General features: G+C 72.5%; 53 protein-coding genes and 1 riboswitch (2 of these 54 cut by a window edge). Of the genes, 33 read left to right on the top strand and 20 right to left on the bottom strand.

Going from position 1 to position 56,851, the window contains the following annotated elements:
- On the top strand, positions 1-816 hold the 3' portion of the coding sequence (locus tag ACWD01_RS09410; RefSeq protein WP_451159880.1) for an amino acid permease. Its footprint begins 666 nt before the window's first position; the window shows 816 of its 1,482 coding nt (coding positions 667-1,482); its start codon lies beyond the left edge, outside the window; its stop codon occupies positions 814-816.
- Positions 817-826: 10 nt separating this feature from the next.
- Positions 827-1,282 (top strand): Lrp/AsnC family transcriptional regulator, encoded by a 456-nt coding sequence (locus ACWD01_RS09405; RefSeq protein WP_356898307.1) that lies wholly within the window; start codon positions 827-829, stop codon positions 1,280-1,282.
- Positions 1,283-1,299: 17 nt separating this feature from the next.
- Here ACWD01_RS09405 and ACWD01_RS09400 read toward each other — a convergent pair whose 3' ends face one another.
- Complete coding sequence (locus ACWD01_RS09400) at positions 1,300-1,821, bottom strand: hypothetical protein (RefSeq protein ID WP_451159878.1); 522 nt, start codon at positions 1,819-1,821, stop codon at positions 1,300-1,302.
- 384 nt (positions 1,822-2,205) lie between these two features.
- On the opposite strand from ACWD01_RS09400, the gene ACWD01_RS09395 reads away from it, so the two are divergent.
- A complete protein-coding gene (locus ACWD01_RS09395; protein ID WP_451159773.1) occupies positions 2,206-3,000 on the top strand; it encodes a carbon-nitrogen hydrolase family protein in 795 nt (264 codons plus the stop codon).
- Between the two features lie 55 nt (positions 3,001-3,055).
- Complete coding sequence (locus tag ACWD01_RS09390) at positions 3,056-4,768, top strand: flavin monoamine oxidase family protein (protein ID WP_451159771.1); 1,713 nt, start codon at positions 3,056-3,058, stop codon at positions 4,766-4,768.
- Between the two features lie 55 nt (positions 4,769-4,823).
- Here the strand turns inward: ACWD01_RS09390 and ACWD01_RS09385 are convergent, their stop codons facing one another.
- From ACWD01_RS09385 to ACWD01_RS09375, 3 genes are all read right to left on the bottom strand, one after another.
- Positions 4,824-5,552 (bottom strand): DUF5995 family protein, encoded by a 729-nt coding sequence (locus ACWD01_RS09385; protein WP_451159769.1) that lies wholly within the window; start codon positions 5,550-5,552, stop codon positions 4,824-4,826.
- A gap of 83 nt (positions 5,553-5,635) precedes the next feature.
- Complete coding sequence (locus ACWD01_RS09380; RefSeq protein WP_451159767.1) at positions 5,636-7,054, bottom strand: uracil-xanthine permease family protein; 1,419 nt, start codon at positions 7,052-7,054, stop codon at positions 5,636-5,638.
- A gap of 306 nt (positions 7,055-7,360) precedes the next feature.
- On the bottom strand, positions 7,361-8,575 hold the full coding sequence (locus ACWD01_RS09375) for an MFS transporter (protein WP_451159765.1): 1,215 nt from the start codon (positions 8,573-8,575) through the stop codon (positions 7,361-7,363).
- 88 nt (positions 8,576-8,663) lie between these two features.
- On the opposite strand from ACWD01_RS09375, the gene ACWD01_RS09370 reads away from it, so the two are divergent.
- Positions 8,664-9,965: an ROK family transcriptional regulator gene (locus ACWD01_RS09370; protein WP_451159763.1), complete on the top strand. Its 1,302-nt coding sequence runs from the start codon at positions 8,664-8,666 to the stop codon at positions 9,963-9,965.
- Between the two features lie 144 nt (positions 9,966-10,109).
- Positions 10,110-12,233 carry a SpoIIE family protein phosphatase gene (locus ACWD01_RS09365; protein ID WP_451159761.1) on the top strand — a complete coding sequence of 708 codons (2,124 nt, stop codon included), beginning with the start codon at positions 10,110-10,112 and terminating at the stop codon, positions 12,231-12,233.
- Between the two features lie 169 nt (positions 12,234-12,402).
- On the opposite strand, the gene ACWD01_RS09360 is transcribed toward ACWD01_RS09365, so the two are convergent.
- Complete coding sequence (locus ACWD01_RS09360) at positions 12,403-14,733, bottom strand: chitinase C-terminal domain-containing protein (protein WP_451159759.1); 2,331 nt, start codon at positions 14,731-14,733, stop codon at positions 12,403-12,405.
- Positions 14,734-15,028: 295 nt separating this feature from the next.
- A riboswitch (FMN riboswitch) is annotated at positions 15,029-15,159 on the top strand.
- Positions 15,160-15,311: 152 nt separating this feature from the next.
- Between ACWD01_RS09360 and ribD the strand changes: the two genes are divergently transcribed.
- From ribD to ACWD01_RS09310, 10 genes are all read left to right on the top strand, one after another.
- Complete coding sequence (ribD, locus tag ACWD01_RS09355) at positions 15,312-16,403, top strand: bifunctional diaminohydroxyphosphoribosylaminopyrimidine deaminase/5-amino-6-(5-phosphoribosylamino)uracil reductase RibD (protein ID WP_451159757.1); 1,092 nt, start codon at positions 15,312-15,314, stop codon at positions 16,401-16,403.
- 1 nt (position 16,404) lies between these two features.
- The gene (locus tag ACWD01_RS09350) at positions 16,405-17,013 is read left to right on the top strand and encodes a riboflavin synthase (RefSeq protein WP_451159755.1); all 609 of its coding nucleotides are present in this window, start codon (positions 16,405-16,407) and stop codon (positions 17,011-17,013) included.
- A 5-nt stretch (positions 17,014-17,018) separates the two neighbouring features.
- On the top strand, positions 17,019-17,663 hold the full coding sequence (locus ACWD01_RS09345) for a nicotinamide mononucleotide transporter family protein (protein WP_356898342.1): 645 nt from the start codon (positions 17,019-17,021) through the stop codon (positions 17,661-17,663).
- Positions 17,660-18,949: a bifunctional 3,4-dihydroxy-2-butanone-4-phosphate synthase/GTP cyclohydrolase II gene (locus ACWD01_RS09340; RefSeq protein WP_451159753.1), complete on the top strand. Its 1,290-nt coding sequence runs from the start codon at positions 17,660-17,662 to the stop codon at positions 18,947-18,949. Before ACWD01_RS09345 ends, ACWD01_RS09340 begins: the two co-directional genes overlap by 4 nt.
- A 57-nt stretch (positions 18,950-19,006) precedes the next feature.
- Complete coding sequence (ribH, locus tag ACWD01_RS09335) at positions 19,007-19,492, top strand: 6,7-dimethyl-8-ribityllumazine synthase (protein ID WP_356898318.1); 486 nt, start codon at positions 19,007-19,009, stop codon at positions 19,490-19,492.
- Between the two features lie 33 nt (positions 19,493-19,525).
- Positions 19,526-19,798, top strand: coding sequence for a phosphoribosyl-ATP diphosphatase (locus ACWD01_RS09330; RefSeq protein WP_356898319.1), 273 nt, complete (start codon positions 19,526-19,528; stop codon positions 19,796-19,798).
- Between the two features lie 69 nt (positions 19,799-19,867).
- On the top strand, positions 19,868-20,716 hold the full coding sequence (hisG, locus tag ACWD01_RS09325; RefSeq protein ID WP_451159751.1) for an ATP phosphoribosyltransferase: 849 nt from the start codon (positions 19,868-19,870) through the stop codon (positions 20,714-20,716).
- Between the two features lie 19 nt (positions 20,717-20,735).
- Positions 20,736-21,200 carry a PH domain-containing protein gene (locus ACWD01_RS09320; RefSeq protein ID WP_451159749.1) on the top strand — a complete coding sequence of 155 codons (465 nt, stop codon included), beginning with the start codon at positions 20,736-20,738 and terminating at the stop codon, positions 21,198-21,200.
- Positions 21,201-21,389: 189 nt separating this feature from the next.
- A complete protein-coding gene (locus ACWD01_RS09315; RefSeq protein ID WP_451159747.1) occupies positions 21,390-22,742 on the top strand; it encodes a hemolysin family protein in 1,353 nt (450 codons plus the stop codon).
- A complete protein-coding gene (locus tag ACWD01_RS09310; RefSeq protein WP_451159745.1) occupies positions 22,739-23,899 on the top strand; it encodes a hemolysin family protein in 1,161 nt (386 codons plus the stop codon). Before ACWD01_RS09315 ends, ACWD01_RS09310 begins: the two co-directional genes overlap by 4 nt.
- 33 nt (positions 23,900-23,932) lie before the next feature.
- Here the strand turns inward: ACWD01_RS09310 and ACWD01_RS09305 are convergent, their stop codons facing one another.
- Positions 23,933-25,828 carry an AAA family ATPase gene (locus ACWD01_RS09305; RefSeq protein WP_451159743.1) on the bottom strand — a complete coding sequence of 632 codons (1,896 nt, stop codon included), beginning with the start codon at positions 25,826-25,828 and terminating at the stop codon, positions 23,933-23,935.
- A gap of 383 nt (positions 25,829-26,211) precedes the next feature.
- Entirely contained in the window at positions 26,212-26,844 is a 633-nt protein-coding gene (locus ACWD01_RS09300) for a uridine kinase family protein (protein ID WP_451159741.1), read from the bottom strand.
- Between the two features lie 175 nt (positions 26,845-27,019).
- Here ACWD01_RS09300 and ACWD01_RS09295 point away from each other — a divergent pair, with 175 nt between their 5' ends.
- The 3 genes from ACWD01_RS09295 (at position 27,020) to ACWD01_RS09285 (ending at position 30,084) form a co-directional block, all read left to right on the top strand.
- Entirely contained in the window at positions 27,020-28,390 is a 1,371-nt protein-coding gene (locus ACWD01_RS09295; protein WP_451159739.1) for a peptidase C39 family protein, read from the top strand.
- A gap of 116 nt (positions 28,391-28,506) precedes the next feature.
- A complete protein-coding gene (locus ACWD01_RS09290; protein ID WP_451159737.1) occupies positions 28,507-28,656 on the top strand; it encodes an SCO1431 family membrane protein in 150 nt (49 codons plus the stop codon).
- A 255-nt stretch (positions 28,657-28,911) separates the two neighbouring features.
- A complete protein-coding gene (locus ACWD01_RS09285; RefSeq protein ID WP_451159735.1) occupies positions 28,912-30,084 on the top strand; it encodes an acyl-CoA dehydrogenase family protein in 1,173 nt (390 codons plus the stop codon).
- A gap of 501 nt (positions 30,085-30,585) precedes the next feature.
- On the opposite strand, the gene ACWD01_RS09280 is transcribed toward ACWD01_RS09285, so the two are convergent.
- The gene (locus tag ACWD01_RS09280) at positions 30,586-30,990 is read right to left on the bottom strand and encodes a hypothetical protein (protein ID WP_451159733.1); all 405 of its coding nucleotides are present in this window, start codon (positions 30,988-30,990) and stop codon (positions 30,586-30,588) included.
- Positions 30,991-31,194: 204 nt separating this feature from the next.
- Here ACWD01_RS09280 and ACWD01_RS09275 point away from each other — a divergent pair, with 204 nt between their 5' ends.
- From ACWD01_RS09275 to fxsA, 4 genes are all read left to right on the top strand, one after another.
- Positions 31,195-31,635: an Lrp/AsnC family transcriptional regulator gene (locus ACWD01_RS09275; RefSeq protein WP_451159731.1), complete on the top strand. Its 441-nt coding sequence runs from the start codon at positions 31,195-31,197 to the stop codon at positions 31,633-31,635.
- A 9-nt stretch (positions 31,636-31,644) separates the two neighbouring features.
- Positions 31,645-33,288, top strand: coding sequence for an amidohydrolase (locus ACWD01_RS09270; RefSeq protein WP_451159729.1), 1,644 nt, complete (start codon positions 31,645-31,647; stop codon positions 33,286-33,288).
- 523 nt (positions 33,289-33,811) lie between these two features.
- Positions 33,812-34,627, top strand: a complete 816-nt coding sequence (locus ACWD01_RS09265; protein ID WP_451159727.1) for a polyprenol monophosphomannose synthase — start codon at positions 33,812-33,814, stop codon at positions 34,625-34,627.
- 48 nt (positions 34,628-34,675) lie between these two features.
- Positions 34,676-35,242 carry an FxsA family membrane protein gene (gene fxsA, locus ACWD01_RS09260; protein ID WP_451159725.1) on the top strand — a complete coding sequence of 189 codons (567 nt, stop codon included), beginning with the start codon at positions 34,676-34,678 and terminating at the stop codon, positions 35,240-35,242.
- Positions 35,243-35,518: 276 nt separating this feature from the next.
- On the opposite strand, the gene ACWD01_RS09255 is transcribed toward fxsA, so the two are convergent.
- Entirely contained in the window at positions 35,519-36,439 is a 921-nt protein-coding gene (locus ACWD01_RS09255) for a sirohydrochlorin chelatase (protein WP_451159723.1), read from the bottom strand.
- Between the two features lie 88 nt (positions 36,440-36,527).
- Positions 36,528-37,577: an N-acetylglucosamine kinase gene (locus ACWD01_RS09250; protein ID WP_451159876.1), complete on the bottom strand. Its 1,050-nt coding sequence runs from the start codon at positions 37,575-37,577 to the stop codon at positions 36,528-36,530.
- A gap of 262 nt (positions 37,578-37,839) precedes the next feature.
- On the opposite strand from ACWD01_RS09250, the gene ACWD01_RS09245 reads away from it, so the two are divergent.
- The 6 genes from ACWD01_RS09245 (at position 37,840) to urtE (ending at position 44,242) form a co-directional block, all read left to right on the top strand.
- Positions 37,840-38,517: a uracil-DNA glycosylase gene (locus ACWD01_RS09245; RefSeq protein ID WP_451159721.1), complete on the top strand. Its 678-nt coding sequence runs from the start codon at positions 37,840-37,842 to the stop codon at positions 38,515-38,517.
- 699 nt (positions 38,518-39,216) lie between these two features.
- Positions 39,217-40,470, top strand: a complete 1,254-nt coding sequence (gene urtA, locus ACWD01_RS09240) for an urea ABC transporter substrate-binding protein (RefSeq protein WP_451159719.1) — start codon at positions 39,217-39,219, stop codon at positions 40,468-40,470.
- 97 nt (positions 40,471-40,567) lie between these two features.
- Positions 40,568-41,452, top strand: coding sequence for an urea ABC transporter permease subunit UrtB (urtB, locus tag ACWD01_RS09235; RefSeq protein ID WP_451159717.1), 885 nt, complete (start codon positions 40,568-40,570; stop codon positions 41,450-41,452).
- Complete coding sequence (gene urtC, locus ACWD01_RS09230) at positions 41,449-42,678, top strand: urea ABC transporter permease subunit UrtC (RefSeq protein ID WP_451159715.1); 1,230 nt, start codon at positions 41,449-41,451, stop codon at positions 42,676-42,678. The genes urtB and urtC overlap by 4 nt, the downstream gene beginning before the upstream one ends.
- A complete protein-coding gene (gene urtD, locus ACWD01_RS09225) occupies positions 42,675-43,544 on the top strand; it encodes an urea ABC transporter ATP-binding protein UrtD (RefSeq protein WP_451159713.1) in 870 nt (289 codons plus the stop codon). Before urtC ends, urtD begins: the two co-directional genes overlap by 4 nt.
- A 5-nt stretch (positions 43,545-43,549) precedes the next feature.
- The gene (urtE, locus tag ACWD01_RS09220; RefSeq protein ID WP_451159874.1) at positions 43,550-44,242 is read left to right on the top strand and encodes an urea ABC transporter ATP-binding subunit UrtE; all 693 of its coding nucleotides are present in this window, start codon (positions 43,550-43,552) and stop codon (positions 44,240-44,242) included.
- Positions 44,243-44,352: 110 nt separating this feature from the next.
- Here the strand turns inward: urtE and ACWD01_RS09215 are convergent, their stop codons facing one another.
- Positions 44,353-45,438 (bottom strand): WD40/YVTN/BNR-like repeat-containing protein, encoded by a 1,086-nt coding sequence (locus ACWD01_RS09215; RefSeq protein ID WP_451159711.1) that lies wholly within the window; start codon positions 45,436-45,438, stop codon positions 44,353-44,355.
- 160 nt (positions 45,439-45,598) lie between these two features.
- Positions 45,599-46,678, bottom strand: a complete 1,080-nt coding sequence (locus ACWD01_RS09210; RefSeq protein WP_451159709.1) for an NADH:flavin oxidoreductase/NADH oxidase — start codon at positions 46,676-46,678, stop codon at positions 45,599-45,601.
- A 133-nt stretch (positions 46,679-46,811) separates the two neighbouring features.
- Between ACWD01_RS09210 and ACWD01_RS09205 the strand changes: the two genes are divergently transcribed.
- Entirely contained in the window at positions 46,812-47,162 is a 351-nt protein-coding gene (locus ACWD01_RS09205) for an ArsR/SmtB family transcription factor (RefSeq protein ID WP_451159707.1), read from the top strand.
- Between the two features lie 28 nt (positions 47,163-47,190).
- Here ACWD01_RS09205 and ACWD01_RS09200 read toward each other — a convergent pair whose 3' ends face one another.
- Together ACWD01_RS09200 and ACWD01_RS09195 are read right to left on the bottom strand one after the other, a co-directional pair.
- Complete coding sequence (locus ACWD01_RS09200; RefSeq protein ID WP_451159705.1) at positions 47,191-48,570, bottom strand: FAD-dependent oxidoreductase; 1,380 nt, start codon at positions 48,568-48,570, stop codon at positions 47,191-47,193.
- A gap of 130 nt (positions 48,571-48,700) precedes the next feature.
- Positions 48,701-49,357: a DUF305 domain-containing protein gene (locus ACWD01_RS09195; RefSeq protein ID WP_451159703.1), complete on the bottom strand. Its 657-nt coding sequence runs from the start codon at positions 49,355-49,357 to the stop codon at positions 48,701-48,703.
- Between the two features lie 178 nt (positions 49,358-49,535).
- On the opposite strand from ACWD01_RS09195, the gene ACWD01_RS09190 reads away from it, so the two are divergent.
- The gene (locus tag ACWD01_RS09190; protein ID WP_451159701.1) at positions 49,536-51,056 is read left to right on the top strand and encodes an LVIVD repeat-containing protein; all 1,521 of its coding nucleotides are present in this window, start codon (positions 49,536-49,538) and stop codon (positions 51,054-51,056) included.
- On the opposite strand, the gene ACWD01_RS09185 is transcribed toward ACWD01_RS09190, so the two are convergent.
- The 5 genes from ACWD01_RS09185 to ACWD01_RS09165 all read right to left on the bottom strand — a co-directional run bounded on the left by ACWD01_RS09185 (position 51,035) and on the right by ACWD01_RS09165 (position 54,928).
- Positions 51,035-51,685, bottom strand: a complete 651-nt coding sequence (locus ACWD01_RS09185; protein WP_451159699.1) for a TetR/AcrR family transcriptional regulator — start codon at positions 51,683-51,685, stop codon at positions 51,035-51,037. The genes ACWD01_RS09190 and ACWD01_RS09185 overlap by 22 nt on opposite strands.
- Positions 51,686-51,833: 148 nt before the next feature.
- The gene (locus ACWD01_RS09180; RefSeq protein ID WP_451159872.1) at positions 51,834-52,538 is read right to left on the bottom strand and encodes an HAD family hydrolase; all 705 of its coding nucleotides are present in this window, start codon (positions 52,536-52,538) and stop codon (positions 51,834-51,836) included.
- Positions 52,539-52,563: 25 nt separating this feature from the next.
- Positions 52,564-53,286, bottom strand: coding sequence for a phosphatase PAP2 family protein (locus ACWD01_RS09175; protein WP_451159697.1), 723 nt, complete (start codon positions 53,284-53,286; stop codon positions 52,564-52,566).
- Between the two features lie 28 nt (positions 53,287-53,314).
- Positions 53,315-54,250, bottom strand: a complete 936-nt coding sequence (locus tag ACWD01_RS09170) for a M56 family metallopeptidase (RefSeq protein WP_451159695.1) — start codon at positions 54,248-54,250, stop codon at positions 53,315-53,317.
- 114 nt (positions 54,251-54,364) lie between these two features.
- Complete coding sequence (locus ACWD01_RS09165) at positions 54,365-54,928, bottom strand: DUF5134 domain-containing protein (protein ID WP_451159693.1); 564 nt, start codon at positions 54,926-54,928, stop codon at positions 54,365-54,367.
- 194 nt (positions 54,929-55,122) lie between these two features.
- On the opposite strand from ACWD01_RS09165, the gene ACWD01_RS09160 reads away from it, so the two are divergent.
- Positions 55,123-55,680: a GNAT family N-acetyltransferase gene (locus tag ACWD01_RS09160; RefSeq protein ID WP_451159691.1), complete on the top strand. Its 558-nt coding sequence runs from the start codon at positions 55,123-55,125 to the stop codon at positions 55,678-55,680.
- Positions 55,681-55,743: 63 nt separating this feature from the next.
- Here ACWD01_RS09160 and ACWD01_RS09155 read toward each other — a convergent pair whose 3' ends face one another.
- A complete protein-coding gene (locus tag ACWD01_RS09155; RefSeq protein ID WP_451159689.1) occupies positions 55,744-56,427 on the bottom strand; it encodes a glycerophosphodiester phosphodiesterase in 684 nt (227 codons plus the stop codon).
- A 385-nt stretch (positions 56,428-56,812) separates the two neighbouring features.
- Here ACWD01_RS09155 and ACWD01_RS09150 point away from each other — a divergent pair, with 385 nt between their 5' ends.
- Positions 56,813-56,851, top strand: the beginning of a protein-coding gene (locus tag ACWD01_RS09150) for a DUF6421 family protein (protein WP_451159687.1). Its footprint extends 1,359 nt past the window's final position; 39 of the gene's 1,398 nt are visible here — the first part of the coding sequence; its start codon is at positions 56,813-56,815; the stop codon falls past the right edge of the window.

Raw genomic sequence — 56,851 nt, 5'->3', positions numbered from 1 at the left:
CTCTTCTGCGTGATCGGTTTCCTCGGCTTCAAGTCCGGCAACTACGCCGACTTCATGCCGCTCGGCGTGCAGAGCATCGGCGCCGCGGGCGCGATCCTGTTCTTCTCGTACATCGGCTTCGACGCCGCCTCCACCGCGGGCGAGGAGGCCAGGAACCCGAAGCGCGACCTGCCCCGGGCGATCATGCTCTCCCTCGTCATCGTCACCGCCCTGTACGTGCTGGTCGCCACCGTCGCCGTGGGCGCCTGGGACTGGCGGAAGTTCGCGGGGTCGGAGGCGTCCCTCACCGCGATCATGGACGACGTCACCGGACAGTCGTTCTGGGGCACGCTGCTGGCCGCCGGCGCGGTGGTCTCCATCGCCAGCGTCGTCCTCACCGTCCTGTACGGGCAGACCCGCATCCTGTTCGCCATGTCCCGCGACGGCATGGTGCCCAAGGTCTTCGGCCGGGTGAGCGCCCGGACCGGCACACCGCGTGTCAACACCGTGATCGTCTCGCTGTTCTGCGGCGTTCTCGCCGCGGCGGTGCCGCTCGGTGAGCTCGTCAACGCGACCAGCATCGGCACCCTCTTCGCCTTCGCCCTGGTCAACGTCGCCGTCGTGGTGCTCCGCGTGACGAGGCCCACGATGGACCGCTCCTTCAAGGTGCCGTTCGGCCCGGTCTTCCCGGCCCTCGGCTTCCTCTGCTGCGGCTACAGCATGTACAGCCTCGACCTCGTCACCTGGAAGGTCTTCGGACTCTGGATGGCCGCCGGGCTCGTGTTCTACTTCCTGTACGGCTACCGCCGCTCCCGTCTGAACGCCGCAGAGAAGTGAACAGTCCGCAGTGACCCTGAACGATCTCGATGAGCGCATCGTCCACGCCCTGGCGGAGGACGCCCGCCGTTCCTACGCCGACATCGGCTCGATGGTGGGCCTCTCCGCCCCGGCCGTGAAACGCCGGGTGGACCGGCTGCGCGCGGAAGGCGCCATCACCGGCTTCACCGTGCGCGTCGACCCCAAGGCGCTCGGCTGGGCGACCGAGGGGTTCATCGAGATCTACTGCAGCCGCAACACATCGCCCGAGGCGATCGAGCGCGGCCTGAAGCGCTACCCGGAGATCGCGTCCGCGTCCACCGTGACCGGTGAGGCGGACGCGATCGTCCAGGTCTTCGCCTCCGACATGCGGCACTTCGAGCGGGTGCTGGAGCGGATCGCGGGGGAGCCGTTCGTGGAGCGCACCAAGTCGGTGCTGGTGCTCTCCCCGCTGCTGCGCCGCTTCTCGTCCGGCGCCCCCACGTAGCTCCGCGCAAACGGGCTCTACAGGACCGGCTTCCAGGGCAGCACGCGGAAGTCACCGGTGCCCCCTTTGACCGTCTCGAAGGGCGCGGAGCTCACGCACTTGGGCAGGTCCGGGGTCTCGGTGGGGTTTCCGGTGGACGCCCAGCTGTAGCCGAGCCGGTCCTTGTGCCCCGCGTCGTGGACCGTGACGCCGACCCGCTTGCCCTCCGCGCCCTCCAGGTCCGACTTCGTGATCACACCCGAGACGACGGCGACCTTGCCGCCGGTGACCAGGCAGTCGACCTCCGCCTCCGCGAACGCGCCCTCCCCGTCGAGGTAGTGGCTGAACCGGAACGTGCCGGTCGCCTTCGACGGATCGTCGTTGTGCTCGGCTGCCAGGTGCGCGTCGAAGGTGAAGGTGATGTCGTCGCCCAGCGAGCGGTACAGCTTGGCGGACCCGGTCAGCGACGCGGCCACGCGCTGCTTGCCGGCCGGGCGGTCCTCGCCGGCGGCGACGGCCGATCCGGCGGCGACGGCCGATCCGGCGGCGCCGGCCGTCATGAGCAGTGCCGCGCAGATCGCTGCGATCTTCGTACGGTGATGGACGGAACGGTTCACGGTTCCCCCTCGTCGAGTGTGCGGTTCGGACGCCCACCACTCTTGCGGCCGCCCGCCCCGCGCACATCGCACCGAAGGCTTCTCCGGCCTCCGCCCCGGGGATGGGGAGACCGGCTTCCGGGTAATCCCGGAGGCGTAATCGCCGTGCGACGCAGGGTGTATGGAACGGGTGGGCCCGTGCCCTGCGCAACGAATCGCCGGGGACCGGCCGGGGACGCAACGGATCGCCCGATCGCGTGCAACGGTGACGCCTTGTCCCGCCCGAGCGCCGGACCGTACCGTCATAGGCGTCTCCCTTTCATCCCCGCCCCATGCCCGAGGTCACCCATGCCCCTGCGCACCGCCCTGCTCCAGAGTTCCGGCCGACCGGGCTCGGTCGCCGAGAACCTGAAGGTGCTGGACGAGGCCGCGGGCCGGGCCGCCGGGGCCGGCGCGGGGCTGCTCGTCTGCCCCGAGCTGTTCCTGACCGGGTACGCGATCGGGGACGACGTCCCCGTGCTGGCCGAGCCCGCGGACGGGCCCGGCGCCGCCGCCGTCGCCGAGATCGCGGTGCACCACGGCATCGCGGTGCACTACGGCTACCCCGAGCGCGCGGGCGAGGCAGTCCACAACTCCGCCCAGCTGATCGACGCGTCCGGCGACCGCCTCGCGAACTACCGCAAGACGCATCTCTTCGGCTCCTTCGAGCAGCAGTGGTTCACCCCCGGGGACGAGCCCGTCGTCCAGGCAGACCTCGACGGCGTCCGCGTCGGCATGCTGATCTGCTACGACGTGGAGTTCCCCGAGAACGTCCGGGCCCACGCCCTGGCCGGCACCGACCTCCTCCTCGTCCCCACCGCGCTGATGCACCCGTTCCCCTTCGTGGCCGAATCCCTGGTTCCGGTCCGGGCGTTCGAGAGCCAGCTCTACATCGCGTACGCGAACCGGACCGGGCACGAGGGCGAGTTCGAGTTCACCGGCCTGAGCTGCCTCGCCGGCCCCGACGGCACCGCGCGCCCCCGCGCCGGCCGCGGCGAGGAGCTCGTGATCGGCGACGTCGACCCCGTACTGCTCGGCGCCTCGCGGGAGAACAACCCGTATCTCCGCGACCGCCGCCCCGGGCTGTACGGCTCCCTGAGCTGACGCCCCCCGAACCTCTCTCCCGCTTCATCAAGTTCGTGCAAGGAGTCCGTACCCCATGACGTCCACGGTGCCCACCACTGCCGTCCAGCACAGCGACGCCCAGCCGCCGATCACCATGTTCGGTCCGGACTTCCCGTACGCCTACGACGATTTCCTGGCCCACCCCGCGGGCCTCGGCCAGATACCGGCGAACGAGCACGGCGCCGAGGTCGCGGTCATCGGCGGTGGCCTCTCCGGCATCGTCGCCGCGTACGAGCTGATGAAGATGGGCCTGAAGCCCGTCGTCTACGAGGCCGACCAGATCGGCGGCCGGCTGCGCACCGTCGGCTTCGAGGGCACCGGCACGGACGGGCTGACCGCCGAGATGGGCGCGATGCGCTTCCCGCCGTCCTCCACGGCGCTCCAGCACTACATCGACCTCGTCGGCCTGACCACCGCGCCGTTCCCCAACCCGCTCTCGCCCTCCACGCCGTCGACCGTCGTCGACCTCAAGGGCGAGTCGCACTACGCGGAGAGCATCGACGACCTGCCGCAGGTCTACCGCGACGTGATGAACGCGTGGAACGCCTGCCTGGAGGAGGGCGCCGACTTCTCCGACATGAACCAGGCCATGCGCGAGCGCGACATCCCGCGCATCCGTGAGATCTGGGCCAGGCTCGTCGAGAAGCTGGACAACCAGACCTTCTACGGCTTCCTCTGCGACTCCGAGGCCTTCAAGTCCTTCCGGCACCGGGAGATCTTCGGCCAGGTCGGTTTCGGCACCGGCGGCTGGGACACCGACTTCCCCAACTCCATCCTGGAGATCCTGCGGGTCGTCTACTCCGAGGCCGACGACCACCACCGCGGCATCGTCGAGGGCAGCCAGCAGCTGCCGCTGCGCCTGTGGGAGCGCGAGCCGCAGAAGCTCGTCCACTGGCCGCTCGGCACCTCGCTGTCGTCACTGCACGACGGCACGCCCCGCCCGGCGGTGACCCGGCTGAACCGCACGGCCGGCAACCGGATCACCGTCACGGACGCGTCCGGCGACATCCGCACCTACCGGGCGGCGATCTTCACGGCCCAGTCGTGGCTGCTGCTCTCGAAGATCGCCTGTGACGACGCGCTCTTCCCCATCGACCACTGGACGGCGATGGAGCGCACCCACTACATGGAGTCGTCCAAGCTGTTCGTGCCGGTGGACCGGCCGTTCTGGCTGGACAAGGCCGTCGACGGCCAGGGCAACCCGACGGGGCGCGACACCATGTCGATGACCCTGACCGACCGGATGACCCGCGGCACGTACCTGCTGGACAACGGGCCCGACCAGCCGGCCGTCATCTGCCTCTCCTACACCTGGTGTGACGACAGCCTGAAGTGGCTGCCGCTGTCCGCGAACGAGCGGATGGAGGTCATGCTCAAGTCGCTCGGCGAGATCTACCCGAACGTCGACATCCGCAGCCACATCATCGGCAACCCGGTGACCGTGTCGTGGGAGAACGAGCCGTACTTCATGGGCGCGTTCAAGGCCAACCTGCCTGGCCACTACCGCTACCAGCGGCGGCTGTTCACCCACTTCATGCAGGACCGGCTGCCCGAGGACAAGCGCGGCATCTTCCTCGCCGGCGACGACATCTCGTGGACGGCGGGTTGGGCGGAGGGCGCCGTGCAGACCGCGCTCAACGCCGTGTGGGGCGTGATGGCCCACTTCGGCGGTACGACCGACCCGACGAACCCGGGCCCGGGCGACCTGTACGACGAGATCGCGCCGGTCGAACTGCCGGAGGACTGATCCGCGGACGGGTCCCTCCGCCCGTCGCGTAGTCCGCCCACGCCCTGCCGGGAGTTCACCGGCAGGGCGTAAGCAGACAGCGCCCCACCAGGCCGACGCCCGCGTCCAGGCGCTCGGCGAACTCCTCGGCCAGCTCCGGCGCCTCCCGCAGCCGCCACAGCAGCCGCGCCGCCGACCAGGCGCCGTCGCGTGCCCGATCGAGGCTCCACGAGCCCACGAGATGGGTCAGCGGATCGGCGATCTCCAGCAGGTCGGGGCCGGGCATCAGCTCCTCGCGGATGCGTTCCTCCAGCAGTACGAGGATGTCGCCGACCCGTTCGAACCCGGCTTCCAGACCGGCCGGTTCGCAGCCGAGCGCCCGGCAGGAGTCCACGACCGCGAGGGCCAGGTCGTGCCCGATGTGGGCGTTGATCCCGGCGAGCGCGAACTGCAGCGGCCGTACGCCGGGATGACGCCGGTACTGGAACAGCGGCCGCCAGCAGGCTGGCGGACGCCCGCCCGCCGCCGCGGTGTCCACGGCCGCCAGATAGCGGCGGGCGAAGAGCACACCGAGCGCCGCCACGGCCGACCGGTCCCGGAAGTGCCCGCCGTCGAGGTGCCGGGCGAACTCCTCGGTGACCGCGAGATAGACCCGGTTGAAGACCGCCAGCCCGTCCGCCGACGGCAGCTCCGAGCGCAGGGCGCGCATCCGCTCCACCACGGCGTCGACCGGCGAACCGCCCGCCGAATGGAACTCGGACGGGCCGTGGACCGTACGCACCGCGAACTCTTCCGTCTGCGCCATGGGGGAAGGGTGCCAGCCCCGGGGCCGCCGGTGCGGTGACGGGCCGGGGCTTCCCCGGAAAGAAGGACGTTTTTGCTGAGCGGCTACCGGCCGTTGGCCTCCGGTGCCTCTCGGCCGGCCGTCCCGTCGTACGAGGAGGTGCCGGCGTCCAGCAGGGCCTCCTCCTCCCGCATCCGCTCCTTCATGTGCGGGGGCGCGAAGGCGCGCAGCACGTGGTAGCCGGTGATGACGACGAGGGTGCCGAGTGCGATGCCGCCGAGCTCGAAGGTGTCGGTGATCTTCAGGCTGACGCCGCCCACGCCGATGACGATGCCCGCGGCGGCCGGCACCAGGTTCAGCGGGTTGCGCAGGTCCACCTTGGCGTTGATCCAGATCTGTGCGCCGAGCAGCCCGATCATGCCGTAAAGGATCACGGTGATGCCGCCGAGCACACCGCCGGGGACGGCGGCGACGACCGCTCCGAACTTGGGGCAGAGGCCGAACAGCAGGGCGAAGCCGGCCGCCGCCCAGTAGGCGGCCGTCGAGTAGACGCGGGTGGCGGCCATGACGCCGATGTTCTCGGAGTACGTGGTGTTCGGGGGCCCGCCGACGGCCGTGGAGAGCATCGAGGCGGCGCCGTCGGCGGCGATCGCGGTTCCCAGCTTGTCGTCGAGCGGGTCGCCGGTCATCTCGCCGACCGCCTTGACGTGTCCGGCGTTCTCCGCGATGAGCGCGATGACCACGGGCAGGGCGACCAGGATCGCCGACCACTCGAAGCTCGGGGCGTGGAACGACGGCAGTCCGATCCAGTCGGCCTGGCCGACCCCGGACAGGTCCAGCCGCCAGTGGTCCACGGCCTCCGCGCCTCCCGCGGGGGAGTGGATCTTCCCGAAAACCAGGTCCAGCACCCACGAGAGGACGTAGCCGAAGATCAGCCCGAGGAAGATCGCGACACGGGAGAAGAAGCCGCGCAGGCAGACCACCGCGAGCCCGGTGAACAGCATGACCAGCAGGGCGGTCCACTGGTCCTGCGGCCAGTAGGTGGACGCGGTCACCGGGGCGAGGTTGAAGCCGATCAGCATGACGACCGCGCCGGTGACGATCGGCGGCATCGTGGCGTGGATGACCCGCGCGCCGAAGCGCCGTACGGCCAGCCCCGCGAGGAAGAGCGCGGCGCCGACGACCAGCACCGCGCCCGTCACGGTGGCGCTGTCGCCGCCGGTGGCCCGGATGGTGGCGGCCACGCCGACGAACGACAGCGAGCAGCCGAGATAGCTGGGCACCCTGCCGCGGGTGGCGAGCAGGAAGATCACGGTCGCGACGCCGGACATCATGATCGCGAGGTTCGGGTCGAGACCCATGAGCACCGGCGCGACGAAGCTCGCCCCGAACATCGCGACCACGTGCTGCGCGCCGAGCCCCGCGGTGCGGGGCCAGGACAGCCGCTCGTCGGGTCGCACGACGGCGCCGGGAGCGGGGGTCCGCCCGTCGCCGTGCAGGGCCCAGCGCACGCCGAGGTTCACGGGCCGCTCCAATTCGTTCAGTCGTCAACGATCGGCGTCAATGGTAAGGGCCCGGACTCCCGCCGCTCCCCGCCCCCCTCGGAGAGGGCCGCGGGGCCCGACGGCCCGCTGGGACGCGTGGCGAGAGGCACCGCCCGGCCCGGCTCGTCCAGCCAGAAGCGTTGTCCGCCCGGCGAGACCGTCACGCCGAACCGCTCGCGCGCGGGGGAGCCGTGCTCCGTGAACCAGACGTGAGCCATCTCCACCGCGTCCCAGAGGGCGCCCGGACCCGGGCACGCCCCGGCCCGCGCCGGGGCGCGGGTCGTTTCAGAGGCGGGGGTCGTGGACCGCCGGGGTCGGCTCGGTGAGCTTCAGGCTCTGCCGGCCCGCCGAGCGCAGCACCCCCGCGCCCAGGACCAGGCCCACCGCCAGCAGGGTCACCAGGCCGAAGGACACCACCAGGCTCGTCACGTCGGCGACCGCGCCGATGGCCGACGGGGCGATCAGGCCGGAGGTGTAGGTGATCGTGGCGACGCCGGCGATCGCCTGGCTCGGGTTCGGGCCGCTGCGCCCGGCCGCCGCGAAGGCCAGCGGGACGACCACGGCGACGCCGAGGCCGATGAGCGCGAAGCCGGACATGGCGAGCGCCGGATGCGGGGACAGGACCACCAGCAGTCCGCCGATCGTCGCCAGCACGCCTCCGGTCCGTACGGTCCGCACCGGCCCGAAGCGGTCCACGATCCGGTCGCCGGCGAGCCGGGCCACGGCCATCGTCAGCGCGAACGCCGTGGTGGAGGCGGCCGCGAGCCCCGGCGAGGTGTCCAGTACGTCGCGCAGGTAGACCGCCGACCAGTCCAGGCTGGCGCCCTCCGCGAAGACCGCGCAGAAGCCGACCGCGCCGATCACCACCGCCGACTTCGGCGGCAGCGCGAACCGGGGCGGCGGCTCGTCCCCGGCGGCGCTGCGCACGTCCAGTACGCCCTGGCAGGCGATCAGGCCGAGGACGGTCAGCGTCAGGGCGGCCAGTACGTGGTGCAGCCGGGCGTCGCTGCCCAGGTGCGCGGCGACGGTGCCGCCCGCCGAGCCGATGAGCGCGCCCGCGCTCCACATGCCGTGCAGCCCGGACATGATCGACCGGTCGAGGCGGTTCTCGGTCTCGACGCCCAGGGCGTTCATCGCCACGTCGGACATGCCCGAGGTCGCCCCGTAGACGAAGAGCGCCCCGCACAGGGTGAGCAGGTTCGGTGCGAACGCCGGCAGGACCAGGCTCAGCGTCCACAGGGCGAGCAGGCCGCGCAGCGCCGTGCGCGCGCCGAAGCGGTGGCTGACGGCGCCGGCCAGCGGCATCGCGACGGAGGCGCCGAGCGCCGGGAAGGCGAGGGCGAGGCCGAGTTGGCCGGCGCTCACCCCGGCATGGTCCTGGATCCAGGGAATGCGGGTCGCGAAGCTGCCGGTCACCGCCCCGTGCACACAGAAGACGGCGGCCACGGCGAAGCGGGCGCGCCTCAGTCGACGGAGCCCGGCCGTCGGTTCGCTGGACATGCGGAAACCCCTCCCCGAGAACGTGAGCGGTAAACTATCAGGAACCCTGCCTGATAGATGAGCGATTTACATCTGGAAGGATTCCGGCATGCCCGCATCCCCGAGCACCGCCCGGGCCATCAACGACCGGCTCGCCCTGGAACTCCTCCAGCGGGAAGGCCCGTTGACGGCAGGCCAGCTGAAGACCATGACCGGCCTCTCCCGGCCCACCGTCGCCGACCTGGTGGAGCGCCTCCAGGAGTCCGGCCTCATCCGGGTGGTCGGCAAGGCGGGTTCGGAGCGCCGCGGGCCGAACGCCCGGCTCTACGGGATCGTCGCCGACCGCACTCACCTCGCGGCGCTCGACGTACGAACCGACAGCGTGTCCGTCGTCGTCGCGGACCTGCTCGGCAGGCGCCTGGCCGAGGCGTCCCTGCCGATCGGCGACGCTTCCGACCCCGGCCCGGCCGTGGAGCGCGCCGCCGCCCTCGTGGAGCGCACCGCCAAGGACGCCGAAGCCGCGCAGCACACGACCCAGGGCGCCGGAGCCGCCCAGCGCACAGGCCGGGGCGCCGGGGCCGCCACCCTGCACAGCGTCTGCGTCGGCGCGCCCGGCCTCATCGACCCGTCGACCGGCGAACTCCGCGACACCACCGGCCTGCCGGCCTGGCACCGGATGCTCGTGGCCGCCCTCCAGGAACGGCTGCCCGCCCGGGTGATCGTCGAGAACGAGACCAACCTCGCGGCCGTCGCCGAACAGCGCCTGGGCGCCGCGAGCGACCGTGACTCCTTCGCCTTCCTCTGGCTGGGCCACGGAGTCGGTGCGGGAATCTTCCTCGACGGCCGGCTGCGCAGGGGCGTGTCCGGCGGCGCGGGCGAGATCGGTTTCCTCCCGGTGCCGGGCACCTCGGGCATCCCCTCGGCCGTCGACTGCGCGGGCGGCTTCCACTCGCTGGCCGGGTCGGCGGCGATCTGCGAACTCGGGGAGCGGTACGGTCTCGCCGCCGGGGCGGCGGCACAGGAACCGCCCGCGGCGGGCGTCGTCAGGGCAGCCGTGGCCGAGGGCCGCCACGACTTCCTCGACGCCCTCGCCGACCGCCTGGCCCTCGCCGCCGCCGCCGTCGCCGCGGTCCTGGACCCCGGGTGCGTCGTCCTCGGCGGCGAGACCGGCCACGCGGGCGGCGAGCCCCTGGCGTCGCGTGTCGAGGCGAGGGCCGCCCGTCTCTCACCGCTGCGGACGCGGGTGCGCGCGGGCGCCCTCGGCGGCGCCGCCGTCCTGAGCGGCGCCCTGCTGACGGCGGGGGAGGCGGCGCGGGGCGAACTGTTCGGGGGAAGTACGGGAAGTACGGGAGGTACGGGAGGTACGGAAAGGACCGGAAGCACGGGCAGCGCGGGAGGCGCGAGGCGGTGAGACGCCGGGGCCGTCCGTACCCGGGCGCGTGCTGCGCCGTGGGCGTAACGTCCCTGTATGAGGGGTTCGGGTCATGCGGGCTGATCGCGTCGCCCGTCCGGCGCCCGGACGGCGTTTGTGGACCTCTGACGCCGGAGGTGTGCTGTGACCAGGCCGGATGAACCAGCAGCCGGCGGGGGCGCCGTGTGCGCGGCGCTGGTGGAGACGGTACGCCGGACCGGCGCGGGAGTCGGCGCTCTGTTTCTGCTGACGCCGGACGAGCAGGTGCTGTGCCTGGACGTGCTGTGCGGCGTGCCGGCCGGCTTCGCCGATCCCTGGAGCAGGGTCCCGCTCTCCGCGCCCGCCCCGGTGGCAGATGCGGTCCGCGAGGAGCGGCTGGTCTGGATGGGCAGCCACGAGGAGCTGGCCCGCTCCTATCCGCGCAGCGCGGTGGCGCTGCGCTTTCCGCTCGCGCTCGTCGCCGCGCCCGTCACCGGGGTCCGGCGCTGGGGAGCGCTGCTGCTGATGTGGCCGGCCGGCCACCCGAACCGCATGACCCGGCGTGAGCAGGGTCATGTCGCCACGAGCTGCCGCCGCCTGGCACGGCTGCTGGACGAAGCGGCCGAGTCCGGCCGGCCGCGCGTCTGCGGGGACCGCCCGCGAGTGCTGCCGATCGAGACCGGACACCGGGACACCCGGCCGCCGCTGGCCGCGGCCGACTTCGCGGAGCGCCTGCCCGGCGGTTCCTGCGCGCTCGACCTGCAAGGACGCTTCGCCTTCATCACTTCCGGCGCCGCCGAGCTGCTGGGCCGCAGCGCGGAGCAGCTGATGGGCACGCTGCCGTGGCAGTCGTTGCCCTGGCTGGACGATCCCGTCTACGAGGACCGTTACCGCACGGCCGTGCTCAGCCGCCGGCCCGTGTCCTTCACGGCCCGCCGGCCGCCGGACCGCTGGCTGGACTTCCACCTCTACCCCGATGTCAGCGGCATCAGCGTCCGCGTCGTGCCCACCGGGGCCGCGCCGCCCGCGGCGCCGGCACCGCCTGTGCCCACGGCGGTCGCCACCCCGGCCCGGCCGGGGCAGCTCTACCAGCTGCTGCATCTCGCCGCCGCGCTGACCGAGGTCGTCGGGGTGCGGGACGTCGTCGACCTGGTGGCCGACCAGATCATGCCCGCCTTCGGCGCGCAGGGCCTCGTCCTGTCCGCCGCCGAGGGCGGCCGGCTGAAGATCACGGGGCACCGCGGTTACCCCGCGTCGGTCATCGAGCGACTCGACGGCCTGCCGCTCGACACCAGGTTCACCCCGGCCGGGCGGGCCCTGGCCAGCGGCATTCCCTCGTTCTTCGCGGAGCCGGGGGAGCTGGCCCGGAGCTATCCGGAGGCGCCGCAGGTCAGCGGGAAGCAGGCCTGGGCGTTCCTGCCGCTGATCGTCTCCGGCCGCCCGGTCGGCGTCTGCGTCCTGACGTACGACCGTCCCCATGTGTTCTCCGCGGAGGAGCGCGCCGTCATGACGTCGCTCGCGGGGCTCGTCGCCCAGGCGCTGGACCGCGCCCGCCTGTACGACACCAAGCACGAGCTCGCCCACGGCCTGCAGCAGGCCCTGCTGCCGCACAGCCTGCCCGACATCGACGGCCTCGACGTCGCGGCGCGCTATCTGCCCGCGACGCACGGCATGGACATCGGCGGGGACTTCTACGACCTGATCCCGCTGGGCGACACGGCCGCCGCGGCCGTCATCGGCGACGTGCAGGGCCACAACGTGGAGGCCGCCGCCCTCATGGGGCAGGTCCGTACCGCCGTCCACGCCTTCGCGAGCCTGGGCCCGCGCCCCGGGGAAGTGCTGTTTCGGACCAACCGGCTCGTCACCGAACTCGATCCCGGCCTGTTCAGCACCTGTCTCTACACCCACATCGACCTCGTGCGCGGCCGCGTGAGTCTGGCCAACGCGGGGCACCCGCCACCGCTGCTGCGGCTTCCCGACGGCCGTACGCGCCCGCTTCCGGTCCCCGCGGGACCGCCGCTGGGCGTTCTCGCGGGCGCTGCCTACCCCGTCACCGAGATCCCGCTGGTGCCGGGGACGACGCTCGTCTTCTACACCGACGGCCTCGTCGAGACGGCCGGCACCGATCTCGACGTGTCCATCGAGCGGCTCGCGGAGCGCTTCGCCCGGGCGGAGGACGACGACCTCGGCCGTGTCGTCGAGACGCTGGTGAGTCAGGTGCCGGCCGGGCGGCAGCGCGTCGACGACATCGCTCTCCTCGTCCTGCGCAGCCGCGCCGCGTCGGGCTGAGCGGCTCCCGCGCCGCGCCCGGTTGAGCGTGAAGCCGCGCCGCGCCCGGCTGAGCACGGGACCTCGCCGGGCCGAGCGTGGAGGGCGGACCGGTGCCGGAGCAGCGGCCCGCCGGGCCCGGCGGCGGCAAGGGCCGTCAACCGCCGCCGGGCTGTCACAGTGCGCGGTGTCAGCAGGGACCGAGGTCCTGCCAGACACCCCACTCACCGGTCGTACCGGGCTCCTCGCCCTTCGTCCACCATTTGGACTTCCACTGGTGCGACCCGTGGGACACGGTCGTCCCGCCGCCGTAGGCGGAGCCGGCGTCCCAGGCGGGCGCGGCGCAGTCACCGGGCGTGGGCGTCGGGGTCGGGGACGGGTCCGTGCCGCCTCCGGAGCCCGGTTCGACCAGGGTGGTGCCGCGTGCCAGGTCGCCCGCCAGGGCGTAGGTGGTGGCGCCGATGGTCACGGTCCAGTTGGAGGGCGTGGACACCGGCAGGTAGTAGTTGAACGCCAGGTCGACGGTCGCGCCCGGGGCCAGCGACTGCCAGGCCGGGAGCTTCAGCGACACCCGGTGGAAGTCGCCCTTCAGACCGCCGATGTTGTCGCCGGTGTGATCGCTCTTGATCACCTTGGTGCCGAAGCCCGACTGGTCCGAGGCGTTGGCCGGGGCCGCGGTCGCGTAGTCGAACTGGAACTCCGTGCCGCCCGGCAGCGTCGCGGAGGTGTTGTTGGTGATCTTCAGCTTGGGCGTGATCGGGTAGTTGGAGTCGCCCAGCTTGAACTCGGTGAAGTCCACGGCGATGTCCACCGCGTCGGTGGGCAGCGCGGTGTTGCTCTTCTTCGCCCCGTACGGCGCGGCCGACCTGAACTTCTCGTACATCGCCGTCGTCAGCGTGTCGCCGATCTCGTAGTGGCCCTTCGCCGCGTTCCAGTCGTAGTCGCCCGCGAGCTCCCAGACCATCGTGCCGCCGATGCCGCGGTCGACCACGTAGTCCGCCTTGGCGGCCACCGACTGCTCGTCCTCGGTGGAGAGGAAGACCTTCTTCTCGGCGTTCCACAGCCACGGCGCGACGAGCGTGGAGTCGTACTTGCGCACGTAGGTGCCGGTCAGCCGGGTGTCCGCGGGGAAGCCGTAGCGCGTGACGTAGTCGCCGACGATCCCCTTCTCCAGGTTCTTGGCGTGCCACATCGGGTTGGAGCCCGCCGGGGACTCGTTGCCGTTGTCGTCCTTGTCGTGCCAGAGGTTGTCGATGCCGACGGCGCCGTCACCGCACTTGGTCAGGCCGGAGCCGGCCGGGCAGGAGGTCGCGGCCGCCCTGCCCCACAGGCCGTCCGTGCCGCCCTGCACGTTCTTGTGGCCGCGGGTGTAGTAGGGCAGACCGATGTTGATCCGGCCGGCCGGCATGGAGCCGCGGAAGTAGTGGTACGCCCAGTCGGTGTTGAGGTAGCCGACGCCGCCGTACTGCGCGCTGCCGTAGACGTTCGCCGAGGCCAGTTCGGCGTCCCTGCCGTCGTCGAAGAGCGAGGCGTTCGGGCCGACGTACTCGTTCCAGGCGCCGTGCAGGTCGTACGACATGATGTTGACGTAGTCCAGGTACTTCTGGACCTGGAAGGTCTCCATGCCGCGCAGCAGATAGCCGGAGGACGGTGCGGCGACGGTCAGCAGGTAGTGCCTGCCGTCGGCGGCCCCGGCCCGGTCGAGCTTCTGGCGCAGGGTCTTCATCAGCGCCGCGTAGCCCTTGTTGAGGCCGGCCCGGCGGGCGTTGGAGACGGGGAAGTCGGCCGGGTGGCCGGCGTCCTTCATCGACGTCGGGTACTCGTAGTCGATGTCGACGCCGTTGAAGCCGTACTTCTTGATGAAGGCGACGGCCGAGTCGGCGAAGGTGTCGATGCCCGCCTGGTTGACCGAGCCGTCGGCGTTGGTGGCCATCGTGTAGAAGCCGCCGGAGTCCACCCGGTCGCCGTTGTCGTCGAAGTAGCCGCCAGTCTCCGCCCAACCGCCGACGGAGATCAGCGTCTTGACGTCAGGGTGCTGCTTCTTGAACTTGTTCAGCAGATTGAAGTGGCCCTTGTACGGCAGCGCCGGGTCCATCTCGGCCCCGGCGACGCCCGGCCAGGTCATGCCGGTCGCGGCGTTCTTGGCGCTGTCGGCACCCACCGAGAGCCGGTTGGCCGAGTCGATGTGCCCGAAGGCGTAGTTGATGTGGGTGACCTTGTCCCACGGGATGTCGGAGGCGAGGTAGGCGGGGGCGCCGTCCTTGCCGGTGCGCCAGCCGGTGAAGTAGCCGATGACCCGGCGCTGGTGGTCCGCGCCCATCTTCTCGCGGCCCTCGGCGTCGTAGACCGAGCAGTACGGGACGTCGACGCCGGGGGTCGCGTAGAGCCCGTCGGGCCGGCAGTTCTCCTGTGACGCGGCGTGGGAGACGCCGGGGGAGAGCACGCCGGCCAGCAGCGCGGCCGCGGCGGCGCCGGCCGCGAGCAGGGACGCCCCGGCTCTGGTGCGGGTGGGGGACTGCACGATCGGTTCCTCCTGGTGGGGATCCCCTGTATCGCCCGCCAGAAGCACAGGGGGTTTGGCCTGCCCAACTGGCGAATGGAGAAAAGGGGTTGGCCGTGGTGTGCGCAGACCGGCGGGCCTGGTCCGCGGAGGTGCCGCAGACATTAAAAGGACTAGACCAGTGCGTCAATAGGTCTGGACCAGTTCCAGGTGAATGTGACGCCGGGTGATGCGATGTGCGCGCATGTGACTGAGTCCACAGAAGTCACCCGCATGGCTGAGCGCGCGGCGTGGCACACTGTCCCTGTATCAGCAGCAGCGCACTCCGGGGTCGGTGCAATTCCGAACCGGCGGTTACAGTCCGCGACCCGTCCGCAGCCAGCGGCCGGTTGACCAGGTGAAATTCCTGGACCGACGGTTAAAGTCCGGATGGGAGGCAGTGCGCGGCGGGTGTCACCGTCAGGTGCGTCGGCCGTCTGTCGATCGCCGTGCACGATCCGGCGACCGGCTTTCCGGCCTCGGCGTTCCCCTGGTGCCGTTCCCGCTCTCTGTCGTACCGACAGGCCCCGGAGTCCGTGCCCCAAGAGGCAGGAGAACCGGTGGCCACCGCAGCCGACACGGACGCCATGCGCCGGGCGATCACGCTCGCCGCCCGCGGACTCGGCTCCACCAGCCCCAACCCGGTCGTCGGATGCGTCATCACGGACGCCTCGGGACATGTGGTCGGCGAGGGCTTCCACCAGCGCGCCGGCGGACCGCACGCCGAGATCCACGCCCTGCGCGCGGCCGGCGTCCTCGCCCGCGGCGGCACCGCGTACGTCACCCTCGAGCCCTGCAACCACACAGGCCGCACCGGCCCCTGCGCCCAGGCGCTGACCGAGGCCGGGATCGCCCGCGTGGTCTACGCGGTCGCCGACCCGAATCCGCAGGCCACCGGCGGCGCCGACACCCTGCGCGCCGCGGGCGTCGAGGTCGAGCACGGCCTGCTGGAGGCGGAGGCCGAGGCGGGCAACATCGCCTGGCTCACCTCCGTACGCCTCGGCCGCCCGTACGTGACCTGGAAGTACGCCGCCACCCTGGACGGCCGGATCGCCGCCGCCGACGGCACCAGCCGCTGGATCAGCTCGCCCGAGTCCCGCGTCGACGTCCACCGGCTGCGGGCCGAGTCCGACGCGGTCGTGGTCGGCTCCGGCACCCTGCGCGCCGACGATCCTCAGCTGGCGGTACGGGGCGCCGAGGGCGTCACCCAGCCGCTGCGGGTCGCCGTGGACACCAACGCCACCGCGGTACGCCCCGGCGCGCGGATCCTGGACGACGCGGCGCCCACGCTCGTCGCGGTCGCCGACGACGCCCCGCCGCTGCCGTCCGCCGCGGCCGGCGCCACCGTCGTGCGGCTGCCGCGGGCCGAGCGCGGACTGTCGGTGCCCGCGCTGCTCGCGGCACTCCACGAGCGCGGCGTCCGCTCCGTACTCCTCGAGGGCGGCCCCACCCTCGCCGGCTCGTTCGTGGCCGCCGGGGCCGTCGACCGCGTCATCGGCTATCTCGCCCCCGTACTCCTCGGCGCGGGCCCCGCCGCCCTCGCCGGCGGCGGAATCACCACCATCACCGAAGCGTTGCGGCTCGACGTCACCGGGGCCGAGCGCATCGGCGCCGACCTGCGTGTCACCGCGACCGTCCCCAAGGGAGCCTGAAGTGTTCACCGGAATCGTCGAAGAACTGGGCGAGGTCACCGCCGTCGAGCACCTCGGCGACGCCTCCCGCTTCCGTCTGCGCGGCCCGATCGTCACCGAGAACGCGAAGCACGGCGACTCCATCGCCGTCAACGGCGTCTGCCTGACCGTCGTCGAGACCGCCGGCGGCGAGTTCACCGCGGACGTGATGGCGGAGACACTCAAGCGCTCCGGCCTCGGCGCGCTCGGCGCGGGCTCCCGCGTCAACCTGGAGCGGCCCACCGCGGTCGGCGCACGGCTCGGCGGCCACATCGTGCAGGGCCACGTCGACGGCACCGGCATGATCCTCGAGCGCACGCCCTCGGAGCACTGGGAGCTCGTGAGGGTCTTGCTGCCCGCCGAACTCGCCCGCTACGTCGTCCAGAAGGGCTCGATCACCGTCGACGGCGTCAGCCTCACCGTGGTCGAGGCGGGCGCCGACCACTTCACGATCAGCCTCATCCCCACCACCCTCGCCCTGACCACGCTCGGCCTCAAGAAGCCGGGCGACCCGGTCAACCTCGAGGTGGACGTCATCGCCAAGTACGTCGAGCGGCTGCTCGGCGCGCAGGAGCGGGAGAGTGCCGAGTGAGCTCCCTGGACTGGCTGAACGGCGAGGCCTTCACGGCCTTCGGTCAGCACATCAAGTGGTCCGACATGATCGGCAACATCATCGGGCTGCTCGCCCTCGCCCTCGGCTGGCGGCGCTCGATCTGGACCTGGCCCGCCCAGTTCCTCTCCGGCGTCATCCTCTTCGCCGCCTTCGCCACCTCCCATCTGACCGGCAGCGCCGGCAAGCAGGTCGTGGTCATGGCCGTGGCGGCCTGGGGCTACTGGCAGTGGTCCCGTGGCCGGCAGCAGGCCCAGGACGGCTCCGTCGCGGTCAGGTTCGCCACCTGGCGCGAGCGCGGCTACCTGGCCGGCGGCGCCGTCGTCGGCACCCTCGCCGTCGGAGGCCTCTTCACCCTCTACCCGTCACTGTCCTGGGACCCGTGGCCCGACGCGTACATCTTCGTCGGCACCCTCGTCGCGATGGTCGCCCAGGCCCGCGGCATGGTCGAGTTCTGGTTCGCCTGGCTGCTCGTCGACCTCGTCGGCGTGCCGCTCAACTTCGCCAACGGCTTCGCCTTCTCCGGCTTCGTCTACGTCGTCTACGGCGCGCTCGTCCTGTGGGGCATGCGCGACTGGTGGCTGCGTTCCCGCCGGAGCGGCCGGCCCTCTCTGGAAGGAGCTACGGCATGACCGCGCAGCCCGCCTGGTACCTGACCGACAGCGCCGAGGACCTCGCGCTCGACCCCGTCGAGCAGGCGGTCCGCGACATCGCGGCCGGCCGGCCCGTCGTGGTCGTCGACGACGAGAACCGCGAGAACGAGGGCGACCTCGTCATCGCCGCCGAGAAGGCCACCCCCGAGGTCGTCGCCTTCATGATGACCGAGTGCCGCGGCCTGATCTGCGCCCCGATGGAGAGCGACGAGCTGGAACGGCTCGAACTGCCCCAGATGGTGCAGCGCAACACCGAGTCGATGCAGACCGCCTTCACCGTCTCCGTCGACGCCGGACCCGCCTACGGGGTCACCACCGGCATCTCCGCGTCCGACCGCGCCACCACACTCCAGCTGCTGGCCGGCGGCACGGCCGGGCCCGCCGACTTCGTGCGCCCCGGGCACGTCTTCCCGCTGCGCGCCAAGGCCGGCGGAGTCCTCACCCGCCCCGGCCACACCGAGGCCGCCGTCGACCTCGCCCGCCTCGCGGGCCTGCGCCCAGCCGGCGCGATCGTCGAGATCGCCGGCGAGGACGGCGTGATGCTCCGGCTGCCCGAACTGGTCCCGTTCGCCCGCAAGCACGGCCTGACGATCATCTCCATCGAGGACCTGATCGCCTACCGCCGCAGCGCCGAACCGACCGTCAGGCGCGAGGCCGAGGTGCGACTGCCCACTGCCGCCGGTGAGTTCACCGCCTACGGCTACCGCTCCACCGTCGACGGCGTCGAGCACGTCGCCCTCGTCCACGGTGAGATCGGCGACGGCGAGGACGTCCTGGTGCGCGTCCACTCCGAGTGCCTCACCGGCGACATCTTCCACTCGCTGCGCTGCGACTGCGGCCCCCAGCTCCAGACCTCCATGGAGCGCGTCACCGAGGCCGGCCGGGGCGTCGTCGTCTATCTGCGCGGGCACGAGGGCCGCGGCATCGGACTGCTGTCCAAGCTGCGCGCCTACGAACTCCAGGAGCGCGGCAGGGACACCCTCGACGCCAACCTGGAGCTCGGACTGCCGGCCGACGCCCGCGACTACGCCGCCGGGGCGCAGATCCTCGCAGACCTCGGCGTGCGCAGCGTGCGGCTGATGACCAACAACCCCGACAAGTCCACCGCCCTCGTCCGGTACGGCATCACCGTCCTGGGACGCGAGCCGATGCCGGTCCTGGCGGGCGAGCACAACCTGACCTATCTGCGCACCAAGCGCGACCGGATGGGCCACGACCTGCCCTGGCTCGACGCGGCCCCCGCGACGACCTGCGGCAACCAGTAGCACGAACCGCGCGAGCAACCCGCGCGGCGAACGAAGCAAGAACGGCTAGGGAGAATCATGAGCGGCAAGGGTGCGCCCGAACTGTCCGTCCGCAACTGCGGCGACCTCCGGGTGGCGGTGATCGCGGCCCAGTGGCACGAGAAGGTCATGGACGGCCTCGTCGACGGCGCCCTGCGCGCACTGCACGAGCTCGGCATCGACGAGCCGACGCTGCTGCGCGTCCCCGGCAGCTTCGAGCTGCCCGTCGTCGCCAAGGTCCTCGCCGGCCGCGGCTACGACGCGATCGTCGCCCTCGGCGTCGTGATCCGCGGCGGCACACCGCACTTCGAGTACGTGTGCCAGGGCGTCACCCAGGGCCTGACCCAGGTCTCCGTGGACACCGGCGTCCCGATCGGCTTCGGCGTGCTGACCTGCGACACCGAGGAACAGGCCCTCGACCGGGCGGGCATCGAGGGCTCGAACGAGGACAAGGGCCACGAGGCCGTCACGGCCGCCGTGGCCACCGCGACCGTCCTGCGTTCAGTATCTGAACCCTGGCGCTGAGCAGCGGCCGCTTCCGCGTAGTCTGGGACCACCATGCCGAATAAGACGTTCGAGGAGCTCTTCGCCGAGCTCCAGCAGAAGGCCGCCGAGGGCGACCCCGCCACCTCCCGCACCGCCGAGCTGGTGGACAAGGGCGTCCATGCCATCGGCAAGAAGGTCGTCGAAGAGGCCGCCGAGGTGTGGATGGCCGCCGAGTACGAGGGCAAGGAAGCCGCCGCGGAGGAGATCTCGCAGCTGCTGTACCACGTCCAGGTGATGATGGTCGCCCGCGGGATCTCCCTCGACGACGTCTACGCCCACCTCTGAGCCAGCCCGCTCCGCACGCACGTAAAAAACCCGCGAACATCACCCACGCGAACGAAGGAAGCCCGTCTCATGCTGCGCATCGCCGTCCCCAACAAGGGTTCACTGTCCGGACCTGCGTCGGCGATGCTCCATGAGGCCGGCTACCAGCAGCGCAAGGAGTCCAAGGAACTCGTCCTCGTCGACCCCGAGAACGAGGTCGAGTTCTTCTACCTGCGCCCGCGCGACATCGCGATCTACGTGAGCTCCGGCAAGCTCGACATCGGCATCACCGGCCGCGACCTGCTGCTGGACTCCGGTGCGAACGCCGAGGAGATCCTCCAGCTCGGCTTCGCCCGCTCCACCTTCCGCTACGCCACCAAGCCCGGCACCGCGAACGGCGTGGCCGACTTCGGCGGGATGACGGTCGCCACCTCCTACGAGGGCATCGTCGCCAAGCACCTCGCCGACAGCGGCATCGACGCCTCCGTCGTCCACCTCGACGGCGCCGTAGAGACCGCGATCGAGCTGGGCGTCGCGCAGGTCATCGCCGATGTCGTCGAGACCGGCACCAGCCTGCGCAACGCCGGCCTGGAGGTCATCGGCGAGCCCATCATGACCTCGGAGGCCGTCGTCATCCGGCGCACCGGCGCCGACCCGGACGACGCCCAGGTGCAGCAGTTCCTGCGCCGCCTCCAGGGCGTCCTCGTCGCCCGCAGCTACGTGATGATGGACTACGACTGCCGGGTGGAGAACCTGGAGCAGGCCGTCGCCCTCACCCCCGGGCTCGAGTCGCCCACCATCTCCCCCCTGCACCACGAGGGCTGGGTCGCCGTCCGCTCCATGGTCGCCGCCAAGGAGGCCCAGCGGATCATGGACGACCTGTACGCCCTCGGCGCACGGGCCATCCTGACCACGGCCATCCACGCCTGCCGCCTCTGAGAGACGTACGACACACACCATGTCCTCACCCGCACCGGCGGCCCGGCCGCCCGCGCTCCCGGTCACGTTCCGGCCGACCCGTACCCGGGTCGTCCTGCTCACCGTGGGCGCGGTCATGTTCGTCACCGTCACCGCCGTCAGCCTGATGCTGGACCGGCTCAGCCCGCCGGAGCAGGCCAGCTTCGTCTTCACGGCGCTGCTCTTCTTCGGCGTGCTGGCCCTGCTGAGCAGGCCCAAGGTCGTCGCCGACGACGAGGGCGTCACCGTCGTCAACCTCACCCGGACGCGCCGACTCGCGTGGGCGGAGATCCTGCGGGTGAATCTGCGGTCCGGTGACCCCTGGGTCTTCCTCGACCTCAGCGACGGCACCAGCCTGCCCGTCCTCGGCATCCAGCCCGGTATCGCCAAGGCCAGGGCCATCGAGGACGCCCGCGCCCTGCGGGCCCTCGCCGAGACCCTCGGCACCCGGCCGGAGGAACGCTGAGCCGCGGCGCCCCTGCCACCGCCGGGCGGGCTTGATTACTCTATGGGCGGCGGCGCCGAGTGCGCCCCGCCCCGCGATCGCACGGCCCGTCGGCCGGCGGGGCATCCTGCGACCCGAGGAGTGACTCCCTCCAGCGATGGACGGATCGTCCGGTAGTACCTGCGCCGCCCCCTCCCAGGAGGCGGCGGCATGATCATCCCGCTTCTGCTGCTTGCCGCAGCGTTCCTTCTCATCCTCGCCAACGGCTTCTTCGTGGCCGCCGAGTTCGGGCTCGTCACGGTGGAACGCGCCGACGCCGAGCGAGCCGCGGCCGAGGGCGACCGCCGCGCCCGCCGCGTCGTCGCCGCGCTGCGCGAACTGTCCTTCCAGCTCTCCGGCACCCAGCTCGGCATCACCCTCACCTCGCTCGTCGTCGGCATGCTCGCGCAGCCGGCCCTGGCCGGGCTGCTCGGCGGACCGCTGACCGCGACCGGGCTGCCCGCCGGCGCCGTGCCCGGCGTCGCGGTGGTCATCGGCATGCTGCTGGCGTCCGCCGTCCAGATGGTGATCGGCGAACTGGTCCCCAAGAACTGGGCGGTGTCCAGGCCGCTCCAGGTGGCCAGGTTCGTGGCCGGTCCCCAGACCGCCTTCTCGACCGTCTTCCGCCCGGTCATCACCCTGCTGAACGCCGCCGCCAACCGGCTCGTACGGCTGGCGGGGGTGGAGCCGGCCGAGGAGCTGGCGTCCGCCCGCACCCCCGGCGAGCTGATGTCGCTGGCCCGCCACTCGGCGCGGGCGGGCACGCTGGAGCAGGACACGGCCGACCTGTTCGTACGCACCCTGTCGCTCGGCCACCTCACCGCCCAGCATGTGATGACGCCCCGGGTGAAGGTGAGCGCCCTCCAGACCGGCGCCACCGCGGCGGACGTCCTCAACCTCACCCGCGCCACGGGACTCTCCCGCTTCCCCGTGTACCGGGAACGCATCGACGAGATCGTCGGCATGGTGCACCTCAAGGACGCCCTCGCGGTGCGCTCGGACGAACGCCGGCGGGTCGCGGTGGAACGGATCGCCGTCCCCCCGCTACTGGTGCCCGAGACCCTGCCGGTCCGCCAACTGCTGGAGCAGCTGCGCAGCGAGCAGCCGATAGCCGTCGTCGTCGACGAGTACGGCGGCACGGCCGGTGTGGTCACCCTGGAGGACATCGTCGAGGAGCTCGTCGGCGAGGTCCGCGACGAACACGACGACGAGGCGGACGGCCACCCCGAGCTGGCCCCGGCCGCCCCGGAGGACGGACGGCCCGCGTGGGAGGCGGCCGGCAGCTGCCGTGTCCTGACGCTGCGCCGGATAGGCGTCGACGTGCCCGACGGCCCCTACGAGACCGTCGCCGGCCTCGTCGCCGACCTGCTCGGACGCATCCCCGCTCCGGGCGACCGCGCCGAACTGCCCGGCTGGCGGCTGTCCGTGCGCCAGGTCGAGCGCTACCGCGCGGAACGGGTCCGCCTGGTGCGGACCGCCGACGTTGCCGCGCCGGACGACGCGATGACGGGGGCCGCACGGTGAGCGCCCTGCACCTGCTGTTCGCCCTGCTGCTGGTGGTGGCGAACGGCTTCTTCGTCGGAGCCGAGTTCGCCCTGGTCTCCGTACGCCGCAGCCAGATCGAGCCGCTCGCCGCAGCCGGCTCCGCACGGGCCCGCCGGGTCCTGCACGGTCTGGAGAACCTGCCGCAGATGATGGCCGCCGCCCAGTTCGGTATCACGGTCTGCTCCCTCACGCTCGGCGCCGTCGCCGAGCCGACCGTCGCCCATCTGCTGGAGCCGGTCTTCCACGCGGCCCATGTCCCCGAGGCGCTGATCCACCCGCTCGGCTATGTGATCGCCCTGGCCGTCGTGGTCTTCCTGCACCTCGTCGTCGGCGAGATGCTGCCGAAGAACCTCGCCATGGCGGCGCCCGAGCGGACCGCCCTGTGGCTCAGCCCGGGACTGGTCGGCTTCGCCCGGCTCTGCCGCCCCGTCACCAGCGGGCTGGGCGCCTGTTCCCGCCTGGTGCTGCGGGCCTTCGGTGTGGAACCGAAGGACGAGGTCGAGGCCGTCTACACCAGCGTGCAGCTCGTCCGGCTGGTCGAGGACGCGGGCCACGCGGGGCTGCTGCACCCGGAGGAGCAGGAGCGGCTGGAGGACGCCCTCGAACTGGGCAGCCTCCCGGTCACCGATGTCCTGATCCCCCGTGCCCAACTGGTCACCGTCGCGCCGTCGGTCACCCCGCGGCACCTGGAGGAGCTGACGGTCCGCACCGGCTTCTCGCGCTTCCCGGTCTGCGCGGAGGGCGGGGGCCCGTTCATGGGGTATCTGCACGTCAAGGACGTGCTCGACCTCGAGGACGGCGAGCGGGCCGTGCCCCAGCACGTCTGGCGGCCGATGGCGACGCTGCGCGCCGAGCTGCCGCTGGACGACACGCTCACCGTGATGCGGCGTGCGGCCACCCATCTCGCGCAGGTCGCCGACGCGTCGGGGCGGGTGCTGGGGCTGGTCGCGATGGAGGACGTCCTGGAGATGCTGGTCGGCGAGGTCCGCGACCCGGCCCACCGGCTGCCGGCGACCGGGACGGTCCGCAGGGCCCCGGCCGTGCCGGTGTCCCCGGTTCCCCCGGTGTCCCCGGTCGCTCCGAAGTCCGAGGGGGCCGATGCGCAGGACGGAGCCGGGGAGCTCGTGAACGGCTGAACAGCTGTACCGCGCCGGAACCGGCGGCGCGGATCAGCTCAGGGGAGGGTCCTGCGGGCCCCGGGCCGAGGGGCCGCGGCCCGACAGGACCTCCCCGTACGCCTGCATCAGATCCGGCAGCCGCAGCGTCGACAGATCCTCGCGGGTCGGCGCACCCGCACAGCCCGACAGCCGCAGATCGCGGTACGCGCAGCTCTTCTCGTACAGCGTGCGCAGGAAGCGCCCGTTGCCCAGCTCGTCGATCCAGCCCTGGTCGACCACATGGCCGCTGATCGACCGCAGCTCGTCGAGAGCCTCCTCGTCCCACACGTCGCCGTTGTCGGCGGCCAGCACCCCGCCGATCGCGGTCAGTTCCAGCGGCCGGTACGAGGGGAAGTCGACACGGGTGGTGAAACGGGACGACAGGCCCGGGTTCGCCGCGAGCAGCCGGTCCATGCCCTCCGGATAGCCGGCCAGGATGACCACCAGATGGTCGCGGTTGTCCTCGGCGCGCTTCAGCAGCACCTGCAGGGCCTCGTCGCCGTACGCGTCGCCCTTGCTGTAGCCGGAGTTGGACAGGCTGTACGCCTCGTCCACGAAGAGCACCCCGCCGAGCGCCGAGTCGATCAGCTCATTGGCCTTCACGGCGGTCTGGCCCAGGAACTCGCCCACCAGATCGGCGCGTTGGGCCTCCACCAGATGGTCGCCGCCCAGCAGCCCCAGCGCGTAGAACACCCGCCCGAGGATGCGGGCGACCGTGGTCTTGCCCGTGCCCGACGGTCCGGAGAAGACGAAGTGGCGCTTCGGCGGCTGTACGGGCAGCCCCTCGCCGGCCCGCAGCCGGGCCATCTCCAGCTGTGCGGACAGGGCCTTCACCTGCCGTTTCACCGGTTCGAGACCCACCATCCGCTCCAGCTCCGCCAGCGCCTGGGCGAGCAGCACCGGATCGGTGGGGCCGGCGGGGAACTGCGGGGGAGCGGACTGCGCCGGTACGGTCGCCCTGCGCCGCGGCATCTCGTCCGGCACCACGGGGACGGTCCCCGGCAGCGGCCCGCCGAGGTCGGTGCCGAACCGCGGCTCCGGCCCCTGCGGCGCCTCGCCCTCCGGCCGGCCGTCCACCACGTCGCTGCCGTAGCCGCCGAGGGACACGGCGGCAAGGCCGGCCGAGTCGTCGTACGCGTCGATCCCGTCGTACTCCGCGATGGCCGCGAGCCGCGCGGAGGTGTCCATGAACGCCGGGTCGATGCGGTGCACCGCCCGGTACAGGGGCAGCGCCGCCGCGCTGCGGCCGGTGCCCTCGTGCGCCCGGGCCAGCCAGTACCGCAGCTCCTTGCGCTGCGGCTGCTCGCTGCGGCAGCGCATCAGCGCGGCGGCGAGCATCGGCTGGGCCTGCCCGTACATCTCCAGGCGCACCCGGGCCATGCCGCCGAAGAGCCCCGCCTCGATGCCGAGCAGCGGATCGTCGACGAGCGGCTCGGTGTGCCGCACGAGCTGCTCCCAGTCCTTGACGAGATAGGACCGGCAGGCGTGCAGAAAGCGGACCTGCGGGTCGGTGTCGACGGGCGGCAGCGCGGCGAGCGCCCGGTCGAGCTCGGGCACATGGCGGCCGTCCAGCCAGTGCGAGGCGTGCGCGAGCAGCAGGTCGCGCGGGCTCTCCAGCACCGGCTGCACCCACCAGCCCAGCCAGTACCAGGAGTTGAGCGTGCGGCGGTGCCGGGTGCGCTGCTCGCCGAAGCGGTCGCGGCTGCGGTACATGTGCAGCAGGGCGGTCGGGGTGTCCACGCGCAGGGCGTGCAGGCCCAGCCAGGCGTCGGCCATGCCGGGGTCGAGCCGGACGGCCGTGCGGAACTCCTCCTCGGCCTGCGGGTACGCGCCCATGGTGCAGGCGTCCACACCGCGCACCCAGGCGACGTCCGCCGGCGACCCTCCGCCCTGCGTGCCGATGTCCATAGGGTCCCCACCACTCCCCCCACAAACCGTGCACCAGTGTTGTCGCGCCGGGTGGACGCCCGCGGGCCGCAGCCGAACAGCCCGGCCAGGAACGGGAATTGGCGACCCACCGGGTGCATCGTACCCGCGCGGGGGGTGGTGATTTAAGAGCGCCGTGAGCGCCTCGGCGCGGCCCCGCGACGGTGACCCAGGGTGAGCGCCGGCGCCCCGGAAAGGCGCGGCGGAAGGGAGGAAGGGGCAGAACGAAGCCCCCGATCACGGGGGAACAACCGGGGGCTTCGCGTCTGCGGCGGCTCCGAAAAGCCGCACATTGAGAACGTAAGACCTGTACGGCCCGTCGGTCAAGCAGAGTTGAGCCACTCTTGAGCCCGAATTCCGACTGCTCAGTATGCCGGGGGAGAGCCCTCACGGTGCGTGACTCTCCGGTGTGGACCCGCGGTCTCCGAAGGCATCGGGAGCCACTCGTATCCCTCGGGGCACTCCCGTATCAGGGCATCGGCGAACGGCCGTGAGGGGTCGGACTGGAAATGGCGCGTCTCCGCCGCCGTCCAGCCGTCCCAGAACCCGGCGAGCCCCGCCCCGTCCCGCGCCCGGCCGCGCGCCCAGGACTCCTCCGCCCCCCGGTCCATCCACAGCAGCGCCGCCAGATACGGCCGCAGCGCCCGCCGTCCCGACCCGACGCCCTCGATCAGGACGACGGGCGCCGCGGGGAGCGTGCGCGGGGCGAGGAAGCGCCGCAGATTCCAGTCGTACGGGTGATACGCCGCGTCCCGGCCCCGCGCCAGCGGCTCGATCACCTCGCTCAGCATCCGCCCGGTCCAGTCGAACAGCTCCGCATGGCTGGCCAGATCGTCGAGGTGCAGTACGGGCGGGTCCCCGCCGAGCGCGCGCGAGAGCCGGCCGGCGAAGGTGCTCTTGCCCGAACCGGCGTGACCGTCCACGGCGACCAGGCGCACCGGGCCGCAGGAGGGGGGCAGCGTCCGCAGCCGGGCCGCCTGCCGGTCGAGGTCGTCCATGGGGCCAGCCTAGGAGGCCGCCGGGCGGCGTCGCGGGCGGCCCGGTGCGGCGCCGCAGGTCATGCCAGTGGAACAGACCAATATTGGTCGTCGTGGCGCGCTGCGCGTCTCTGGCAGAAGCGCGTCGGGAGCGGCGATAGTGGCCCCACTGCCGCGCACCTGACTTGGGGGTCCCATGGCCAGACCGACTTCGCGCAGAAACGTGCTGGGCGCCGCGATCGCCGCTGCCGCCACCGCGGGCACGCTGTCCGCCTCCGCCTCCGCCGCACCCTCCGCCGCGACCTCTTTACCGCCGGCCAGGGGCCGGCAGCCGGCGACGCCCGTGGACAACCGCTTCTGGTCCACCTACACGGACTGGCGGTGCGGCGACCGCGCCGGCACGCGGGCCGTCGCCGGCCGCCGCCCGGGTGTGGTGATCGCCGAGCCCGTCGGCACCACCGACCACACGGACCCGCACACCGGCAGGACCGCGCGCTGGGAGTACGCCACCTGGACCTCGCCGGTGCACCGTTCGAGCGTGCCCGCCACCGAGGTCATCGCCTCGTGGAACGCCGACACCCCCGCCGGCACCTGGCTCCAGGTGGAGCTCAGCGGCCGGTACTCGGACGGCGCCGCGACCCCCTGGTTCGTGATGGGGCGCTGGGCCGCCGGTGACGCGGACATCCGCCGCACCTCGGTGGACGACCAGGGCGACGGCCGGGCGAGCATCTGGACCGACACCTTCTCCGTGGACGACGCCGCGAGCGGTCTGCGTCTCGACACGTACCGGCTGCGGCTCACCCTCTACCGGCGGCCCGGGAGCGGGCTCACCCCGACCGTGTGGCGGCTGGGGGCCATGGCCTCCGACGTCCCGGACCGCTTCGGGGTCCCCGCGTCCGAGCCGGGCGTCGCCCGCGAGCTGATCGTGCCGCGCTACTCGCAGAACACGCACGTCGGCCAGTACCCCGAGTACGACAACGGCGGCGAGGCGTGGTGCAGCCCCACCTCGTCCCAGATGATCATCGAGTACTGGGGCCGGAAGCCCTCCGCCGCCGACCTGGCGTGGGTGAACCCGGCCTTCGACGACCCGCAGGTCTGCCACGCCGCCCGGTACACGTACGACTACCAGTACCGCGGCTGCGGCAACTGGCCCTTCAACGCGGCCTACGCCGCCACCTACCCCGACATGAGCGCCGTCGTCACCCGGCTCTCCTCCCTGACCGACCTGGAGAGGCTGATCGCCGCGGGCATCCCGGCCGTCACGTCCCAGTCCTTCCTCGCCTCCGAGCTGACCGGAGCGGGCTACGGCACCGCGGGCCACCTGATGACGGTGATCGGCTTCACCGCCGACGGCGACGTGATCGCGAACGACCCGGCCTCGCCGAGCAACGAGGCCGTGCGCCGCGTCTACCGGCGCGCCGAGTGGGAGACGATCTGGCTCCGTACCAAGCGGTACAACGCGAGCGGGAAAGTGGTCTCCGGCACAGGCGGCGTCTGCTACCTGTACTGGCCGGCCCACCCCACGGCCGCCCAGCGCACGGCACTCGAGGCCGTCGGCGTCCACTGACGCACATCACCGCTCCCGGGGCAGTGACCAATCTCTCTACCCCGGGGGCCGGTGCCGCTGGCACTGTGGTGTGGCAAATGGGGGAGCCACCTGCCGGACGACCGAACGAGACCGCCATGACTTCGACCGCAGCCACCGCCGACCACACCCTGCCGACGACCCGCACCGGCGGCCCGGACGACGAGAGCAACGCCCTCGAGCACATCCTGGGCTGGACGCTCGTGGTCGTCCTCGCCATGCTCATCACCCAGGTCGGCCTGCTGTAGCACGGCCCGGACCGGCGGGCCCCCGCCCGCCCGCGTACCGATCGAACCCGGCCGAGATCGTCGATCAAGGACCCCGGGCCTCTGCGCACCCGTGACGGGCAGAGCCGAATCGGGCATACTCAACGCGCCACACGCCGCTGTCCAGCTGCTTTCGTGATCCGGAAGGGCACCATCGGCCTGGCAGTACAACCGGCGGCGCGCCCCCACCCATCGCGCGCGACCGCCGCAGCGCCCGACAGGGAGGAGAGCGCCGCAATGCCCGACCGCGCCCCGCAGCCGGTGGACCGTCAGCTGCCCACCGAGGAGGCCGGGGATCTGATCACCCTGGTCCGCGACATCGTCCAGCGGGAGATCGCCCCCCGCGCGGCCGAGGAGGAGGACGCCGGGCACTTCCCGCGCGAGGTCTTCTCGCTGCTGTCCGAATCCGGACTGCTCGGCCTGCCCTACGACTCCGAATTCGGCGGCGGCGACCAGCCCTACGAGGTCTACCTCCAGGTCCTGGAGGAACTCGCGGCCGCCCGCCTCACCGTCGGTCTCGGCGTGAGCGTCCACTCCCTCGCCTGTCACGCGCTCGCCGGCTACGGAACCAAGGAGCAGCAGGGCGAGCACCTGCCCGCGATGCTCGGCGGCGGCCTGCTCGGCGCGTACTGCCTCTCCGAGCCCGCCTCCGGCTCCGACGCCGCCTCGCTGCGCACGAAGGCGGTCCGGGACGGCGACGACTGGGTGATCACCGGGACGAAGGCCTGGATCACCCACGGCGGCGTCGCCGACTTCTACACGGTCCTCGCCCGCACGGGCGTCGAGGGGCCGCGCGGCATCACCGCGTTCCTGGTGCCGGGCGACGCTCCGGGTCTGAACGCGGCCGTGCCCGAGAAGAAGATGGGCATGAAGGGCTCGCCCACCGCCCAGCTCCACTTCGACGGCGTCCGCGTCCCCGACTCCCGGCGTCTCGGCGAGGAGGGGCAGGGGTTCGCCATCGCGCTCTCCGCGCTCGACTCCGGCCGCCTCGGCATCGCCGCCTGCGCCGTCGGCGTCGCGCAGGCCGCCCTCGACCAGGCGCTCGAATACGCCACGGGGCGCAAGCAGTTCGGGCGTCCCATCGCCGACTTCCAGGGCCTGCGCTTCATGCTCGCGGACATGGCCACCCGGATCGAGGCGGGACGGGCGCTGTACCTTTCCGCGGCCCGGCTGCGGGACGCGGGCCGGCCCTTCTCGCAGCAGGCCGCCATGGCCAAGCTGTTCTGCACCGACGCGGCGATGAGCGTCACCACCGACGCGGTCCAGGTCCTCGGCGGCTACGGCTACACGCAGGACTTCCCGGCCGAGCGCTTCATGCGCGAGGCGAAGGTGCTGCAGATCGTCGAGGGCACCAACCAGATCCAGCGGATGGTCATCGCCCGTCACCTGGCCGGGCCGGAGACACGCTGACCCGCGCGTCCGGCAGCACAGGCGCCGCGAGCCCGATCCACGCGGGGTCGCGGCGCCCCGGGAGCGTTCTCCCGCGGCTCGCCCACAGTTGGACCAGCTCTCGGTAGATGGGCGGATCGGCCGGGCGCAGAACCGATTCTTCATAGATGGCGCGGACGGGCACGACGAGACGCCGACGTCCGGGCACGGTCGCGGAGTGCAGGCTCATGCAGGGCCAACGCGCCACGCGCACAAGCGGTTACCGCCGGGGCTATTCGAGCGCCAGTACGGGGGCTACCCGTCCCGGCCCGTCCCGTGGCGAGCGGCCGCGGGGGTACGCGGAGGGCCGCGCCGGGCGTACACGTACGCATCCGGGGGCTCTCCCGCACGGACCCGGGGCGCTCCGCCCACAGGCCCGGGGACACGGTGACCCGTACGGGTCCGGGGCATGACGCTCAGGCCCCGGACAGTGACTTCACCGACGCGGGACAGCGACCCCCGCCGTCCCGCCGGTCGCTTCTGTCAGGCGGCCCGTCGCAGCGGGCGCGACCCGGGACCGCCCACGTGGGAGAACGGCTGGGTGCGCCAGTCCAGTCCCTGGGGCAGCGTCAGCAGCAGCGCGGTGTCCTGCTCCTGGGGCTCCAGCGACTCGTCGGCGGGGCGGGCCGAGGAGGCTTCCCGGCCGGTGCCCGAGCACACCGTCAGCCCGAACGGGTTCCACGGAGTGGGGCACAGCGCGTGCTCGGGCAGGATGTCCTCGTCCGCCAGCAGCGCGATCGGCTGCGCGCAGTCCGGGCAGACGACCCGGAACATCTCGAAGGTGTCGTACTCGCTCAGGATGTCCGAGTCCGACAGCTCGGCCGGATCAACGGGCTCCGGTTCGGTGCGCCCGCCGCCCCTGGACGTCGGAGTCTTGGTGTTCTGCATGGAGAATCTCCCCCTCGGATGGGCCGACCAGGCACTTACGGCCTCGACCACAGCAAGCAATGCCCATCGCACGGGGCGAGTAACCGTAGGGTCACGGTGCATTGGGCGGCAAACCTGTGGTGTTCGTCACATGACCCCTCTGGGTGTCGTTCCGGACCGTTCCGGACTGTGCCGGAGGGGACCTTGGGCAATAGGTTGATCCGCATGGAGGAGCTGGATCGTCAGATCGTGGATTTGCTCGTCAAGGACGGGCGGATGAGCTACACCGACCTGGGCAAGGCCACGGGCCTGTCCACCTCGGCGGTGCATCAGCGCGTCCGCCGCCTGGAACAGCGGGGCGTCGTCCGCGGTTACGCCGCCGTCGTCGACCCCGAGGCCGTCGGGCTGCCCATCACCGCCTTCATCTCGGTGAAGCCGTTCGACCCCAGTGCCCCGGACGACATCGCGGACCGGCTCTCCGGCGTCCCCGAGATCGAGGCGTGCCACAGCGTCGCCGGCGACGAGAACTACATCCTCAAGGTGCGTGTCGCCACGCCGTTGGAGCTGGAGAACCTGCTCGCCCGCATCCGCTCCCTGGCCGGTGTCTCCACGCGTACGACAGTCGTCCTCTCCACCCCGTACGAGGCCCGCCCGCCGCGTATCTAGTCTTGGTCCATGACCGAGAGCACCGCCCCCCAGAGCGAACACCGCACCGTGCTGCTGCGCGGTGGAGAAGTCCACAGCCCCGCCGACCCCTTCGCCACCGCGATGGTCGTCGAGAAGGGACACATCGCCTGGGTGGGTTCCGAAGGCGCCGCCGACGCCTTCGCCACCGGCGTCGACGAGGTCGTCGACCTCGGAGGAACCCTGGTCACACCGGCGTTCACCGACGCGCACGTCCACACCACCGCCACCGGTCTCGCCCTCACCGGCCTCGACCTCTCCGGCGCCCGGTCCCTCGCCGACGCCCTGCGCCTCGTACGGGAGCACAGCGCGGCGAACCCCGGCGGGCAGGTCCTCCTCGGGCACGGCTGGGACGCGACGCGCTGGCCCGAGCAGCGGCCCCCGAGCCGTGCGGAGCTCGACGAGGCGGCCGGCGGACGGCCCCTGTACCTGCCGCGCGTCGACGTCCACTCCGCCGTCGTCACCACCGCCCTGCTCGACCTGGTCCCCGGCGTCACCGCCCTCGCGGGCTACCACCCCGACGCCCCGCTGACCGCCGCGGCCCACCACGCCGTCCGCGCCGCCGCCCACGCGGCGATCACCCCCGCCCAGCGCGGCGCGGCGCAGCGGGCGGCGCTCGCCCGTGCCGCGTCCCTCGGCATCGGCAGCGTCCACGAGTGCGCCGGCCCCGAGATCTCCGACGAGGACGACTTCACCTCCCTCCTCGCGCTGGCCCGCACGGAACCCGGCCCCCGGGTGGTCGGCTACTGGGCCGAGCAGGTCACCGACGACAAGGGCGCCGAGCGCCTCCGCGAACTCGGCGCCGTCGGCGCGGCCGGCGACCTCTTCGTCGACGGCTCCCTCGGCTCGCACACCGCCTGCCTGCACGCCCCGTACGCCGACAACCCCACCACCACGGGCAGCGCCCACCTCGACGCGGCGGCCGTCGCGGCCCATCTGACCGCCTGTACGGAGGCCGGACTGCAGGCCGGGTTCCACGCCATCGGCGACGCCGCCCTGAGCGCCGTCGTCGACGGCCTGCGGGCCGCCGCCGACCGGCTCGGAGCCGCCCGGGTCCGTGCGGCGAGGCACCGGGTGGAGCACGCCGAGATGCTCACCCCGGAAACCGTCGCGGCCTTCGCCGAGTTCGGCCTCACCGCCTCCGTGCAGCCGGCCTTCGACGCCGCCTGGGGCGGCGAGGACGGCATGTACGCCCAGCGGCTCGGCGTCGAACGGGCCCGCACCCTCAACCCGTACGCCGCGCTGCTGCGCGCCGGGGTGCCGCTCGCCTTCGGCTCCGACAGCCCGGTGACCCCGCTCGACCCGTGGGGCACCGTGCGTGCGGCCGCCTTCCACCGGACCCCCGAGCACCGCGTCTCCGTCCGGGCCGCCTTCACCGCCCACACGCGCGGCGGCTGGCGCGCCGTCGGCCGCGACGACGCCGGCGTGCTCGTCCCCGGGGCGCCCGCCGACTACGCGGTCTGGCGCACCGGCGAACTGCTGGTCCAGGCTCCCGACGACCGGGTCGCCCGCTGGTCCACCGACCCGCGCTCCGGCACCCCCGGCCTGCCCGATCTCGGCCCCGGCGCGGAGCTGCCCGTCTGCCTGCGAACGGTGGTCTCGGGGCGAACGGTCTTCGAGGGACCGAACGGGTGACGTAGGGACATTTCGCACCCCGGCGGATACTCCCACCGTTCCGCCACGACCTGCGGATCTTCGTACCTGACCTGGCACTTCCGTAAATTGTCGCTGATCAGGCGACTGTTGACAGCGAGCGCCCACCGGCCGGTAGGTTCGGGCCAGTCCACCGAAGAACGTCCGACCGGCAACCTCCACGCAAGTCGTCGAACGCCGCTGGGTCATGGGGTGGTGTGCCGCACCGGCACACCGTCACTGGGAGCCAGGTTCAGCGCCCGCGCCTCGGGGGCAGAGGGAAGGTTTTCAGCCGGTCGGCAGGTGCGACCCGGGTGGGGCCCGGCGTTCAGTAGACAACGGCTCTCGGTCGACCCGCAGCCAGCGGGCCCCAGGTCGGCCCGAAGGACGCCGGGCCCGATCCGCTGCGTCCCGGCCCGGCCGCCCCGCCGGGCCCCGCCGCGTTTCGTGAAGATCCGTGTCGCTGCGAGCGCGCTCTGCGGGCTCGCTATGGTTGGGCTCTGCGTACGGACTTTAAGGGGCAGCAGTGAACGACGGTGGTGCGGTTCCCCATGGCGGAGCCCGGGGGAGGCGGTACGGTCCGCTCGGCAGCACGCTGGTGATCATCCCGACCTACAACGAGGCCGAGAACATCAGCGCGATCGTGTCCCGTGTACGCACCGCCGTGCCGGACGCCGACGTACTCGTCGCCGACGACAACAGCCCCGACGGCACCGGAAAGTTCGCCGACGAACTCGCCGCCCAGGACGAGCAGGTGCACGTCCTGCACCGCAAGGGCAAGGAAGGGCTCGGCGCGGCCTACCTCGCCGGTTTCCGCTGGGGGATCGAGCACGGCTACGGCGTCCTGGTCGAGATGGACGCCGACGGCTCCCACCAGCCCGAGGAGCTGCCCAGGCTGCTGACCGCGCTGAAGGGCGCCGACCTGGTGCTCGGCTCCCGCTGGGTGCCCGGAGGGCGCGTCGTCAACTGGCCGAAGCACCGCGAGTTCCTCTCCCGCGGCGGCAGCACGTACTCCCGGCTGCTCCTCGGCGTGCCCCTGCGGGACATCACCGGAGGCTTCCGCGCCTTCCGCGCCGAGACCCTGGAGGGCCTCGGCCTCAGCGACGTCGCCTCCCAGGGGTACTGCTTCCAGGTCGACCTCGCCCGGCGCGCGGTGGCCGCCGGGTACCACGTCGTCGAGGTCCCGATCACCTTCGTCGAGCGCGAGCACGGCGACTCGAAGATGAACAGGGACATCGTCGTCGAGGCGCTCTGGCGGGTCACCGCGTGGGGCGTGGGGGAGCGGGCGGGACGCCTCCTCGGCCGCCGGACCCCGGCGACCCGGCCCCCGCGATCTTCCTGAGGACCCCCTCTTACGCCGCTCCGGCGGGCGCCCAGGCACACTGGGAACATGACGACCGGCGCACCGCCCCCGACCGCCCGCAGGCGCTCCCGCGCCCGCACCTTCGCCCCGCTCGCCGTCGCCGCCTGGCTGGTCCTCGAGATCTGGCTGCTGACCGTCGTCGCGGACGCGGCGAGCGGCTTCGCCGTCCTCGGCCTGCTGGTCGGCGCGGCGGTGCTCGGAGCGGTGGTGATCAAGCGGGCGGGGCGGCGGGCCTTCGCGAACCTCACGCGGACGCTGCAGCAGCAGCCGGGGCAGCGGCCCGCGCCCGCGCCCTCCGGAGACGGGAACGGGCTGCTCATGCTCGGCGGGCTGCTGCTGATGCTGCCGGGCATCGTCTCCGACGTGGCCGGCCTGCTCCTCCTGCTCCCGCCGGTCCGGACCAGGCTCGGCGCGTTCGCCGAGCGGTCGCTGGAGCGGCGGATGAACACGGTGCTGCCGGACGGCGCGGGCAACCCGTTCCAGCAGGCACGGATGCACCGCCCGGACGGCAAGGTGGTCCCGGGCGAGGTCATCCGTGACCGGGGCGCCGACCGGGGCGACGACGACACTCCCCGTCCGCCGCTGACCCCCTGAGGGCGGGCGGCGCCTGCGGCGGGCAGGGGACAAGCCCCGCGCAGCGGCCCCCACCCGCAGCGCGCTCCCGCGCCCACCGCACGACAGAGCCGCGGGGGGGGGGGGGCCCCGGGGGGGGGGGGGCGGCGGGGGGGGGGGGGGGGGCCGGGGGGGGGCCCCGCGGCGGGGGCCCCCGCGGGGCGCCCGGGGCCCCGCGGGGGGCCGGGGCGGGGGGGACCCCCCCCCGCCACGGGCCCCTCGCGTGCACAGCTCCTCGCGTCGGCCGCGCCGGCCGCGTCAGCGCTGGTCGGCCGCCTGTCCCTGCGGCGCGATGCCAAGCGTCGTCGTGTACTGCGACAGCACCAGCTTGCCGATCGCCGGGTACGCGCCGAGCGCCTCCGCGGCGGCGCAGCCGGCGTCCTTCGCGGCGGCGTCGAGCAGGCCCTCAGGCAGCTCGGGGCCCACCAGGTACGGGGCGAGCGCGAGCTGCACCGAGCCCGAGCCCCGCAGCTGCTCGGCGATCGCGGCGACCGAGCCCTCCTCGTCGAGCGCGGCGGCCATCACCGGCACGGCCAGACGCGCGGCGAGCAGCATGCCGGTGATGCCGGCGGCCTGCACGGCCTCCTGACCACCGACGGTGGCCAGGATGATGCCGTCGGCGGCCGTGGCCACGGTGAACAGCCGGGCGCGGTCGGCGCGTGCCAGGCCCGCCTCGGAGAGGCGGACGTGCACGGCCTCCGCGAGCAGCGGGTGGGGGCCGAGGACGTCGGTCAGCTCGGCGGCGGCGCGGCTGTCCATCACGGCCTGCCGGATGCGGCGCATCAGGGCGTTGTCGGGGCCGGCCAGCAGCGGCACCACGACCGCCGCGGGGCCCTCGGGCTCGGCGACCTCGCGGCCGGCGGCCTTGGCGATCTCGTACCGCTCGGTGCGCCGGGCGGCGGTGTGCGCCAGCACGGTCTCCAGCGTGAGGTACTCCACGTCGTCGCCGTCGAGGTAGCCGATGGCCACGTCGAGGCCGGGCAGCTCGGACCGGGCGATGCTTATGACCTCTTCGGCCAGGCTGCGCGTGGTGGGCGCGGAGGAGCCGGGCACGGCGAGTACGAGGGCGGGTGCGCCCTCGGGAGCCGCCACGGGTTCCGGGCGGCGGTGCCGCCCGGACTGGCGGGGTCGCGGCATTCGTACAGGCAGGCCGGGTGCAGGCCCAGTGGAGGAGCTCATGGCGCCGCATGCTACTGGTTTTGCCCGCGCGGCCGTTCGGGGAGGGGGCGGTGGAGTGCCGTCTGTCCCCATTTATCCAGCTGGATCTTTATCGGTTTGGATCTTGACAGTCGCCGGGCCGTGTCCCGCCGGGCACGTGCAGCAGGGTCGGGTGGACGGGCAGACGCGGCTCACCGGCAGCCAGCTCGGCGGCGAGCCGCAGCGCCCCGAGGAGCGGGTCGCCGGCCGCGGGAACCTGACGTGCGTGCGGCAGCTGTACGGCCAGCTCCTTCCGCAGTGGTCCGAGGAGCGGCTCGCCGAGCTTCAGCAGTCCACCGGTCAGGGCGACCTCGCAGCCGTCCGGCGTCTCGCCCGGCGCGGGGCACACGGCCGCCGCCGCCTCCGCGATGTGGCCCGCCGCCCGCTCGAGGATCGCGGCGGCCACCGGGTCGCCGTCCGCGCACCGGGCGACCTCGGGCGCGAAGGAGGCGAGCACCGCGGGCCGGTCGGAGCGGGGGTACAGGATGCCCGGCAGCTCCGGAGCGGTGCCGAAGACCGATTCCATACGGGCCAGCAGCGCGGCGGACCCGCCTCGCCGGCCGTCGTGCGCCCGCAGCGCGGCCTCGAGTCCCGCTCTCCCGATCCAGGCGCCGCCACCGCAGTCGCCCAGCAGATGCCCCCATCCGTCGGCGCGCCGCCAGACGGTCAGGTCGGTGCCCAGGGCGATCATCCCGGTGCCGGCGGCGACGACCGCGCCCGGTCGGCTGCCCAGCGCGCCGGCGTACGCCGTGACGGCGTCGGCGGCCAGCCCCAGCCGCCGTACTCCGAGCGCGCTCTCCAGCGCGGCAGGCAACTCGGCACGCAGCCGGCCGCCCAGTGTCCCCATCCCGGCCGCGCCGATCACCACGGCGGCGAGCGGGCCCGCCCCGGCCCGCTCCAGCAGGTCCCGGGCCATGGGCACCAGCTGCTCCAGCAGGTGCCCCGCGTCGATCCCCGCGCTGCCGGTGCGCACCGGCTCGCGGGAGGAGGCGGTCCCGGCGTACGGCGGCGGCGCTCCCGAGCCGGCACGCACCGCCCCCAGGCCTGCGAGGTCGCCGGCGTCGGCGAGCGCCGCCCGTAGTCCGGAGCCGCCCGAGTCGACGCCGAGGACCCATCTCATGGCAGCCACCGGTCGACGGGCCGCGCGCCCCGCGGCGGCGTCGGCAGGTCCGCGCCCGTGATGTCCGCGCCCGCGCGATACGACGCGTAGGACCGCTGCTCTCCGGACGGATGTCTGCGCGACCTCATGGACCTTCTCCAAGGGGGAGACGGAGTGACGCGGGCAGCCTAGTGCCACGCCCGCGCCAAGAGGGCCCGCATGATCGACAAAGTCCTGCCACCGAGTTCAACCGGGTCCGGGTGGGCCGGTAGGGTGACGGGCTGTGGCAGCACGACCGTTGAGTGAACTTGTGGAGCCCGGGTGGGCCGAAGCGTTGCGTCCAGTGGCCGGACGGGTCGCGGCGATGGGGGACTTCCTGCGCGCGGAGGTCGCGGCAGGCCGTACGTACCTGCCGGCGGGGCCGCACGTTCTGCGCGCCTTTCAGCAGCCCTTCGACGACGTACGCGTCCTGATAGTGGGTCAGGATCCCTACCCCACACCGGGGATGGCCATCGGCCACAGTTTCGCGGTGGCGCCCGAGGTGCGGCGGCTGCCGGGCAGCCTGGAGAACATCTTCCGTGAACTGACGACGGACCTCGGTCTGCCACGCCCCTCCAACGGGGACCTGACGCCGTGGACCCGGCAGGGGGTCCTGCTGCTCAACAGGGCGCTGACCACGGCCCCCAGCAAGCCCGGCGCTCACCGCGGCAAGGGCTGGGAGGAAGTGACCGAGCAGGCCATCCGTGCTCTGGTGGCGCGGGGCAAGCCGATGGTGTCCGTGCTGTGGGGACGCGACGCGCGCAATCTCCGTCCGCTGCTCGGCGATCTGCCCGCGATCGAGTCCGCCCATCCGTCGCCGATGTCGGCGGACCGCGGCTTCTTCGGTTCCCGGCCCTTCAGCCGCACCAACGACTTCCTGGTCCGGCAGGGCATGCAGCCGGTGGACTGGTCCCTGCCGTAGCCCGGCTCGTCCTTCCGCTTTCAGTACGACCCTGAGCGCGGGCCGGCCGGGCAGGATTTGCGCGGGTCGGCGGTCTCCGGACTCGTACGCAACTCGCACTTGCCGGGGGCCGGCGTGGGGCATTCGGCCGCGCCTCCGTCCGAGAGGCGGGCCCCGCGCCAACTCGGCCCGGGCCGCGCCCACTTCACGACCGACCCGTTTCCGTCCCCGGGCCGACGCCGCCCCTTCCCGCTGTACCGGATGTGCGGCTCCGCCGCGTGGCGGTCTCTGCCCGGACCCGCGCCTCAAACGCCGGCGAGGCTGAAGTTGCCCGGCAACTCGAGCCCGGCCTGGGGGTGTTCCACGACCGCCAGGCCGTAGGGGGAGATTGAGGCCACCGCGCGAAGCGCGGTACCGGGCCCGCCCGAAGCCCGGCCCGCCCGTCCGCAGGGCGCACGGGCCCGGGGGCAGCGACCCCGCCCCACACCGCCCGCCCCGCGCGGCCCGATCGGCTCCGGTTGTCAATTTCACCGAAACGCCGTTGAAACAGTCGCCTCGCAGGCTGTGGGCACTTCAGCGACCAGCCCGGAGGCCACCCCGGAAGGGCTGGGGATCCGTGCGTCAACGCCGCCGCTTCTGAAGCGTGTCCACTCATTCCCCCCAGGCTCCCGAAGCTCTTCGGTCCCCTTCCTATCGCCCCGTGGGGCAAGGAGGTTGTGCATGTCCGGGCTCAGCATCACCAGACGCGGTCTGCTCACCGGCGTATCGGCTCTCGGCGCGTCCGCCGCCCTCAGCGCCTGCGGCGCAAAGACCGGCGGCGATCCGGCCCCCGGCGCCGGCGCTCAGGCCGACACGTCGGGCGACACGGTCAGGGTGGGTCTGTTGAACTCGCTCTCCGGCACCATGGCCATCAGCGAGGTCACCGTCCACAACGCACTGCTGCTGGCGGTCAAGGAGATCAACGCCGACGGCGGCGTGCTGGGCAAGCAGCTCAAGCCCGTCAGCCAGGACGGCGCCTCCGACTGGCCCACCTTCGCCGAGAAGGCCGAGGCCCTGATCACGGACGACAAGGTCGCCGCCACCTTCGGCTGCTGGACCTCGGCCAGCCGCAAGGCAGTCAAGCCGGTCTTCGAGCGGTACAAGTCGCTGCTCTTCTACCCCGTGCAGTACGAGGGCCTGGAGCAGTCCCCGTACATCTTCTACATCGGCGCGACCACCAACCAGCAGATCGTTCCCGCGCTGGACTACCTCAAGAAGCAGGGCCTGACCAAGCTCTACCTGGTCGGCAGCGACTACGTCTTCCCGCGTACCGCCAACAAGATCATCAAGGCGTACGCGAAGGCCAACGGGATGCAGGTGATGGGCGAGGACTATGCGCCCCTCGGCTCCACGGAGTTCAGCACCATCGTCAACAAGGTCAAGGGCTCCGGCGCCGACGCCGTGTTCAACACCCTCAACGGCGACAGCAACGTGGCCTTCTTCAAGGAGTACAAGTCGTCCGGCATGACCGCGAAGAGCATGCCGGTGCTCTCGGTGTCCATCGCCGAGGAGGAGGTCAAGAGCATCGGCACGCAGTACCTCGAGGGCCAGTTGACCGCGTGGAACTACTACCAGACGACGCCCGGAGCGGCGAACACCCGGTTCGTCGAGGCGTATCGGGCCGCGTACGGCAAGGACAAGCCGACCAGCGACCCGATGGAGGCCGCGTACCTCTCGGTGCATCTGTGGAAGGCGATGGTGGAGAAGGCGGGCTCCTTCGACGTCGCCGCGGTCAAGGCGGCCGCGGACGGCATCGGGTTCGACGCCCCCGAGGGCCGGGCCGTGGTCGACGGCGCCACCCAGCACGTCCACAAGACGGCCCGGATCGGCAAGGTCGGCGCGGACGGGCTGATCACCGAGGTGTGGAACTCGGGCAAGCCGATCAAGCCGGACCCGTACCTCAAGAGCTACGCCTGGGCCGCCGGCCTCTCCTGAGCCCCGGCCACGACGCGGCGGACCCGGCCGTGCCCCACGGCCGGGTCCGCCGCCGTGCCGAGCCCCCGCACCTCCGTCCCCGAACCGGAGCCGCTCCATGACGGTCGTCCTCACCCAGTCCTTCACCGGCATCAGCATCGGTGCCGTCCTGCTGCTCATCGCCCTCGGCCTGACCCTGACCTTCGGTCAGATGGGCGTGATCAACATGGCGCACGGCGAGTTCATCATGGCCGGCGCCTACACCACGTACCTTCTGCAGAGTTACGTCGGCGGTGCCGGGGTTTCGCTGCTCGTGGCCCTGTCGCTGGCCTTCCTGGTCGCCGGCGCCATGGGAGCGCTGCTCGAACGGCTGCTCGTCCGCCGCCTCTACACGCGTCCGCTGGACACGCTGCTGGTCACCTGGGGCGTCTCACTGATGCTCCAGCAGCTCGCACGTGACCTCTTCGGCGCCCCCAACGTGCAGACCCGCGCCCCGGACCTGCTCACGGGCAACGTCTCGGTGGCGGGCATCACGTTCGCCAGCAGCCGCCTGTTCATCCTCGGTCTCGCGCTGCTGTGCGTGCTGGCCCTCACGCTCACCCTGCGGCTCACCCCGCTCGGGCGGCGGGTCCGAGCCGTCGTGCAGAACCGCGATCTCGCCGAGGTGGCGGGCATCGCGACCGGCCGGGTCGACCGGACGACCTTCTTCGTCGGCTCGGGCCTCGCGGGCGTCGCCGGCGTCGCACTCACTCTCGTCGGCCCGATCGGCCCGACGATGGGCGCCAACTACATCGTCGACGCCTTCCTCGTGGTCGTCGTCGGCGGCATCGGCCGGCTCAGGGGAAGCGTGATCACCGCCTTCGTGCTCGGCGTGCTGCAGTCGGTGCTGGAGTACTCGACGACCGTCAGCGTCGCCAAGGTCATCGTGCTCGTGGCGATCGTCGCCTTCCTCCAATGGCGGCCCCAGGGCCTCTACACACTGCGCACCCGGAGCCTGGCATGACGACAACGACCCCCGACGCCCCGGCGACCGCACCCACCGAAGAGACCCCGCTCCGCGCCACCCTCCTGGAACGCTTCCGGATCCCGGCCGGCTTCGCCCTCGGCGCGGTCCTCCTCCTCGGCGTCGCCCCGCTCGCCCTCTCCGACTTCCGCCTCTCCCTCCTCGCCAAGTACCTGTGCTACGCGATCGTGGCCGTCGGCGTCAGCCTGGCCTGGGGCCGCGGCGGGCTCCTCGTGCTCGGCCAGGGCGTCTTCTTCGGCCTCGGCGGCTACGCCATGGCGATGCACCTCAAACTCGCGGACGCCGCCGTGACCGGCCAGACGCTGCCCGACTTCATGCAGCTCTACGGCACCTCCGACGCACTGCCCTGGTGGTGGAGCCCGTTCGCCGACCCGTTCTTCGCACTCGCGGCCACCGTGCTGCTGCCCATGGCGGTCGCCGCACTGCTCGGCGTCCTCGTCTTCCGCCGCCGGGTCAAGGGCGCCTACTTCGCGATCCTCAGCCAGGCGCTGGCCGCCGCCCTCGCCATCTGGCTGATCGGTCAGCAGGCCACCACGGGCGGCACCAACGGGCTCACGGACATCCAGGGCTTCTTCGGCTACGACCTCGACGACCCCCTCAACCAGCGGATGGTGTACTTCGTCATCGCCGCCGTGCTGCTTCTGCTGATGGCAGCCGGCCGGCAGTTGTTCGTCAGCCGCTACGGCGAACTCCTCGTCGCCGTACGGGACTCCGAGGAACGCGTGCGGTTCCTCGGCTACAACCCCGCCAACGTCAAGCTCGTGGCGTACGTCGTCGCCGCCGGCATGGCCGGGCTCGCGGGGGCCCTGTTCGTGCCGGCCGTCGGCATCATCTCCCCGGCCCTGATCGGTGTCGTTCCGTCGATCGGCTTCGTCATCGGCGCGGCGGTCGGCGGCAGGGCCTCGCTGCTGGGCGCCGTGGTCGGCGCGGTCGCCGTGGCCTGGGCGCAGAGCACGCTCTCCGACGCCTTCCCCGCGGCGTGGACCTACCTCCAGGGGATGCTGTTCGTCGTGGCAGTCGGCTTCGTGCCCGGCGGTCTGGCCTCGCTGGCGGTCCTCGTGCGCAACCGGCGCGGGGGCGGCCGTACGGGAGCGGGGACGGCGGCGGGGGAGACGGCGCCGGTGCGACAACCGGCGCAGACGCGCACGGCACAGACGCGCACGGCAGAGACGGGCACACCAGACACGGCGGGAGAGTCGGCATGAGCGGTGAGGGACTGACCATCCGTGACCTGCGGGTCACCTTCGACGGCTTCAAGGCCGTCGACGGCGTCGACCTGGACATCCGCCCCGGCGATCTGCGCTTCCTGATCGGACCGAACGGCGCCGGGAAGACGACCCTGATCGACGCGGTCACGGGCCTGGTCCCCGCCGCCGGCTCGGTCCGGTTCGGTGACCAGGAGCTCCTCGGCAGGCCCGTCCACCGGATCGCGCGGCTCGGGATCGGCCGTACGTTCCAGACGGCCACGGTCTTCGAGGAGTTGACCGTGCTGCAGAACCTCGACATCGCGGCGGGCGCCGGACGCGGCGCGCTGACCATGCTGCGCCGTCGCCGGGGCGTGCCCGAGCGCGTCGTGGGGGCGCTGGAGACCACCGGTCTGGCCGATCTGCGCGACCGTCCGGCCGGAGCCCTCGCCCACGGTCAGAAGCAGTGGCTGGAGATCGGCATGCTGCTGGTCCAGGACGTACGGCTGCTGCTGCTCGACGAGCCCGTCGCCGGCATGAGCCAGCCGGAACGCGAAGCGACGGGCGAACTGCTGCGCAGGGTGAGCGAGGACCACACCGTCGTGGTCGTCGAGCACGACATGGACTTCATGCGCTCCTTCGCGCGCAGCGTCAGCGTCCTGCACGCCGGCAAGGTGCTGAGCGAGGGCAGCGTCGCCGAGGTCCGGGCCGATCCCCGGGTCCAGGACGTCTACCTGGGCCGCGCCTCGGAGCCTGAACCGGAGCCCGAGTCCGAGTCCGCGGTCGATCCAGCCTCAGAGCCAGAGCCAGAGCCAGAGCCCGAGTCCGAGTCCCAGCCCGGGAAGCCGGTCTCCGCCGCTGCCGTTTCCGCACCCGGGGAGGCGTGATGCCCATGCTGGAGATCGACACCGTCCATGTCGGCTACGACCGCACCACCGTCCTGCACGGAGTGAGCGTCACCGTCCCGAAGGACGGCGTCACCGCCGTGCTCGGCCACAACGGGGCGGGCAAGAGCACCCTCCTGCGTGCGGCGACGGGCCTGCTCAGGCCGAAAAGCGGCACCGTCCTCCTGGACGGCGAGGACATCACCCGCCTCGCCCCCCACCAGCGGGTGGCCCGGGGCATGGCCTATGTGCCGCAGGGGCAGCAGTCCTTCCCCCACCTCACGACCGTCGAGAACCTCCGGCTCGTCGCCGACGGACGCCCCGGCGGACGGGAGGCCGTCGCCGAGGCCCTGGACCTCTTCCCCGCGCTGCGCGAACTCTCGGGCCGCCGGGCCGGACTGCTGTCCGGCGGGCAGCGCCAGCAGCTCGCCATCGCCCGCGCCCTGGTCACCCGCCCGACGCTGCTGCTGCTCGACGAGCCGACGGAGGGCATCCAGCCCTCCGTCGTCGCCGAGATCGAGGAGACCGTCCTCGCCCTCGCACGGCGCGGAGGACTGTCCGTCCTCCTCGTCGAACAGCACGTGGGCTTCGCCATGCGTGCCGCCCAGCACTACTACGTCCTGGAGGCCGGACGCGTGACCTCCTCCGGCCCGGGAGGGACGGCCGCCGAACAGGCCGTACGGGCCGCGCTCAGCGTGTGACACCGGCCGCGCGTGAGAGACCGGCCGGGTGCACCACCGGGCCGCGGCCGGGCGGTTCGGTGGTCCGGGGGTCAAGCGGTCCGGTGGTCCGGCAGCCTGGTGGTTCGCCGTCACCCCAGGACGGCGGCCCGCACGCACAGCACGTCCGGCAGATGCTTGGCGAGGAGCTGCCAGCTGTCGCCGTCGTCCGCGCTCGCGTACACCTCGCCGTTGCGGTTGCCGAAGTAGATGCCGGCCGGGTCTGCGTCGTCCGTGCACAGGGCGTCCCTGAGGACCGTGCCGAAGTGCTCCCCCTCGGGGAGCCCGGCGGACAGCGCCTGCCAGCTCTCGCCCGCGTCCTCGGTGCGGTAGACCCGGCAGCGGCGGTCGGCGGGGACACGGTCGGAGTCGGCGGTGATCGGGAAGACGTAGGCGGTGTTCGCGCGGTGCGGATGGGCGGCCACGGCGAAGCCGAAGTCGGACGGCAGCCCGGCCCCGATGTCGGTCCACTTCGCCCCGGCGTCGTCGCTGCGGAACACGCCCCAGTGGTTCTGCAGATAGAGGCGGTCCGGGTCGGCCGCGTCCTGCGCGATCTTGTGGACGCACTGGCCGAACTCCGGGTTCGGATCGGGCAGGAAGACCGCGGACACCCCCTGGTTGGACGGCGCCCAGCTCGCGCCGCCGTCGCGGGAGCGGAACACCCCGGCGGTGGAGACGGCGACCGTCACGGACTGCGGGTCGCGGGGATCGGTGACCACCGTGTGGACGGCCTCACCGCCGCCGCCGGGCACCCACTGCGAGCGCGTCGGGTGCTCCCACAGCGGCCTGACCAGCTCGAAGCTCTCGCCGCCGTCCTCCGAGCGGAACAGGGCCGCCGGTTCCGTGCCCGCGTAGACCACGTCGGGCTCCGCCTCGGTGGCCGGATGGAGCTGCCAGACCCGCTCCAGGGACGCGCCCGTGTCCTTGGGGAACTTGACCGCCGGCTTCTCCGGCTCGACCCAGGTCTCGCCCAGATCGTCGGAGTGGAAGACGGACGGGCCCCAGTGGAGGCTGTCACCGCCGACGAGGAGCCGCGGCACGGCGCGGCGCCGGTCGATGCCGATCGAATAGACGGCCTGCGCGTTGAAGTGCGGGCCGGTGAACTCCCATGTACCGCCGCTCCTGCGGCCGATGAAGAGTCCCTTGCGTGTGCCCACGGTGAGAAGAACATCGGTCATGTCCTGGTACCTCCCAGACGCCATTGTCCCGGTCATGAGCCAGTCTGCACCTGGCCACTGACAGTGCCCGGCAGGACGCTCTGCGCGCGACCCGGCCCGGCGACGGGAGTGCAGACCTGCCGCCGGGCCGGAACTCATCGGTGGCGCCGGGAGGAGGCGCTCAGACCGAGCGGTCGTACTGCGGCGGCACTCGTACGTCGCCGCCGAGCGCACGTGCGGCGCGGCGGGCCCAGAACGGGTCGCGCAGCAGCTCACGGCCGAGCAGCACGGCGTCGGCCTCACCGTTCTCGAGGATCTTCGTCGCCTGCCGCGGCTCGGTGATCATCCCGACCGCGGCCACCGGCAGATCCGTCTCCGCCTTGACGCGGGCGGCGAACGGTACCTGGTAGCCGGGCCCGGTCGGGATCCGCACGCCGGCCGCGTTGCCGCCGGTGGAGACGTCGAGCAGGTCCACCCCGTGCGCCTTCAGCAGCGGCGCCAGACGGACGGTGTCGTCCGGCGTCCAGCCGCCCTCGTCCAGCCAGTCGGTGGCGGAGATCCGGAAGAACAGCGGCAGCTCGTCGGGCCATACCGCGCGCACCGCGTCCACGACCTCCAGGGCGAAACGCACCCGGTTGTCGAAGGAGCCGCCGTACTCGTCGGTGCGGTGGTTGCTGTGGGGCGACAGGAACTCGCCGATCAGATAACCGTGGGCGCCGTGCACCTCCGCGACCTTGAAGCCGGCGTCCAGCGCGCGGCGGGCCGCGTCCGCGAACTGCCGCGCGATCTCCCCGATCTGGTCCCGCGTCAGCTCGTCGGGCACGGGGTGCCGCGAGTCGAAGGGGATCGCGCTGGGCCCGAGCGGCTGCCAGCCGTGCTCCTCGGGGCCCACCGGTGCGCCGCCCTGCCAGGGCAGGCCGGTGGACGCCTTGCGGCCGGCGTGGGCGAGCTGGATTCCCGGCACGGTGCCCTGGCTCTCCAGGAACGCGGTGATGCGGCGGAGGGCGGCGGTCTGGGTGTCGTTCCACAGTCCGAGGTCGGCGGGGGAGATGCGCCCCTCGGGGCTCACCGCGCTCGCCTCGAGGAGGATCAGCCCGGTGCCGCCGGTGGCGCGCGCGGCGTAGTGGGCGAAGTGCCAGTCGCCCGCCACCCCCGCACCGGGGCCGAAGACCTCTGCGCTGTACTGGCACATCGGCGCCATCCAGACGCGGTTGGGAACGGTCAGCGACCGCAGCTCAAGGGGCTGGAACAAGGCACTCACGACGGGCTCCATTCGGTACCGGACCGGCTTGCGCGTTCATACGATAACCATCGTAGTACGGAGCCTGTCAAACTACGATGAGTGTGAAACTACAAGAGGTACCATGGGTCTCCCCGGACGAAGCGGAGCCGTCGTGACCACCGTGACCAGCCCCCGAGTGCTCGCCCACCCGGCCCGTGACGAGATCCGGCTGGAGCACGTCCTCCACGCCCTGGCCGACCCGATGCGGCTGCGCGTCGTCCGCGAACTCGCCGCCGCCGACGCGGACCTGAGCTGTTCCGAGGTCGAGCTGCCCGTCACCAAGTCGACGACCACCCACCACTTCCGGGTGCTGCGCGAGAACGGCGTGATCCGCCAGACCTACCAGGGCACCGCCAAGATGAACGGCCTGCGCCGGGAGGACCTGGACGCGCTCTTCCCCGGCCTGCTCGACCGGGTGCTCGAGGCCGCGGACAGCCAGGAGCACCGGCGCACCGACGGCTGACCCCCCGAGTCCGGCCTGCTGCGAGCGGTCAGCGCCCGCCCTCGTCCGGGCCGTCACTCGGCCCGCCCGCGCCCTGCGCCGCGCCCAGCAGCCCCGCCCAGTCCGGGATCTTCACGCGCGGCCGGCCCAGTGTGTGCCCCAGCGCCGCTTCCGCCTCCTCGATCGCGAGCCAGCCCCGCCACCGCACCGGCCGGTGCCCCGCGGCGCGCAGTTCGGCCTCGGGGTCCGCGGCCACCTGCCGCCGCCCCAGCGCGGCGGCGTCCGCCAGCAGCGAGTTCACGGTCTCCTTGGCGCACGGCCGGTTGGTGCCGATCACCCCGTTCGGCCCCCGCTTGATCCATCCCGCCACGTACTCACCGGGCGAGGAGGCCCCGTCCCGCAGCACCCGGCCCGCCGTGTTCGGCACGATCCCGCGCTCGGCGTCGAAGGGCAGCCCCTTCATCGGCACGCCCCGGTAGCCCACCGCCCGCAGCACCAACTGCGCCTCGATGTCCTCGTACGCGCCGGTGCCGCGGACCCCGCCGGTGCCGTCCGGCGCCGTCCGCTCGAAGCGGACCCCGCCGACCCGGCCGTCGCGCTCCAGCAGCTCCACCGGCCGCAGGAAGAAGCGCACATGCAGCCGGCGCGGCCGGCCCTGCGGCGGCCGGGCGGCCCATTCGCGTACGACGGTGAGGTTGCGCCGTACGAGAGCGGGCACCGCCGCCGGATCGGCGTACGCGCTCTCCAGCGCGAGGTCGGCCGGTTCCACCAGGACGTCCGCCGAGGGCAGGGCGCCGAGCTCGCGCAGCTCCTTGGTGGTGAACTTGGCGCCCGACGGGCCCCGCCGGCCCACCATGTGCACATCGCGCACCCGGCTGGCCGCGAGCGCCCCGAGCGCGCCCTCCGGCACGTCCGTGCCGCGCAGCTCGTCCGCGCCGCGCGCGAGGATGCGGGCCACGTCCACCGCCACATTGCCCACGCCGATGACGACGGCCGTCCGCGCGCCGAGCGCGAAGGCGTCCGGCGCGGCGTCGGGGTGGGCGCTGTACCAGGAGACGAAGTCGGTGGCCGAGTGGCTGCCGGGCAGGTCCTCGCCCGGGATGCCGAGCCTGCGGTCCCTGGCGGCGCCCACGCAGTAGATCACCGCGTGGTACAGCTCCAGCAGCCGCCCCGGACCGAGGCCCCGCGCGCCCACCTCGACGTTCCCCAGGAACTCGATCCGGTCATCCTCGAGCACCGTGCGCAGGTTGTTCTGCAGCGACTTGATCTTCTCGTGGTCGGGGGCCACCCCGTAGCGCACGAGCCCGTACGGGCAGGGGAGCCGGTCAAGGATGTGCACCCGGACGTCGGGCACGGCTGACTGTCCCACCAGGGCCTGGGCGGCGTAGACCCCGCTGGGTCCCGATCCGACGACGGCGATGCGAAGCACGGGCGCGCTCCTTCCCGCAGGGGGACCTCCAGCATCGCACCGCGGCGCCCCGCTGGGGAGCCTCCCGCCCCGGCCGGCCTGTTCCGGCGTGTCCCGGTGGGCCGGCCTGTTCCGGCGTGCCCGCCGGGCCCTACATGTCGCGCATCCGGCCGATCTCGGCGGTCTGCTGCGCGATCACGTCGTTGGCCATCTCCTCGACCTGGACGTTGTTCCCGTCGGAGAGGACCTCGGCGGCCATGGTGACCGCCCCCTGGTGGTGCGTGATCATGAGCTTGAGGAAGAGCTCGTCGAACGCCCTGCCGTCGGCCGCGCGCAGCTGCTTCAGCTGCGCGTCGGTGGCCATCCCCGGCATCGCGCCGTGGTCGTGGCCGTGCCCGCCCGTCCCCTTGTCGCCGCCGTTGTTCGTCAGCCAGCCGCGCATCGCGTCGATCTCGGGCCGCTGCGCCGCGGCTATGCGCTCCGCGAGCCGTTTCACCTGCGCGGATTCGGCGCGCTCCGGGACGAGGGCGGTCATCACGAGCGCCTGCTCATGGTGTTCGATCATCATCCGCGCATAGCCGAAGTCCGCCGAGTTGGGGCTGTCGTCGGGCACGGCCTTCGCCGCCTCCTCCGCGGACAGCGTCCGGGCCGGCTCGCCCGGCTTCCCCGGTGCGAGCACGGAAGGACCCGCGGCGCCGTCCGCCTTGTCGGGGCCGTCCGGCCCCGACTCGCAGGCGCCGAGGGCCAGTACGGCCGCCGCGACCGCGGCACAGCCGCGTATGCGCACGGTCCGGGGGCGGTTCGGCACAGGGACCTCCTGGGGGCGGGGAACTGTCCTACGGCTGCTTTCAGTTACTGCGCAGGTGTCGCTGATCAGAAACCTGGATTTCGGCCCGGTTGCCATCTGTTGAGATGTGCATGCTAGGCAACATACTGCCGGGGTCCGTGAACCGTTCAACCACGAACGGAAATCAGGGGAGGACGCAGTGATCCTGTTGCACACCACCCGAGTACGGCGCAGACGACTGGGTGTCGCAGTCGCCGCGGCCGGACTGCTCGCCACGATGCTGGCGGCCGGACCGGCGGCCGCCGTTCCCGATCCCGGTGACGCCCCCGTGCGGGAGAAGGTCTCTTCGGACCAGGCGGCCGAGACGAGGGCGGCGATCCGGAGCGGCGAGATACCCGCTGTGGACGAGGCCGTCCACAGCGACAACATCGAGCACGTGGCGAACGTCCCGAAGGACGTGCTCGCCGGCCTCAACTCCGACCTCGCGTTCCAGGGCCGGTACGCCTTCGCGGGCAACTACGACGGCTTCCGCATCTTCGACGTCAGCGACCCGGAGCGGCCCAGGACCGTCTCGCAGGTCCTGTGCCCGGGGTCGCAGAACGACATCAGCGTCTCCGGCGACCTGCTCTTCCTGTCCACCGACTCCTCGCGGAGCGACGACTCCTGCAACAGCACCACCCAGCCGGCGACGGAGAAGTCGTCCTGGGAGGGCATGAAGATCTTCGACATCAGCGACAAGCGCAACCCGAAGTACGTCGCCTCGGTCGAGACGGCCTGCGGCTCGCACACGCACACGCTGGTCCCGGAGCGCCGGAACGTCTACGTGTACGTCTCGTCGTACTCGCCGAACGCCGCGTTCCCCGACTGCCGGCCGCCGCACGACGGGATCTCCGTCATCAAGGTGCCGCGCAAGGCGCCCCAGAAGTCGGCGGTCGTGAACTTCCCGGTGCTCTTCCCCGGCGAGGGCCCCGACGGCGGCGGCAACCCCGGCGCGCCCACCAACCCGGGCGTCTCCAAGACCACCGGCTGCCACGACATCACCGTGCTGCCGTCCAAGGACCTGGCCGCCGGCGCCTGCATGGGTGACGGCATCCTCTTCGACATCAAGGACCCGGAGCGGCCGAAGGTCATCGACCGTGTCCAGGACAACGTCAACTTCGCGTTCTGGCACTCGGCCACCTTCAACCAGAGGGCGAACAAGGTCGTCTTCACCGACGAGCTCGGTGGCGGCGGCGCGGCGACCTGCAACGCCGCGATCGGTCCGAACCGCGGAGCCGACGGCATCTACGACATCACCGGCAAGGGGAAGAACCGCGAGCTGGTCTTCCGCAGCTACTACAAGATCCCGCGCCACCAGGCGGACACCGAGAACTGCGTCGCCCACAACGGCTCGCTGATCCCGGTCAAGGGCCGCGACATCATGGTCCAGGCCTGGTACCAGGGCGGTGTCTCGGTCTGGGACTTCACCGACTCCGCAGAGCCGAAGGAGATCGCCTACTTCGAGCGCGGCCCGCTGAGCGACACCACCATCTCCATCGGCGGTTCCTGGTCCGCGTACTACTACAACGGCTACATCTACTCCAACGACATCGCCAAGGGCTTCGACGTCCTGAAGATCGACGACCGGCGCACCGACGCCGGCGAGCGGGTGCGGATGCACGAGCTCAACGTGCAGACGCAGCCGGACTACTTCGACCGTCACGGCCGCTTCGACGACTGATCCGGAATGGGCCCAGGTGCTCCGCCGGGCGCAAGGCCGCCCGGCGGGACACCGAGCTCCCAGTCCAGCCCGTAGCGCTGGAACAGCTCGGCGCGCAGCCGTCCGCGCGGCATCGGCACACCGGGCAGCAGCGCGGCGAAGACGGCGCCCATGAGCAGTGCCCGCAGCAGCGGGTACTCGGTGTCGATGTCGCGTGACCCGTAGCGCTCCAGCGTCCCGCGCAGCAGGGCGGCGAGCCGCTGCTGCTCGGGGCACTGCACGAAACCGTCGGCCTGGAGGATGCCCGCCATGTGCGTGCGCATCAGTATCGGGTGGTCGTCCGCCAGGCCGAGGATCGCGTCGATGGCCCGGGCCAGCAGTTCACGGCCGTCCTCGGTACGCGGTTCACGCTCCAGCGCCGCTTCGAGCGTCCGGTGCATCAGCCGGTGCACGGCCGACTGGAGGAGCTGCCGTTTGCCGGGGAAGTAGTACGAGACCAGGCCGCGGGCGGACCCCGCCCGGTCGGCGATGTCACCGAGTGTTGTCGCCTCGTAGCCGCGCTCGTCGACCAGCTCCACCGTCGCCTGCAGGAGCCGCTCACGAGAACGCCGACGAAGCTCTTCATTGACCGATGCGCTTCGCGGGGACATGCTTGACTCCTGCGTTGACTGGCTCTTGGCCAATATACTCAGCGCGTCCCGCCGCCCGGCCCCCGGGGCCGGGTCGTCGGGTTGCTGCCCGGACCGGGCGACGCGGGGGATCGTCCGGTCCGGGTGGCTTCGTCCTGGTTCGATTCTGCTACGGCGCGGGCTCGCGGTCGACGAGTTCGAGCACCGGCAGCAGCCCCGCGGGCCGCTCGTGGACCGGCAGATGGTCCACGAAGTGGACGGCGCAGCCCAGCCCGGCGGCCCCGCCGTCGGCCCGGCGGTCGTCGCCCACCATCAGCGCCTCCCGCGGGTCGCTCCCCAGCCCTTCGCACGCCGACCGGAACAGCCGCGTGTCCGGCTTCTGCACGCCGTGCTCGAACGACAGGGTGTACGTGTCGACCAGTTCGTCCAGGCCGTGGTCGCGGAAGACCGGCCGCAGGTCCCAGCCGATGTTGCTGACGACGCCGACACCGATGCCCCGTTCGCGCAGACCGCGCAGCACCGGCGCCGCGTCCGGGTAGGGGCTCCAGGCCGTCGGCGTCATATGGCGGTCGTAGAGCGCGTCGTACAGGCCCTCGTCGGGCAGCGGTACCTCGCGGGCCAGACCCGTGTACGCCGCCCGGTGCCGCTCCATGTCCATGTCGCGCACCGGCCACAGCTCCGCGATCCGCTCCGGTATCCGCTGTGGCGCGGGTCCGCCCGGCAGTGCTCCGGCCGCCGCCAGGCCCTTCGCCCACTCGGCCAGTTCCCCCTCGGTCACGGACGGCCCGCGCTCGCGCAGCACCGCACGGAGCCAGTCGTGCGTGGATTCGACACGGAAGAGCGTCCCGGAGAAGTCGAACAGGACCGTCTTGATCGTCATGGCCCCGATCTTGGGCCGTTCAGTCGCCGCGGGGCAAGGCCGCGCGCCGGTACGAGGCCACGGCGAGCGCGACGACGCACCCCCCGAGGAGCCAGCCGCCGACCACGTCGGAGGGCCAGTGCACCCCCAGATAGATCCGGGTGAACCCGACCCCGGCCACGCAGACGCCCGCGAGCGCCACGCACCACGCCCACGCCCGGCCCGCCACGCCGTGCCGCCGCAGGAGCCAGAGCAGCAGCCCGCAGGTGACCACGGCCGACATCGCGTGACCGGACGGGAAGGCCGCGTAGTTTGCCGAGTCGACCGGGTCCGGCCACCTGGGCCGCTCGCGCCCCACGAGCGCCTTCACGGCCTGTTGGAGGCCCGTGCCGGCAGCCGTGACCACCGCCACCCACACGGCGAGGAGACGCTCCTTGCACAGCCAGAGCCATCCGGCGGCCGCCGCGGAGAGCAGCCGCATCGTCCACGGGTCCCACACCCAGTCGGTCAGCACCCGGTTGACCTGAGTGAACGTCGGTTCGGTCACCGCGGAGGCGTGCAACTCCGCCACGACCGCCCGGTCGAAGGCCATCAGCGGGGGCCACGCGAGGACGACCGGTACCAGCAGCAGCGCGGTGAGGGCGGCCAGCACGGCGCAGCCGTGGGCGGGCGCCGCGGCCGCTCCGGCAGCGTGCGGGGCGCGGTGGTGGTCGTCCTTCCCGCGACGGGAGCCGGCGGTCTTTGCGGAGTGGGGGGAAGCCATGGAGAGATCCTGTCCCATGGCCGTACGGCTATCCCAGCGCGCGCAGTCCCGGGACGAACGCCACCAGCAGCGGCACCACCGGCACCAGGGCCGCCGCCGCCGTCAGGCGCAGCCGGCGCGCCGGGGTGAGCCGGGGGACGGGCGACAGCAGCCGGTTGACGCGCTGCGGAAGTTCGGCATCGGGCGTGGGGCACGGCCCGAACACCCCGCGCTCCTCGTTCAGTTCGACCAGCGCCAGCGCGGTCGTCAGCCGGCCGAAGCGCCGTGAGGCGACGTCGTCCGCCGCCAGCTCGACCAGTCGGTGCATCTCGTCGCGGAACGCAGCGAACACCGGGATCCGCGGAAAGCCGCCCGCCAGCGCCGCGGAGCAGTGCAGCAGCCAGTCGTGCCTGGCCGCCGCGTGGCCCTGCTCGTGGGCCAGCACCGCATCGAGCTGACGGCCCTTCAGGCGGCGCAACGCGGCGGTGGTGACCACCAGTTGCGGAGCCGCACCCGGGAGCCACCAGGCGTCGGGGCGCTCACCCTCCAGCACGACCAGGGGCTCGCTGCCGGGCACCTCGTCCGGCATCAGGGGGGAACGCACCAGCAGCTCGGCGCGCCGGCGCCTGCGCAGGGCGTGCGCCCGGTGGATCTCCTGCGCCAGCTTGGCCCCGGTCCACAGTCCGCCGCACGCCAGGATCACCGCGAGCGCGGCCGACCACGGTCCACCCGGCCCCAGCGCGTACGCCTCCGCGACACCGTGCGGCGCGGAGGCGAAGACGTGCGACCGCACGAACTGCCAGGTCGCGGCGGCGCTGAAGGTCATGGACAGCGCGAACGACAGCAGCACGGCGGCGACCACGCACTGCCACACCCAGAGGGCGACGACGGGCTCGCGCTCCGGCCAGTCGGCACGCGCCACGAGGCGCGGTGCGGCGACGGCGGCCAGTGCGCCGAGCATCAGCAGCGCGAGCGAGACCATCATGGACAGCAGCCTATGAGCGCGAGGCTACCTGCGGGTATGGCCGCGCACTCCAAGTGACGCACGCCACGGCGCCGTACGGGGCCGCCCGGCCGGTCTCGTCGGGTTCCGGCCGGTTCAGAGCGTGAGCAGCATCGCGAGCATGGCGATCGCCATCGAGACTCGGCACGCCGGCATCAACTCGGCTCCCGCGGTCGCCGTCGGCGCGGGGCCCGTCCCGACGGTGACCGTCCCGCCGCCGGAGGCCGCGAGCGGTGTCAGCCGGGTGCCGGAGCGGAGCGCGTACCCGGTGAAGTAGAGGAACAGCGCGCCGGTGAGCAGCGGCACGCCCCCGCCGGCATGTGCCCCGTACCCGCCGTCGGAGGCCATCGCCGCCGCCATGTAGACCATCGTGAGGCAGCCGACGACGTGGTGCGCGTGGCGGCCGCAGTGCCGGACCGGCCACGCGGCGCGCAGCGCGGCCGCGCCGAAGACCGCCGCGTACACCGCCCAGTGCCACGGCGGCGGGGTGAACACGGCGGCGGGCACGGCCATCGCGGCCATGCCGAACCCCATCAGCGCCTCGCCGCCGGCCGCGTGTCTGGCCTGTCCCGAACAACGGTCCATCCGCACCAGGCAGTACGCCCCGGTGGCGGCGCACAGCACCATGAGCAGCCAGCCGGACGTCGCAGGTCCGTGCACGGCGTATCTCCCCTCGGCCGGTGTGCGGGGTCCGTCGAGGAGTCGATGCCCGCCGCCCGGCCCCGTACGCGAGCGCACGGGAGTACCGGGGGAGCGCGGGGAGGTGCGGGCCGCACACCCCGATCCGGGCCGAGCGCCCCCGGGCGGCCGCGTTAGTCTCGGGGCGACGAACCCCGTGGAACGGAGACCCTCCGATGGACACCGCCCCGCCCCAGGACTCCGGCGAGACGACCCTGACCTACCGCGACGCGGCCCAGTCCGACGTCGAGGCCCTCGTCGCGCTGATCGAGTCTGCGTACCGCGGCGACTCCAGCCGCGAGGGCTGGACCACGGAGGCGGACATCCTCGAAGGGCAGCGCACCGATCCGCAGGGCGTGCTCGACGTCATCGCCACCCCCGGCAGCAGGCTGATGGCCGTCGAGCGGGACGGCGAGATCGTCGCCTGCTGCCAGCTCGAGCACCGGGGCGAGGCCGCCTACTTCGGCATGTTCGCGGTGCGCCCCGGACTCCAGGGCGTGGGCCTGGGCCGCCGGATCATCGCGGAGGCGGAGCGCAGCGTCCGTGAGACGTGGGGCGTGACGCAGATGCACATGACGGTCATCTCGGTGCGCGAGGACCTGATCGCCTGGTACGAGCGCCGCGGGTACCGCCGTACGGGCCGGATGACTCCGTTCCCGTACGGCGACGAGCGCTTCGGCCTCCCGCAGCGCGACGATCTCGCCTTCGAGCTGCTGGTGAAGGACCTCGTCTGAGGGTGGCCGCGAGCCGAGGCCCCTCCCGGCGCAAGGGCCGTGCGGTGGTGCCTACCACGGCCGTCAGGCCGTGAAGCGGCCGGTGCGCCGGATCTCGGGGTAGTCGGTGGTCGCGCCGTCGAGCGCGAGGGCGCGCACCAGCCGCAGATGGTCCTGTGTGTTGACGACCCAGCCGATCACCCCCAGGCCCTCCGCGTGCGCGTGCTCCACGGTCTCCAGCGTCAGCCGGCGGATGTTCAGCGCCAGGCTGTGGGCGCCCACGGCCTTCGCCCGGTCCACGACGTCGGCGCCCCAGCGGCTGGCGATCAGCACCGTGCGCACACCCGGCACCAGCGCGGAGATCTCGGCGATCGCCTCGTCGTGGAAGGACGACACCTCGACGCGCGGCACCAGATCGCGCCGGCGCATCACCTCGGCCAGCGCGCGCGCCGCGGCCACGTCCTTGATCTCCGCCTGGAGCGGGGAGCGCACCGCGTCGAGGACCTCCTCGAACACCGGCACCCGCTCGCCGCCGCCCGCGTCGAGCTGGCGCAGCTCGGCGAGCGTCTTCTCGGCGATCGGGCCTTTGCCGTCGGTCGTACGGTCCACCTCGGCGTCGTGCATGACGGCGAGCGCGCCGTCCTTGCTCAGATGCAGATCGAGTTCGATGGCGTCCATGCCGGACTGCTCGGCGCGGACGAAGGAACGCAGAGTGTTCTCCGGCTCGACGCCCATGACCCCGCGATGACCGATGGTGAGGAAAGACAAGATTCTCTCGCTTCCGTCGACGGCGGCTCCCGCGGCGCAGCCTCGGCACCGGCGGTAACGACGCAGCCTAACGGCCGCTCCGGAAGAGGGAACCGCCCCCGCGCAGGGTGTCCTGAAAGCCGTGCACCGAGGTGGTCACCGGCCCCCGGACCGTGCGGGCGCCGACCGCGTCACCCGAGGGTGGGCGTGTCCCGCGACGGCTTGACGCGGGGAGGCCCGTCAGTGCGTCGAACACACCGAAGCGGCCGCGACGGGCACGCTGCGCCGTAAAAACTGCGGCGATCATGGGGCTTTCGCAGGAAAATTTCTCACGGTGCCACTTGTGGCGGAGAAGTGGGCATGGATACGGTGTCAGAACGCGAGGTTCTCCCGTGGAGGAAGTGACATGACGGAAATTCTTGTGCAGGACATGGCCGCAGGGGGC

The sequence above is a fragment of the Streptomyces sp. NPDC002835 genome (genome assembly GCF_053591995.1).
The sequence above is the reverse complement of the archived record's forward strand: the minus strand, read 5'-3'. Positions and strand labels throughout refer to the sequence as shown.

Excerpts from the sequence above, each read along its gene's own strand:
- ACWD01_RS09400 (WP_451159878.1), bottom strand. The coding sequence starts at position 1,821 with ATGACGGCCGGCGCCGCCGGATCGGCCGTCGCCGCCGGATCGGCCGTC.
- ACWD01_RS09395 (WP_451159773.1), top strand. The coding sequence starts at position 2,206 with ATGCCCCTGCGCACCGCCCTGCTCCAGAGTTCCGGCCGACCGGGCTCG.
- ACWD01_RS09390 (WP_451159771.1), top strand. The coding sequence starts at position 3,056 with ATGACGTCCACGGTGCCCACCACTGCCGTCCAGCACAGCGACGCCCAG.
- ACWD01_RS09385 (WP_451159769.1), bottom strand. The coding sequence starts at position 5,552 with ATGGCGCAGACGGAAGAGTTCGCGGTGCGTACGGTCCACGGCCCGTCC.
- ACWD01_RS09375 (WP_451159765.1), bottom strand. The coding sequence starts at position 8,575 with ATGTCCAGCGAACCGACGGCCGGGCTCCGTCGACTGAGGCGCGCCCGC.
- ACWD01_RS09370 (WP_451159763.1), top strand. The coding sequence starts at position 8,664 with ATGCCCGCATCCCCGAGCACCGCCCGGGCCATCAACGACCGGCTCGCC.
- ACWD01_RS09340 (WP_451159753.1), top strand. The coding sequence starts at position 17,660 with ATGACCGCGCAGCCCGCCTGGTACCTGACCGACAGCGCCGAGGACCTC.
- ribH (WP_356898318.1), top strand. The coding sequence starts at position 19,007 with ATGAGCGGCAAGGGTGCGCCCGAACTGTCCGTCCGCAACTGCGGCGAC.
- ACWD01_RS09330 (WP_356898319.1), top strand. The coding sequence starts at position 19,526 with ATGCCGAATAAGACGTTCGAGGAGCTCTTCGCCGAGCTCCAGCAGAAG.
- hisG (WP_451159751.1), top strand. The coding sequence starts at position 19,868 with ATGCTGCGCATCGCCGTCCCCAACAAGGGTTCACTGTCCGGACCTGCG.
- ACWD01_RS09320 (WP_451159749.1), top strand. The coding sequence starts at position 20,736 with ATGTCCTCACCCGCACCGGCGGCCCGGCCGCCCGCGCTCCCGGTCACG.
- ACWD01_RS09315 (WP_451159747.1), top strand. The coding sequence starts at position 21,390 with ATGATCATCCCGCTTCTGCTGCTTGCCGCAGCGTTCCTTCTCATCCTC.
- ACWD01_RS09305 (WP_451159743.1), bottom strand. The coding sequence starts at position 25,828 with ATGGACATCGGCACGCAGGGCGGAGGGTCGCCGGCGGACGTCGCCTGG.
- ACWD01_RS09300 (WP_451159741.1), bottom strand. The coding sequence starts at position 26,844 with ATGGACGACCTCGACCGGCAGGCGGCCCGGCTGCGGACGCTGCCCCCC.
- ACWD01_RS09295 (WP_451159739.1), top strand. The coding sequence starts at position 27,020 with ATGGCCAGACCGACTTCGCGCAGAAACGTGCTGGGCGCCGCGATCGCC.
- ACWD01_RS09290 (WP_451159737.1), top strand. The coding sequence starts at position 28,507 with ATGACTTCGACCGCAGCCACCGCCGACCACACCCTGCCGACGACCCGC.
- ACWD01_RS09285 (WP_451159735.1), top strand. The coding sequence starts at position 28,912 with ATGCCCGACCGCGCCCCGCAGCCGGTGGACCGTCAGCTGCCCACCGAG.
- ACWD01_RS09280 (WP_451159733.1), bottom strand. The coding sequence starts at position 30,990 with ATGCAGAACACCAAGACTCCGACGTCCAGGGGCGGCGGGCGCACCGAA.
- ACWD01_RS09275 (WP_451159731.1), top strand. The coding sequence starts at position 31,195 with ATGGAGGAGCTGGATCGTCAGATCGTGGATTTGCTCGTCAAGGACGGG.
- ACWD01_RS09270 (WP_451159729.1), top strand. The coding sequence starts at position 31,645 with ATGACCGAGAGCACCGCCCCCCAGAGCGAACACCGCACCGTGCTGCTG.
- fxsA (WP_451159725.1), top strand. The coding sequence starts at position 34,676 with ATGACGACCGGCGCACCGCCCCCGACCGCCCGCAGGCGCTCCCGCGCC.
- ACWD01_RS09255 (WP_451159723.1), bottom strand. The coding sequence starts at position 36,439 with ATGAGCTCCTCCACTGGGCCTGCACCCGGCCTGCCTGTACGAATGCCG.
- ACWD01_RS09250 (WP_451159876.1), bottom strand. The coding sequence starts at position 37,577 with ATGAGATGGGTCCTCGGCGTCGACTCGGGCGGCTCCGGACTACGGGCG.
- urtA (WP_451159719.1), top strand. The coding sequence starts at position 39,217 with ATGTCCGGGCTCAGCATCACCAGACGCGGTCTGCTCACCGGCGTATCG.
- urtB (WP_451159717.1), top strand. The coding sequence starts at position 40,568 with ATGACGGTCGTCCTCACCCAGTCCTTCACCGGCATCAGCATCGGTGCC.
- urtC (WP_451159715.1), top strand. The coding sequence starts at position 41,449 with ATGACGACAACGACCCCCGACGCCCCGGCGACCGCACCCACCGAAGAG.
- urtD (WP_451159713.1), top strand. The coding sequence starts at position 42,675 with ATGAGCGGTGAGGGACTGACCATCCGTGACCTGCGGGTCACCTTCGAC.
- urtE (WP_451159874.1), top strand. The coding sequence starts at position 43,550 with ATGCTGGAGATCGACACCGTCCATGTCGGCTACGACCGCACCACCGTC.
- ACWD01_RS09215 (WP_451159711.1), bottom strand. The coding sequence starts at position 45,438 with ATGACCGATGTTCTTCTCACCGTGGGCACACGCAAGGGACTCTTCATC.
- ACWD01_RS09185 (WP_451159699.1), bottom strand. The coding sequence starts at position 51,685 with ATGTCCCCGCGAAGCGCATCGGTCAATGAAGAGCTTCGTCGGCGTTCT.
- ACWD01_RS09175 (WP_451159697.1), bottom strand. The coding sequence starts at position 53,286 with ATGGCTTCCCCCCACTCCGCAAAGACCGCCGGCTCCCGTCGCGGGAAG.
- ACWD01_RS09170 (WP_451159695.1), bottom strand. The coding sequence starts at position 54,250 with ATGATGGTCTCGCTCGCGCTGCTGATGCTCGGCGCACTGGCCGCCGTC.
- ACWD01_RS09160 (WP_451159691.1), top strand. The coding sequence starts at position 55,123 with ATGGACACCGCCCCGCCCCAGGACTCCGGCGAGACGACCCTGACCTAC.